The organism is Curtobacterium sp. PhB191 (assembly GCF_004346515.1).
GTDB lineage: Bacteria > Actinomycetota > Actinomycetes > Actinomycetales > Microbacteriaceae > Curtobacterium.
Map to the genome: position 1 here is coordinate 112,401 of NZ_SMBV01000010.1, position 57,313 is coordinate 169,713.

Sequence of the window (57,313 nt, forward strand, 5' to 3'; positions counted from 1 at the left end):
TCGTACGCGCGGCTCGGCGCGTCGACGAGCCCGAAGGTCCTGGCACTGCCGTCCGGATCAGGTTGGTCCGGGGCGGCCATCTCGAACGAGAACACCCGCTCGACGCCGTACTGCGCGGCGAGCACGTGGGTCCGGACCAGGAACGCCGCCTGGTCGTCCTCGGAGACCCAGCCTGGCCTGCCGTTCGGGGTCGGCCATCCGACCTCGGTGATCCAGATCGGCAACGGTTCGCCGTTCGCACGGGGGTACTTCGCCGCTTTGTCCCGGAGCCAACGAAGCGCGTTCTCGATGCACGGGTTCGTCGCGACACAGTGCTCCGGCGCGTACGGCTGGTTGTACGGGTGCACGCTGATCGCATCGATGTGGTCGGCACCACCGAGCCGGAACCACTCGTCGAGCCAGCGGAGTTCGCCCGACGACACGGCGTTCTCGGCCGGCCCGACGATCCGTGCATCCGGGTCGACGCTCCTGATCGTCGCGGCCGTGACCCGTGACAGCGCGATGTACGCGGCAGGGTCGGCGGAACGGGTGCCGTGGGTGTTCGTCCACTCGTTCCAGATCTCGAACGAGCGGTCGGCGTCCGGGTACCGGTCGCGCATGTGCGTCACCGCCTCGGACACGAACCGGCGCCAGGCTGCTGTCTGCGCCGGGTCCGAGACGTCCGGCGGGGTCATCGCGCCGCCGGTGTACGCCATGTGACCGTAGTCGAGGACGAACAGCGGAGCGACGCCACGGTCGCGCACGATGGGGTCCACTCGCGCATCAGTGCTGCGGAAGTCGAACACGCCCGGCACCTTCTCGACGGTGGACCACTGCAGGTCCTGGCGGAAGCCCGCGGCGCCCAGCCCGTCGAGTGTCGGGAGCGCCGCGGCGACCGGCCCGGGCGAGCCGTTCATCGTGACGTTGAAGAAGGCGTCACGGTGCTCGACGCCCGGCGTCCGGACGAACCGGAAGGACGTCTCGGGCAGAGCGGGGCCGTGCGCCGTCACGCGGTACGTGCCCGCGTTGAGACGTCGAGTCGGACGGATCTCCGCTCGTCCGGAGGAACCGACGACGGCGTCGCCGGCTTCGACGAGCACGCCTCTGGCGTCGGTGATCCGCCAGCCCACGTCCGCGAGCGCCGGTGTCCCCGCGGCACCGACTGCGAACGTGACCGGTTGATCCGGTGCGAAGAGACCGTTGGCCGACATCGGCTGGATCGTCGGTCGAGCGGTCGCCGTCGATGCTCCGGCGGCGTGGGCCGGCTGCCGCACAGTCGCTTCGGCGAACAGCAGCAGGGTCGTCGCCGCGGCGAGGACGACGACGCCGGAGGCTCTCCTGCGGGGACGGGTCGCGGGAGGTCGAGAGTCGGACGGGACGTGGGTCGATGGCATCCCACCACGCTCGCCCGGTGCCGGTGCCGGTGCTGACGCCAAACATGTTGAATGACGCCGAGTTCGGAAGTGGCGTCAACTAGTGTCGGGCCGTGCGATGGAGTCGAGTGAACTGGCCGTCCGTGGGCTACGTCTCCCTCGAGGACTTCGACGGGCAGCGGGAACACGTCGCCCGCGTGCTCGAGGACGCTCCCCCGGCCGTCGCCGCACTCCTGACCGTCAAGTGGACGGACTCCCGCATCGCACGATGGGACGTCGAGCACCCGGATCTCGCGCACCCGGACCTCGCGCACCCGGACGACGAGGACGACGACGACACCGCGACGACGGTCGACCTGCCCGGGCACGGTGTCCCCGACCCGGTCGTCGTGCACACCGAGGTCATCGTCCGCAACGACGAGGTGCTCGACACCCCCGACGGCCTGTGGCGCCGGTGGAACCACGCCAGGGTCACGCTCCGACTCCGCGACGCCGTGGTGGACCCACCCCACACCGACCCCGCAGCACTGCTCGCCGGGGACGCCCACGTCGTGCGCGGTGAGCTCGAGTACCTGCACGAGCTCGACCAGTGGGAGCTCCGCCTGCTCGTCTCCCCCGTCGGCGAGGTGGCGATCCGCTTCCGGGGCGTCCGGGTCGCGATCCGCAGCGTGCCCGAGTCCGTCTACACGGAGCTCGACGCACGGCCAGCGCGCGGCTGGCACGGTCCGGTGCCGGACGGCTGGGTCGAGTACGCCACCGAGGTGGTGCGTGCCGCCGCGTACGGCGACCTGGGCGGACTGCACCTGGCCGACGACGCGAGTGACGTCGACGACGTCGACCCGCGCTGGGGCTTCGCCCCGCTGCACGCCGCCGCGTGGTTCGACCGGCCCGAGATGCTCGAGGAGCTCCTGCGTCGCGGCGCGTCGCTGCAGCTCACCGACACCGAGGGGCGGACGCCGCTGACGCTGGCGATCGACCGCGATGCACGTCGGGCGATCGACGTGCTCGTGGCTGCGGGCGCCGACCTGGAGGCCCGGGACACCGACGGCAACACCCCGATCGTCCGCGCCGCGTGGGGTGGCCACGGTGCGATCGTGCGGTCGCTCGCCGCCGCGGGTGCGGACACCAGGGCGCTCGGCTCACGGGGCGCGTCCCTGCTGATCGCCGCGGTCGACTCCGGTGACCTGGACACGGTGCGGTCCGTGCTCGCCCTGGACGTCGACGTGAACGCCGAGGACGACGAGGGCTCGACCGCCACCGCTCGCGCAGAACTGCTCCGCGACCGAGCGGTCGCGGAGCAGTTGGCGCACTACTACTCGGGGAGCTGATCGAGCCGGCGGGCTACTCCGCCGTCTCGATGGCGTTCGCCTGGGCGACCTTCCCGTACCAGTGCGCGGACGGCTTCGGCGTGCGCTCGAACGTCTCCGGGTCCCACGACACCAGGCCGAAGGTCGGACGGAAGCCGGACGCCCACTCGTAGTTGTCCAGGAGCGACCAGTGCTGGTAGCCGAGGACCTCGATGCCGTCGTCGATGCAGCGGTGGATGCCCTCGAGCGCGCCCTGCGTGTAGGCCTGGCGACGGGTGTCGTCGGCGGTGGCGATGCCGTTCTCGGTGATCATCAGCGGGACACCGCCGGACAGCTCCCACGCGCTGCGCAGCCCGTCGGCCGAGGCCTCCGGGTAGAACTCCCAGCCGGTCAGGGTCGTCTCGACGTCGTCCGCCACGGGCAACGGACCGGAAGCGCCGATGAACGTCCGGGTGTACGCCTGCACGCCGAGGAAGTCGTCGCCGGCGGCGTTCTCGAGGTACCAGTCGTCGCGCGGGTACCCGTACTCGCGGAGCATCGCGTCCGCGCCGAGCTCACCGTTGGACTTGAACGCCTGCGTCGCGACGGTCCAGCCGCTCTGGATGCCATCCACCTGGGAGAGCACCTCCCGCGAACGCTTGTGGGACTCGAGCAGGGCGTCGGCGACGCCCAGGTCCGGGTTCGGCAGGCCGTACGCCACCAGGTTCGACGCGTCCTCGCCGCCGGCGAGCATCGCGGCGATGTTCGGCTCGTTGATCGTGCAGACGTACCGGACACCATCGGACACCACGGGCAGCGCGGCTTCGGTGTAGCGGGCGAACAGGTCGGCCGCGTCGGGTGCGCGCCAGAAGCCGTCGCGTTCGAACCAGCGGGGCACCGTGAAGTGCATGAGCGTGACGATCGGCTCGATGCCGAACTCGTGGCAGGCGTCGACCATGCGGCGGTAGTGGTCGATCTCGGCGCGGCTGACGAACCCGCGTTCCGGCTCGATGCGCGCCCACTCGATGCTGAACCGGTACGAGTTCAGGCCGAGCTCGGCGGCGATCCGGATGTCCTCGCGGTAGCGGTGGTAGCTGTCCGCGGCGTCGCCGGACGGCTCGACGATGGTGGTGTCCGGCTCGTGCTCGTGCACCCACCAGTTCGAGTTGACGTTGTTGCCCTCGATCTGGTGCGCGGCGGTGGCGGCACCCCAGAGGAAGCCCTTCGGGAAGTCGAGCGTGCTGATGACGGGGTCCTTTCAGTGGGCGTTCATGAACGCATCGAAGACGGCGACCGTGCCGAGCGGGTTCTCGATCTGGGGGCCGTGGTAGCTCTCGGCGATCACCTCGTACGACGAACCGAGACGCGAGGCCATGTCCGCCTGCCACGGGATCGGCCAGGCGCCGTCCCAGACGCCGTGCGCGACGAGCACCGGCAGTCCGGTCGCGCGGAGTTCCTCGGTGGTGTCGGTGCGGTCCTCGAGGATCGCTGCACCACCGAGCACGCTGAGGACGCTCGTGTGGTCGAAGCGCTCGCGGACCATCCGGGCGTCGTCGGGGAGCTCGGCGTCGGGGCGGCCGGCCCAGAGCGGGTTCTGCGCGTCGAACAGCGCACGGTTGGAGCACGTGTCGGCGACGATCGTCTTCTCGGCGGCCTTGCGGTACGACCAGCCGTGCGGGCCGGAGCAGAACATCGTCACGTCGCGGAACGACGTCGGCGAGGCGATCGCTGCGGCGCGGACGATCACGCCGCCGAGCGAGTGGCCGATGAGGTGCACCGGAGCGCCGTCGTCGAGCAGTCCGGCGACGCGGACGACGTCGGCGGCCTCCTGCTCGAGCGTGTACGCGGTGCGGTCGTCGGGCGAGACCGAGTCGGCCTGTCCACGGCGGCTGATCGCCACCGCCGACCACCCGGCGTCGCGGAGGAGCGGCAGGAACGTGCGCCAGTCCTCCTTCGAGCCGGTGTAGCCCGGGACGATGAGCACGACACCCTTCGACACCCCGGACGGCACGATCCGGTACGCCGTGAGGCGACCGATCGGCAGGTCGATGCCGACGACGTCGACACCGTCCGGCGTCGGCAGGTGGCCGAACGCCGGCACCGCCGGGAAGTCGTGCAGCGTGGTCACAGCCGGCCCTCCGCGAGGGCGCGGCGGGGGTTCGGCACGGCGTCGAGCAGGGCGATCGTGTACGGGTCCTGCGGGTTCTGCAGCACCTCGGCCGTCCGTCCCCGCTCGACCACGGCACCCTCGTGGAGCACCATGATGTCGTCGGTGATGAGCCGCGCGCTGAGCAGGTCGTGCGTGATGTAGAGGAGCGAGACGCCCCACTGCTCGCGCAGGTCCTCGAGCAGGGCGAGCACGCCGGCGCGCAACGTCACGTCGAGCATCGAGACCGGCTCGTCGGCGATGATCACCTGCGGGTCGGACGCGAGTGCCCGGGCGATGACGACGCGCTGCCGCTGCCCACCGGAGAGCTGGTGCGGGAGCTTCTGCGCGAACTGCTCGACCGGGGTCAGGCCCACGGTCTCGAGGAGCTCGAGCACGCGGCGTCGGGCGTCCTGCCCCTTCAGGTCCGTGTAGTTCGCGATCGGGCGGGAGAGCGTGTACTCCACGGTGTGCAGCGGGTTGAGCGCCGCGTACGGGTCCTGGAACACCATCTGCACCTCGGACCGGAGGTCCCGCAGGCCGCGCTTGCCCAGGCGTGCGACGTCGAGGTCGCCGAACCGGACGGTGCCGGTCGTCGGCTTCTCGACCCCGGTCAGGAGCTTCGCGATGGTCGACTTGCCCGAACCGGACTGGCCGACCAGGGCGAGCGACTGCCCCGGCTCGAGGGTGAACGACACGTCGCGCACCGCCTGCACCGGCTGCTCGCCGCGGCGCGGAGCCGGGTAGGTCTTCACGATGTTCGAGACGACGATCGGGTTCTTCGCCGCCGATCGCTCACGCGACCCGACGGTGCTGAACGACGACGTGGCCTCCTGCCGCTTCTCGCCGGACGTCGCACGCTGCGACCGGTCCGGGAACCCGGGCAGGGACACGATCTCGGCCCGCGGGTCGGCGTAGTGCGACAGCAGCATCTGCGTGTACTCGTCCTGCGGGTTGCGCAGGAGCTCCTTCGAGCCGCCGTCCTCGACGATGCGGCCCTCGTGCATGACGAGCACGCGCTCGGTGGCCTCGAGCACGATGCCGAGGTCGTGGCTGATCAGGATCGCCGTGAAGCCCTCGGCCTGCTGCAGCTCGATGATCGTGTCCATGACGGCGTGCTGCACGAGCACGTCGAGTGCCGTGGTCGGCTCGTCGAACACCATGAGCTGCGGTTCGAGCGACAGGGCCAGGGCGATCGAGACACGCTGCCGCATGCCGCCGGAGAGCTCCCCGGGGAACCGGGCGAGCATCGACGTCGGCAGCTTCACCTTCTCGATGAGCTCCTTCATCCGGGCGTCCCAGCGGTCGCGTGACACGTGGCCGTGCGCCTTGAAGATGTCGATGAAGTGGTTCCGGACGGTGCGCACCGGGTTGAGCGCGTTCATGCCGGACTGCAGCACCATCGCGAAGCCGCCCTGGCGCTGCTGCCGGAGCGCTTCCTCGTCGAGGTCACGGATGTCGTGACCGTTGAAGACGATGCTGCCGCCGTTCGTCCGCGCCGGCGGCTTCTGCAGACGCGTCAGCGCGTAGCCGAGCGTCGACTTGCCCGAACCGGACTCGCCCACCAGGCCGACGAACTCGCCCTTCCGCAAGCTGAACGACACGTGGTCGACCGCCTGCACGGCCGTCTGGCCGGCCGATTCGTACACGACCGACAGGTCGCGGACGTCCAGTAGGACGCCCTGGGCGTCACCACCGTCGGACGGGAGGCCCGTGGCGGCGCCGTCCCGCGCCTCCAGGCCGTCATCTGCGTACGTTCGCGAGCCGCTCATGCGGTCGCCTCCTTGCGCTTCGGGCGCGCGCCTTCGCGCAGCCGCGGGTTGGACACGGCGTCGACGCCGAAGTTGATCAGGGTCAGGCTCATCGCGAGCAGCGCGATGCAGAGACCGGGGGCGAAGAGCAGGATCCACTGGCCGGTGAGCAGCGCGTTGGAGTTCTGCGCCCAGTAGAGGATCGTGCCCCAGCTGACGATCGACGAGTCGCCGAGCCCGAGGAACTCGAGGCCCGCCTCGGCCAGGATCGCGCTCGTGGCCGCTCCGAAGAAGGAGCCGACGATGAGCGAGGTCATGTTCGGCAGGATCTCGCGGAACACGATGCGGGTCGCACCGTCGCCGGAGAACTGCGCGGCCGTCACGAAGTCGCGACCGCGAAGGGACTGCGTCTGGCTGCGCAGCACGCGAGCGCCCCAGGCCCAGCCGGTGACGACGATCACCGCGATGATGACCGCGATGCCGCCGTTCTGCAGGTACGCCGCGATGACGATCATCAGGGGCAGGCCCGGGATGACCAGGAACAGGTTCACGATGAAGCCGATGACCTCGCCGATCCACCCGCGGACGTAGCCCCAGCTGAGGCCGATCGCGACGGCGACGAGCGTCGACAGGATGCCGGCGACGGCACCCACCATCACGGAGATCCGTGCGCCGTAGATGATCTGGGACAGGACGTCCTCGCCGGCGGCGGTGGTGCCCATCCAGTGGTCGGCGGTCGCGTCGGCGGACCGGGCGAAGCCGTTCTGGCTGGCACCGTACGGGGCCAGGAGCGGCGCGAAGATCGCGACCAGCACGAACACCGCGAGGATGATGATGCCGATCCGGGCCTTCGAGTTCGACCAGACGACGCCGAACTGGCGGGCGATGCTCTTCCACTTGGAAGGAGCCTGTTGTTCGTCGGTGTCCTGGGTCCGGACAGCGACAGTGGCGTTGTTGGTCATCGGCGCGTCCTCGGGTCCAGGACGCCGTACATGACGTCCACGATGAAGTTGGCGATGAGCACCGACACGGTGATCATCAGGAAGAGGGCCTGCATCAGCGGGTAGTCCTGCCCGATGACGGCGTTGAACAGCAGGTAGCCGATGCCGGGGTAGCCGAAGACCTGCTCGACCAGCACCGAACCGCCGACCACGCCACCGAGTGCCAGACCGAAGCCGGTCAGGTTCGGCAGGATCGCGTTCCGCGCCGCGTACCGGACGGCCACGGTGCGGCCGCGCAGACCGTTCGCCTCGGCGAAGGTCACGTAGTCGTCACCGAGCGTGTTGATCATCGCGTTGCGCATGCCGATGATCCAGCCGCCGAGGCTCGTCACCAGGATCGTCACCGCGGGCAGCACCGCGTGCTGCAGGGCATCGGCCGCGAACGCTCCGTTGAGCCCCGGGGTGGTGGTCGCCGAGTAGGCGCCCGTGGTCGGGAACCAGTGCAGCACGTAGCCGAGGAAGAACAGCAGGAGCAGGGCGGTCCAGAAGTACGGGAACGTCGACATGAACGAGCCCGACAGCGTCGGGAGCGAGTCCAGCCAGGTGCCGCGCTTCCACGCCGCCGCGACGCCGATCAGGGTGCCGAGGACGAACGCGAGGATCGTCACGACGCCGACCAGGATGAGCGTGTACGGCAGGGCCTTCGACACGAGGTCGCCGACCGGCTGCGGGTAGAACGTGTAGCTCACCCCGAAGTCGAGCGTGACGACCTGGTGCAGGTAGTTGACGTACTGGTCCCACAGGTTGCCCGTGGGGACACCGAGCTGGGCCTCGATGGCCTTCTTGGTGGCTTCGGTGACGGGGCCGTTCTGGCTGAGCTTCGCCAGCGCGGCGTCCGACGGGCTGCCCGGCATGAGGCGCGGGAGCACGAAGTTCAGCGTGACCGCGGCCCAGAGGGTCAGGACGAAGAGGACGAGTTTCTGGAGGATGTACTTCACTTCTGGTCCTCTTGCTGCTTCAGGATCTCCTGGCCGGCTGCGCTGTCCCGGAGCCGGAGCTTCGAGAAGATGAGCAGCGGTGCGGAGTCGTAGTTCTGCGGGGCCATGTACGGGTCCTCGGCGCTGGGCCAACCGACGAACTTGCCGGTGTTGAACAGCCCCCAGAGCCCGCCGTAGTACATGCCGATCACGGGCAGCTCGTCGTACACGATCTCCTGCAGCTGGTTGAGGATCTCCTGCTGCTTCGCGGTGTCCGTCGTCGCCTTGTACTCGTCGAGGAGCTTCTGGGTGTCGGCGTTCTTGTAGCGCTCGTAGTTGTTGACCGTCGACTTGCCGACCGGCTGGTAGAAGTCGCTGCTGAGCAGGGAGTTGAACGCCTGGTAGACGTCACCGTTGCCCATGCCGCCCATCGCCATGTCGAACGTGCCGTTGTTGATGTTCTGCTGGTAGCCAGCGGGCTGCGGTGCCTGGATCGTCACCTTCACGCCGATGGCCGTCAGGTCGCGACGGACCTCCTGCGCGGCACGGAGCCAGTCCGAGTAGCCGTTCGCGGTCATGATGGTGATGGACAGCTGCTTGCCGTCCTTCATGATCTTCCCGCCCTGCTCGGTCCAGCCGGACTTCGCGAACGCGGCCTTCGCAGCGTCGACGTCCTGCGTGATCATGCCCTTGTCCGGGATGTCCGGGTTGAGGTACTTCTCCTGGTTCGGCAGGATCAGGCCGGTCTGGCCCGCTGCCGCCAGGTTGCCCTCGGACGCGGTCTCGGCGATGTCGTCACGGTTCAGCGCGAGCGAGATGCCCTTGCGGACGTTGACGTCGTTGTACGGGGCCTTCGTCAGGTTCGGGATGAGGCCGATCACGCCACCGGCCGGGAACCACCACTGGTTCGTCTTCGACGCGGCACCCCAGGTGCCCTTGACGTCCGAGATGAACGAGTACGCCCAGTCGTAGCCGCGGGTGACGGTGTCGAGCTGCGTGTTCGTCGCCGGCAGGATGAGGTGCTTGATGGCGATCTTGTCGGCCTGCCAGTACGTCGGGTTCTTGTCCATCGAGTACTGCTGGTCGGTGTAGTTGCCGAGCACGAACGGGCCGGTGCCGACCGGGTTCGGGTCGCGGAACGTCGTGGGGTCCTTCACGCCGCCCCAGTGCTGCTCACCGAGGATGTACGTCGCGCCGATGATGTTCAGGCTCGGCACGTCGTCGCTCTTCAGGTGGAAGACGACGTGGTCGCCGTCCACCTCGATGCTCTTGATGTGCTGCCAGGCGCCCTTGACGTCCATCGCCGGGAACTTCTTCAGCAGGTCGAACGTGAAGGCGACGTCCTTCGCCGAGAACGGTGAGCCGTCGGACCACTCGACGCCCTGGCGGATCGTCATGTCGATCGTGCTGGCGTCCGGCTGGCTCCACTTGCTGGCGAGCCACGGGGTGCCCTTGCCGTCGAGGGGGTTGATCTCGATGAGCGGCTCGTACATCCACTTGGAGGCCGTGCGGGCGTTCGCGATGTACGGGTTGAAGTTGCGGTCGAACAGCGGGTTGCCGTGGTCCGCGTTGATGAGCATCGTGTCCTTGCCGATCGTGGGATCGGGTTCGGACCGGACCTGGATGCTGCAGCCGGTGGCCATGAGGGCCACGGCTGCGAGCCCGGCGATCGCCGCGACGAGGCGTCCGCGTCGTCGCGTGCTGCCGGGGCGCGTTCCGGGAGCGCGGGTCCCGGGGTCGCGCTTGCCGCGCGTGCGCTGTGGGGGAAGCGTCATTGCTCGGTCGACCTCCGTGTCGAATCGGTACTGGGTCAATGTATGCGCTTACATCGCGTCGCGCAACACCGGGGTTCCGTGCCGGGGTGGTACGCAGGCGCGGGCGGCGGCAGCGAGGGTCGCTGCGCACGGTGCGCGTTCCGTCGCCGGGTGCGAGGCTGCCCGCTCCGTGCGCGGTTACAGGCCCGCACCGGGCGGTCAACGTCGCACGGGATGACCAAAGCCGCACGGTGCGGACGCACCGCCGCGCCGCTCGCAGCGCCGTTCGCCGCGCCATGCGCCGCGCCGCTCGCAGCACCGCTCGTCACAGCGCCGGCGGGCAGCTCTCGCGCAACAGCACCTCGACCGGCAGGCGGACGGCGCGCGGCGGTCCCTCGCGGTGGTCCAGCCGGTCGACGATCGCCCGCACCGCCGCACGCCCGAGCTCCCCCATCGGCTGGTGCACGGTGGTGAGCCGCGGCGACGAGAAGCGCCCGGCGTCGATGCCGTCGAACCCGGTGACGACGACGTCCTCGGGCACGCGCAGGCCCCGGGCGGTGGCGGCGTCGAGCACGCCGAGCGCCGACTGGTCGTTCGAGCACACGATGGCCCGGGGCACCTCGTCCGCCAGCAGCGTCGCCGCCAGCTCCCGCGCTCGCGCCCGGCCGAAGTCGCCGTGCACCACCCGGACCGACGACGCCGGCACCCCGTGGTCCGCCAACGCCGACCGGAAGCCGGTCGAGCGCTCCATGTCGTCCGGCGAGTCGATCGGGCCCGCGACGTACGCGAGCGACCGGATGCCGAGCCGCCCGATCACGTGCGATGCGAGCGTCCGCATGCCGGCGCTGTTGTCCACGCTCACGGAGTCGAACCCGTGCGACCGCCGGTCGTCGGCGAGCACCACGACCGGGATCCGACGGGCGACGTGCTCGAGCAGGTCGTCCGGCACGGTCTGCGCGAGCACGGCGAGGCCGTCCACCCGGCCGGCGACGTCGTTGACGATCACGTCGCGCGAGGACCCCCGACCGGCGGCGACCATCAGCGCGAGTCCGCGCTGCCAGGCCTCGGTCTCGGCGCCGCGCAGGACCTCGTCGAAGTACAGGTTCGAGGAGAACGGCTGGGTCACGTGGCGGCGGTCGTCGACCACGCGGACGCCCCCGTCGGTGACCAGGTCCGGCCGTTCGTCGGGCACCACGTCGAACCCGGGCAGCAGCAGTCCGACGACGCCGGTGCGCTTGCCGGCGAGGGCTCGGGCGTTGCCGGAGGGGACGTAGCCGAGGCTGCGGATCGCCGCTTGGACGCGGTCCCGGGTGCCCTCGCGGACGGCGTCCGGCGTGCGGAGCACGCGCGAGACGGTCGCGATCGAGACGTTCGCGGCACTGGCGACGTCGTAGACCGTGGGAGGTGCGGTACGTGGTGCAGCCAAGCCGTGCCTCCCGTCCGACGTCCGCTGGTGCGCACCGGGGCGGCGCGGCCGCACCATCCTAGGCACGGTCCGTGACGGCACTTCTCCACATGTGACGAAAGCCCTTGCGGCGGCCGGAGCGACCGCGCGACACTGTCACGACCTCAGTACGTCCCGTGAGGAAGCGCACCGGCGGGCAGGATGCCCGCGCACACCACGATGCCCACACGCAGGGGAAGGACACCGACATGTCACAGGCGACACGATCCGGAAGCAAGCTGGCGAACCGCGCGAGCCACGACGAGGCCGAGGTGCGCGACGCGCTGCTCGAGCGCACCGACGGCGGCGGTTCGACGTTCGACCAGCTCGACGCGACGGAGGAGCGCGCGGACCGCCCGTAGCGGGTCACGTCCGGCGTCGACCGGGCGACGGCCAGGAGGCGCGGACCGGCAGCTGCTGTCGGGTCGCGTCTCCGGCACGGTCGCGTCCAGTGCCCTGCTCGCGCCACGGCGGACCGGGTCACGCGTCACGCGCCGCGCATCACGCCGGGCCCCGGGGTTCGTGCTCCGTCAGGTCACGCGGATCGCGTCAGCGCTCGGTGGCCCCGACGATCGTCATGCCCGCGCCGCGCAGTCGGCGGCGCTCCTGCGCGATCCAACCGAGCAACCGGTCGTTCGTCCCGGCGACGTGCGCTGCGACGAGCCCGGCCGCACGGTCGGCGTCGCCGTCGCGCACGGCGTCGATGATGGCGCTGTGCTCGTCCCACGCGGCGTCGCGGGCCTCGGGCGTGCGCACCTCGATCCACCGGGTGCGCTCGAGACGGGTCAGGGCATCGGCGATCGCGTCGGTGATGAACCGGTTGCCGCCGAGCGCCGCCAGGTCGAGGTGGAACGTCGAGCCCATCCGGATGCCGGCCTGCTGGTCGGGTGTCGGGCGCAGTGCGTCGAGGTGCCCGCGGACCTCGGCGAGTTGTTCGGCGCTCGCCCGCTCGACCGCGAGTCGGGTGGCGGCGGGTTCGAGCACGCCGCGGAGTTCGGCGAGCGAGGCGATCTCGTCGAGGTCGATCGGGGTGACCGTCCACGAGCGCCCCTCGTGCAGGATGAGGCCCTCGCGCTCGAGCCGCGACAGTGCGGCACGGACGGGGGTCCGCGAGGCGTGGAACCGCGCTTCGAGTCCGCGCTCCGAGATGCGCTCACCCGGCGCGATGTCGAGCGTCAGGATCGCGGCACGCAGGTTGTCGTAGAGCTGGGCCGTCTGCGACACCGGGGTTGCATCGGTCGTGTCGGTCACGGCCAACAACTCTAGCGGGGACACCGTCGGAATGGTATACCGTTGTGGTATACCAATTGCTTCCGACATGAAACGATGCGAGCCACCACGATGACCGCGACCGCCCCACCCCCGACGCCCACCACGATCGGCCGCCGAGCGTGGACGATGCTCGCGCTCGGGGTCGCCGCGCAGGCCGCCGGGACCCTGGTGGTGACGGCTCCCGCTCTGCTCATCCCGTACCTGCACGCGAACGGCACGTCCCTGACCGTGGCGGGCGTGCTCGCCGCTGCACCGACGTTCGGCATGGTCCTGACGCTCATCGCCTGGGGCGCCATCACCGACCGGATCGGCGAGCGGATCGTGATCGCCGGCGGACTCGTGCTGACGACCCTCGCGGTGGTCGGGGCATGGCTCGCCGCGGGCGACCCGGTCCTGCTCGGGCTGGCCTTCCTGCTGGGCGGCATGACGAGCGCGTCGACGAACGCCGCGAGCGGCCGGGTCGTCGTGGGGTGGTTCCCGAAGGAGCGGCGCGGGCTCGCGATGGGCATCCGGCAGATGTCGCAGCCGCTCGGGGTGACGCTCGCGGCCGTCACCGTGCCGCAGCTCGCCGAGGGGTCCGGGATCCGCGCGGCCCTCGTCCTGCCGATCGTCCTCTGCGCCGTGCTCGCGGTGCTCTGCGCCATCGGCATCCAGAACCCGCCACGACCGGCCCGGCACACGGCACCGGCCGACGCGACCGCGAACCCGTACCGGGCGAGCGGGTTCCTCTGGCGGATCCACGCGGTGTCGATCCTGCTCGTGGTGCCGCAGTTCACCCTGTCGACCTACGGGCTGGTGTGGCTCGTCGGACTGGGCTGGTCGACGGCCGCGGCAGGGCTGCTCGTCGGGGCGTCGCAGTTCGTCGGGGCGATCGGACGGATCCTGGTCGGGGTGTGGAGCGACCGGGCCGGCTCACGCGTCGGACCGCTGCGGATCGTCGTCGTGAGCGCCGCCGTCGTGATGGGGCTGCTCGCGCTGGTCGACGTCACGCACCTGGCCGCCGGAGCCGTGTTCCTGGTGATCGCGACGAGCGTCACCGTGGCGGACAACGGGCTGGCCTACACGTCGGTCGCCGAGGCGGCCGGGCCGTTCTGGTCCGGTCGCGCCCTCGGCACGCAGAACACCGGGCAGTTCATCGCGGCGAGCGCCGTCGGCCCGGGAATCGGGGCCCTGGTGACGGCGCTCGGGTTCGCGGCGTCGTTCGGCATCGTGGCCGTGCTGCCGCTGCTGGCCCTGCCGCTGGTCCCGCGCGCGGACCGGTCGCACGACTGACCCGCGCGGTGTGGGGGCGCCGAGGTTCCACGACTCGCCGCACGCGGTTCGCCGAGGTTCCAGAGAACCGCGGCGCGAGCCCCGAGATGCCGAGATTTCGGAACCTCGGGGCGCGCACTCCCGGGGGGCGAGAGAGAACAAGCGCTAGGCGGGGACCACCGGACCGACGGGCCAGCGGAGCAGCGCGGCGGCGGGAGCGCCACCGGGCAGCGACGCGGCGTTGACGAGCACGAGCTCGGCGTCGGTCAGCACCGCGGCCCGCACCAGCGCGCACACCGCCGGCACCGCCCCGATGACGGGCGTCCCCGCGGCCTGCTCCGGTGCGGTGGCGACCCACGGCGCCCCGGCGAGCGCGAGCAGCGCCCGGTCGCCGATGGCCACGGCGTCGAGGGCGACGGTCGCGCCCTGGGCCTGCTGCAGCGCCTCGACGACGGGTCCGAGGCCGGTGACGACCTGGTTGTCGCCACGGCCGACGTGCGTGCGGAGCGAGTCCTCGAGGTCGTGACGGCGGGTGGCGACGACGCGGGCGAGTGCGGTCTCGACGTGCTCGACGAAGGCCTGCTTCGAACCGGCGTCGGCGCGCGGGTCGCCCGGGAACACCGAGACGAGTGCACGGGTCTCGGACGAGAGTGCCTTCACCAGGAGCTCACGGGCGGTGACGTCACCGGCGACGACGACGAGTCCGGGGCGGATCGTCCGAACGGCCTCGTCGACGGCGGCAGCGGTCTCCGACGAGTTCTGCTTCCAGATCTCCTCGGTGTGTTGCTGCCAGTGCGGCTGCTTCCACCCGGTGCCGGCCTTGGCGTAGTGCAGGGTGTCGTTCCGGCCCGCCACCTGCTGCTCGGACGCGTCGGCCGCGACCGGGGCGTGCCCGAGGCGGTAGGCGCGGAAGGCCCCGCCCTCCTTGCCGGCGTGGACCACCAGGAACGGGAGGTCGACGGGACGGTGGGCGACGAGCGGCACGAGGTCCGGCACGGCTCCGACGCCGACGGACTCCGATCCGTGCAGCGGCCCGGGCAGGACCTCGCTCAGCACGACCTCGCCGTCGTGCACGAGCACGTACCGGGTGACGGGCGAGGGGACGCCGGGCTCCTGCTCGAACTCGGTGGCGACGGCGTCGACGACCTCGTCGGACGCACCCTGTGCCCGGAGCCCCTCCTCGACACCGCGGAGCTTGAGCGCCGCCTGTCGTCGGGGATCCTCGACGTTGCCGGAGACGTCGGCGTAGGCCCAGGCCCAGGTGCCGCCGCCCTCCAGTCGCTCTCCCAGGATCCGGTGCAGTTCGCTCGTCGCGTTGGTCGACGTCATGGCAGCTCCTCTCGGACGGTTGCCGGAGCCGATGAGCTCCGGCGCTCTCACGTGCGACCACACTCCACCTCGCCGCCACCGGGCGTCCACAGTCGGGAGCGAACACCCAGGCGCGAATCTGCAACGACGCTCGGTTTTGTGGTTGGCTGACCTGGACCCCGAATCGACGACGAACCGGAGTGCGGCAATGACGCCACGACCACGACCCATCTCCAGACGACAACTCCTGGGCTTCGGCATCGGCACGGCGGCGGCAGGGCTGCTCGCCGGCTGCGCCGTCCCCGGTTCCACCAACGTGAACAAGGCCGCCCTCGTGCCGGCCGCCGCGTCGGGCGAGACCGTCCAGCTCACCTACTGGGCCTGGTTGAAGGACCTGCAGAAGGTCTGCGACGTCTGGAACAAGACGCACCCGAACATCCAGGTGTCGGCGAACTGGATCCCCGGTGGCAACAGCGGCGGGTACCAGAAGATGTACTCCGCGCTGGCGGCCGGCGGCGGTCCGGACATCGGTCAGGTCGAGCTCCGGCAGATCCCCGAGTTCATGCTCGCCAACGGTCTCGTCGACCTCGCCCGCTACGGCGCGAAGGACTTCGAGTCGAAGTACGACGAGGCGGCGTGGGCGCAGGTGTCCTTCGTCGACGGCATCTACGGCATCCCGCAGGACACCGGCCCCATGGGCTTCTACTACCAGACCGCCCTGCTCGAGCAGGCCGGCGGTGAACCCCCGACGACGTGGGACGAGTGGCGCGACCTGGCCGAGAAGGTCCGGAAGACGGGCAAGCAGAACTACCTCGAGGTGTTCCCGGTCTCGGACGCGTCGCCGTTCGCCGCGTACGCGCAGCAGGCCGGCGCCCGCTGGTTCAAGGTCGACGGTGACGAGTGGGTCGTCGACATGACCGACGACAAGACCCTGATGGTCGCGGACTTCTTCGACGGGGTCATCGACGACAAGCTCGTCGACACCAGCGCCGGTGCGTACTCCCCCGGCTGGTACGCCTCGGCCGCGAGCGGCAAGATCGCCGCGGTCACGAGCGCGAGCTGGGGTGACGCCCTGATCGAGTCCGTGCAGGGCGGCGAGGGCAAGTGGAAGGTCGCCCCGATGCAGAAGTGGGGCGCCGACGGCTTCGGCTCGAGCGCCATCGGTGGTTCGACGGCGGCGGTCCTGGCGAACGCGAAGCACCCGAGGGAGGCGCTCGAGTTCATCACGTGGATGACCACCTCGAAGGAGGGCATCGACGCGATGATCAAGCACTGCGGCATCGGCTGGTCGCCCGCGGTCGACTACATCGGCAAGCAGCGTGAGCAGCCGTCGAAGTGGTTCTCCGGCCAGAACTACAACGAGGACGTCTTCGTGCCGGCCTCGAAGGAGCAGAACATCGACTGGTCCTGGTCCCCCGTGACCCAGTCGGCGTTCACGAGTCTGCAGAACCAGTTCCGCCGCAAGCTCACCTCCGGCCTCAAGCTCTCCGACGCGGTGGAACTCGCGCAGCGGGAGATCGTCCAGTCCTTCAAGGACAAGGGCCTCAGCGTCAGGACGGCACGATGAGCCAGCAGACCAGCACGCGACCCGCCTTCCGCACGAGCACGAAGGCCACGAGTGCGCAGAAGCGTGCCCCGTGGATCTTGCTCGCGCCGTTCCTGGCCCTGTTCCTGCTGACGTTCATCATCCCGATCATCAGCGCCCTGTTCCAGTCGTTCACGACCGTCGACCGTGAGGGCCTGTTCGGCGAGGACGGCGTCGTCGGCAAGTTCGCCGGCTTCGACAACTACGCGATCGCGCTGCAGGACTCCGGCTTCGTCGCCTCGATCGGCCGCATGCTGCTCTTCGGCATCGTGCAGGTCCCGGTGATGATCATCGCCTGCACGATCCTGGCGCTGCTGCTCGAGTCGGCGAGCGCCCGCTGGCCGGGCTTCTTCCGCGCGATCTACTTCATGCCGTACGGCGTCCCCGGCGTCATCGCGACGATCCTGTGGTCGTTCCTGTACGTGCCCGGCCTGTCGCCGATCGTGTCCCTGCTGCAGTCGATGGGGCTGCAGCCGGACTTCCTCGGCGCCAACAGCGTGCTGTGGTCGATCGCGAACATCGTCACGTGGACCTACACGGGCTACAACATGCTCATCATCGTGGCGCAGCTCAAGTCGATCCCCGGCGAGGTCTACGAGGCCGCCAAGATGGACGGCGCCGGCCCGTTCCAGGTCGCGTGGCGGATCCAGATCCCGCTCATCGCGCCGGCCCTGGTGCTCACCACGGTGTTCTCGATCATCGGCACACTGCAGCTCTTCGCCGAGCCGCAGATCCTGTCCACGGTCGCCCCGGCGATCGACACCGAGTACACGCCGAACTACGCCGCGTACACGAACGCGTTCGCGTTCAACGAGTACGGCGTCGCGAGTGCGCAGGCGGTCATCATCGCGCTGGCCGCGTTCATCCTGTCGTTCGCGTTCCTCGCGTTGACGAACCGCGCGCCGAAGGACGAACGCGACCGGCGCAAGCGCGCCAAGCGTGACGGCCTGGAGGCCCGCACCGCGCTCCAGACGCGCGCTGCGGCGGGCAGCACCGGTACTTCCCAAGCCGCACCGGGCCTCCAGGCCAGGTCCGGTCTGCAGAACGGAACGAAGGGGGCGGACGCATGACCAGCGAAGCCATCGAAGCGCCGGCCACGGCGAAGACCGCCGTCCCCGTGGACACCACGTCGATCTCGGCGCACCAGCGCCGCAAGCTCGACCGGTCTCCCCGCTCGCAGATCGTCGTGACGGGCATCCTCGTCATCGTCGCGCTGTACTTCCTCGTCCCGCTGTACTGGGTGGTCATCGCCGCGACGAAGACCACCGGCGCGCTGTTCTCGACGAACGGGTTCTGGTTCGGCGGCGAGTTCGCACTGTGGAGCAACCTGCAGCAGGTGTTCACCTACGACGGCGGCATCTTCGTCCGGTGGATCGCGAACAGCATCCTGTACTCCGGCGTCGGTGCGGTCCTGGCGACCTACTTCGCCGCGGCCGGCGGGTACGCCCTGGCGAAGTACGACTTCAAGGGTCGGCAGTTCGTGTTCGGCACGATCCTCGGCGGCGTGCTCGTGCCCGGGACCGCGACGGCGCTGCCGCTGTTCCTGCTGTTCTCGACGCTGGGCCTGACCGACACGTACTGGAGCGTGCTCATCCCGAGCCTCGTCTCCCCGTTCGGCCTGTTCCTGTGCCGGGTGTACGCAGCGGCGTCGGTGGACACCACGCTGCTCGAACAAGCACGCATCGACGGTGCCAGCGAGCTCCGGATCTTCCACACCGTCGTGCTCCGGCAGATGACCCCGGCCCTGGTGACCGTGTTCCTGTTCCAGGTCGTCGGCATCTGGAACAACTTCTTCCTGCCGCTCATCATGCTGGCAGACCAGAAGCTGTACCCGATCACACTGGGGTTGAACAACTGGCGCTCGCAGGTCGACCGCCTGCCGGAGTTCTACCAGCTCACCACCGGCGGGGTGCTCGTCTCGGTCATCCCGCTCGTCATCGCCATCATCGTCCTGCAGCGCTTCTGGCGCGGGGGCCTCACGGAAGGATCGGTCAAGGGTTGACCAACTCCGCACTCGACGACCTCCACTCGACCTCGCCGGGTTCGGCATCACGGCTCCCTCCGCGGGCCGCGCTCCACACCGACGCACCCTCGCTGTCACTGAACGGCGACTGGCGCTTCCGGTGGTCGCCGGTCGCATCGGTGTCCGACGCGTTCGCCACCGACGCCGCCGTGGAGGACGACCCCGCGTGGGGCGAGCTCCCGGTGCCGTCGCACTGGGTGCTGCACGGGCACGGGTCGCCGAGCTACACGAACCTGCAGTACCCGTTCCCGATCGACCCGCCGCACCCGCCGGACGAGAACCCCACCGGTGACCACCGGCGCACGTTCGAGCTGCCGTCGTCGTTCGCGGCGGCCGGTCGGGTGCTGCTGCGGTTCGACGGTGTCGAGTCGCACTTCCGGGTGTGGTTGAACGGCACGCTCGTGGGCTGGTCGACCGGGTCCCGCCTGGCGACCGAGTTCGACGTCACGCAGCTGCTCCGTCCGGGGTCGAACGACCTGGCCGTGCGGGTGCACCAGTGGTCGGCGGCCTCCTACCTGGAGGACCAGGACCAGTGGTGGCTGCCCGGGATCTTCCGCGACGTCACGCTGCTCGCCCGTCCGACGGCGCCGATCGACGACGTGTTCGTGCGCGCCGGGTGGGCACCGACGCTCGGCAGCGCCGCGACGGCCGGGACCGCTGCGTCCGGACGCCCGGCGACCGGCAGCGGGACGATCACGTTCCCGACGCTGGACGCTGGCTTCCCGGTGCGGTTCGCGGTGCCCGACCTCGGCGTCGACGTGACGTGGGCGACGGCCGACGAGGTCGCGCCGATCGAGGTCGAGGGCGTCGAGCCGTGGAGCGCGGAGCTGCCGAAGCTCTACGACGCGACGGTGTCGACCGGCACGGACGCCGGCGGTGCCGCCGGTGGCGAGACCGTCTCGTTGCGGCTCGGCTTCCGCACCGTGTCGATCGAGGGCGACCGGTTCCTGGTGAACGGCGAGCGCGTGGTGTTCCACGGCGTGAACCGGCACGAGACCCACCCCGTCCGCGGCCGCGTCTTCGACGAGGAGCACGCCCGCGCGGACATGGCGCTCATGAAGCGCAACAACGTCAACGCGATCCGCACCTCGCACTACCCGCCGCACCCCCGCGTGCTGGACCTCGCCGACGAGCTCGGCTTCTGGGTGATCCTCGAGACCGACCTCGAGACCCACGGGTTCATCTTCACCGGCTGGGTCGGCAACCCGTCGGACGACCCGGCATGGGCGGACGCCTACCTCGACCGCGTCGCACGGACCGTCGAGCGGGACAAGAACCACCCGTCCATCGTGATGTGGTCGCTCGGCAACGAGTCCGGCACCGGCCGGAACCTGGCGGCGATGTCGCAGTGGGTGCACGACCGCGACGCCGAGCGCCCCGTGCACTACGAGGGCGACTACACGGGCGAGTACACCGACGTGTACTCGCGGATGTACCCGTCGCTGCAGGAGACCGAGTCCATCGGCGGCGGCACCCCGACGCCCCTGCTCGGCTGCGGCCCGGCCGAGGCCGCACGGCAACGCTCGAAGCCGTTCATCCACTGCGAGTACGTGCACGCCATGGGCAACGGCCCCGGCCAGATCGCCGAGTACGAGGCCCTGGTCGACCGGTACCCGCGCCTGCACGGCGGGTTCGTGTGGGAGTGGCGCGACCACGGGCTCCTGGCGCAGACGGCGTCCGGCCAGGACTACTACGCCTACGGCGGCGACTTCCACGAGGTCGTGCACGACGGCAACTTCGTGATGGACGGCCTGGTGCTGCCCGACGACTCCCCGACCCCGGGGCTCGCCGAGTTCGCGGCCGTCGTCGCCCCGATCCGCCTGGCGGTGTCGGACACCACGATCCTGGTCGAGAACCGGTACCACTCGGCCTCGACCGCCGGGCTGCGGTTCTGCTGGACCCTGTCGCGGAACGGCGTCGTCGAGGCCTCCGGTCGGTTCGCCGCCGGTGTGGTGGCCGCCCGCGAGTCGGCGACCGTCCCGGTGCCGTCCGAGGTGCTCGACGCGGCCACGGCCGAACTCACACCCGGCGACGAACTCTGGCTCGACCTGACCGCCGAACTGGCGGGCCCGACCGCGTGGGCGGACACCGGCCACGTCGTCGCACGCACCCAGCGGCTCGTCGCGAGCCGTGTGGCGGACGCACCACGGGCCTCCCGGCAGGGGTGGGACGGCGACCGTCTCGGCGACGGGACGTTCTCGGACCGCGGCGACCTGGTGTCCTGGAAGGGACACGAGGTCGCAGGACCCCGCCTGGAGCTCTGGCGCGCCCCGACCGACAACGACCGGCTGGCGTCGCAGGGCGGCTACGAGACGGCGGACCCGGTGCTGACGCACGGTGTCGGTGACCCGGACGCTCCCCCGTCGGCCTCGCGCTGGCGGGACCGTGGACTGGACCGGCTGACCCACCGCCTGGTGTCAGTGGCACGGACCGACTCCGGCCTGGAACAGCGGGTGCGGGTGGCGGCGGCGAACAGCGGGTGGGGCCTCGAGGTCACGCACCGCTGGACCCTGACGTCCGACGGGCTCGTGCTGCAGACCGACGCGGTGCCGTTCGGGGCGTGGGACGTCACCTGGCCGCGGATCGGGGTGCGGTTCGACCTGCCGGCCGGGTTGGCCGACGAGACGGCCACGTGGTTCGGCACCGGGCCGCTCGAGTCGTACGCCGACTCGTCACACGCTGCCCGGGTCGGCCGGTTCACCGCTCCGGTGCGGTCGCTCGGGGTCGAGTACTCGCGGCCGCAGGAGACCGGGCACCGGCCTGCTCTGCGCTCGTTGTCCGTCGGGCCGTTCACGGTGTCGACCGTGGGGTCGCACCGTGCGGGCTTCACCCTGTCGCCGTGGACCGCGCAGCAGATCGACCGCGCCGAACACCCGTACGAGCTGCCGACGTCGGACCACCTGTACCTGTACCTCGACGCGGCACAGCACGGGCTCGGCTCCCGCGCGTGCGGCCTCGACGTGCTGCCGGAGCACCAGCTCTGGCCGCAGGCGTTCAGTTGGAGCGTGGCGCTGGCGTAGGGCGGGTCCGGGTCTTCCGGAACCAGGTTCCGGACACAGCACCGCGCATCGGCGGGGTCCCGTGTCCGGAACCTGGTTTCGTCGTTTCGCGCCGCACGCCGCGCGCCGCGACCGCGCCGCGCTACGCGTCGGCGGACAGGGCGCGCAGTGCCTCGGGGTCGCTCGCGTTCAGGAAGTCGGTCAGGCGCTCGGGCTCGCCGGGCTCGTCGATCGCCTCGGCCGCACGGCGCAGCGCGAACAGCGCACGGAGCACGCCCCGGTTCGGCTCGTGCGCCCACGGCACCGGACCGGCACCGCGCCACCCGGCCTTGCGCAGGGCGTCGAGCCCGCGGTGGTACCCGACGCGGGCGTAGGCGTACGACTCGAGCGCCGCGCCACGCTCCCAGGCCTCGTCGGCGAGCAGGGCCCACGCCAGGCTCGACGACGGGTGCGACACCACCACGCTGGCGACGGGAGCGTCGGCGGCGAGCGCCGCGGTCACCTCGGGTTCGGCGGGCAGCAGGGTCTCAGGGTTCGTCGACGGGTTCGGCAACAGGTTCTCCGGCATGCCCCCAGCCTGTCATCCCTTGCGCGTCCCCGTGGCCGGGATTACCGTGGGAGACACCTCGTCGTCATCACGAGGCCCCCGGGGCGGGAGACCGACCGGCGGCACGGATGGCGTACACGGGGGTCCCCGACGGAAGAAGACGGATTGCTGTCGATCACCGGTTCTGCTCAGCCCACGCGCTGACACCGTGATCGCGCGCCCCCGTCGGGCGCTCCACCGCACAGCGGTGGGTTCGGTGTCGTGCGCCCAGCATCGACACCGGGAGGCATCCCCATGCCCAGCAGTCCATCCGTCGTCCTGCACGACGTCACCTTCGCCTGGCCCGACGGCACCGTCGCCCTCGACCACCTCACCGCCGCCTTCGGGCGTGGCCGGACCGGCCTGGTCGGGAGGAACGGGGCCGGCAAGTCCACGCTGGTCCGGCTCGCGACCGGCCGGCTCCACCCCACGTCGGGCACCATCTCGACGTCCGGCCCCGTCGACCACCTGCCGCAGCGCCTCGCAACGGGGACCGACGACGCCGTCGCCGACCTGCTCGGCATCCGGTCGACGCTCACCGCGCTCCGGGCCGTCCTGTCCGGTGACGCGTCGCCCGAGCACTTCGAGGCGGTCGGCGACGACTGGGACCTCGAGGAACGGGCCGCCGCCGCGATCGCGAGCGTCGGACTCGACGGCGCCGACCTGGAACGCCCGGTGTCGACGCTGTCGGGCGGGCAGTCCGTGCTCGTCGCCGTCGCCGGGGTGCGGTTGCGCGGTCGTCCGATCGCGTTCCTCGACGAGCCGACGAACAACCTGGACCGTCGGGCACGAGGGCTCCTGCTCGACCTGGTCGACGACTGGCGTGGCACCCTCGTGGTGGTCAGTCACGACCGGGAGCTCCTCGAGCACGTCGACGAGACGTGCGAGCTCCGCGCCGGTGCGATGACCGTGTTCGGCGGGACGTTCAGTGCGTTCGAGGAGCACGTGGCCGTGCAGCAGGCGGCCGTCGAACGGGAGGTCCGGGTCGCCGAACAGCGACACCGCACCGAGAAGCGGCAGCGCATCGAGGCCGAGACGAAGCTCGCCCGGCGTGCCAAGGCCGGTGAGAAGGCGGGCCGATCGATGCCGAAGATCCTGGCGAACGAGCAGCGGAAGAAGGCGCAGGAGACCGCCGGCCGACTGCGCGTCGGGTACGCGGACGACGAGGCCGCCGCACTCGCCACCAAGCGCGAAGCCGAACTCCGGCTGCGCGACGACGAGTCCATCCACGTGACCCTGCCCGACCCGGACGTCCCGGCGTCACGACAGATCGCGACCGTCACGGTTCGCGGGCGGGACGTCATCGTGCAGGGGCCGGAGCGGATCGCCGTCACCGGGGACAACGGCGTCGGCAAGTCCACCCTGCTCGAACAGCTCGTCGGTTCGCCGGAGGCGCGGGAGCACCCGCTCCCCGACACCGGAGCCGTCGCCCACGTCGAGCGGATCGCGTACCTGCCGCAGCGGAAGGACACCCTCGACGACACCGCCACGGTGCTCGACAACGTGCGACGGGACGCCCCGCACGTCGCCGTCGCCGAGGTCCGGAACCGCCTCGCGAAGTTCCTGGTGCGCGGCGACACCGTCGACCGGCTCGCCGGGGCGCTGTCCGGCGGGGAGCGGTTCCGGGTGGCGTTGGCGAGCCTGGTGCTGGCCGACCCGCCGCCGCAGTTGCTGGTGCTCGACGAGCCGACGAACGACCTCGACCTGACGAGTGTCGACCAGCTCGTCGACGCGTTGCGGGCCTACCGCGGCGCGCTCGTCGTGGTCAGCCACGACGAGACGTTCCTCGACCGGCTCGAGCTCGACGCGCGCATCGAGCTGTCGTAGCCCGCTGTCAGCGCCGTCGGGTCGGTCGGATCGCGAGCGACTCGACGGTGCCGCGCTCCGGCAGGTCGACGACCGTCCGGACAGCGGCGGCCACGTCCTCCGGCGCCAGGTAGTAGGCGGTGTCGTAGTCCTCGCCGAGCTTCTCGGTCAGCGCCCGCTGCATGTCCGAGTCCGTCCGGCCCGGGTGCACGCTCGAGACCCGGACGCCGTTCGCCCGCTCTTCTTCGCGCAGGGCGTCGGCGAAGGCCCGCAGTGCGAACTTCGACGCCGCGTACACACCACCGCCGGGGCCGGAGTGGAAGCCCGAGCCGCTGTTGATCGGCACGACGATGCCCCGAACCGCTCGGAGTGCCGGCAGCGCCACCCGGGTGAGCTCGGCGACCGCGAACAGGTTCGTGGCGAAGACCTGCTCCCACACGGCACGCGGGGTGTCGGCGATGGTCGTGCCCTGCTCGACACCGGCGGAGTGCACGAGCACGTCGAGCCGGTCGGGCAGCGGCGGCAGGTCCCCCGCGCCGAGGTCACCGACGAACGGCACGGCGCTCGGCAGCTCGGCGACGAGGGCGTCCACTGCCTCGGCGTTCCGCCCGCCGACGAACACGTGGTGGGTGCGACCGAGGTCGGTCGCGATCGCGCGGCCGATGCCGCGGGTGGCACCGGTCACCAGGGCGACCGGACGGTTCTGGAGCTGTTCTGTCGTCACGTGGGCCAGCCTACGGAAGCCGGGCCGGGCCTCCCGTCCGGTTCCGTGATCTGTGGAGAACCGTCACCGCGACGACCATCGCGACCACCAGGACGGCCACCAGGACGGCCACCGCCGCGATGCCCCACGGCGAGCCGGCCAGCGCGGCGACGACCGCCCAGAACACCGCGAGCCCGACGGTGGCGTAGAGGAAGGCCCACGCGACGCACCCCGGCACCATCGCGGTCGTGTACCGCCACCACGCCACGCGGGCGAGCCCGGCGGCCGCGTTCATCACCGTCTGCAGCCCGACCACCACGAAGCTCACCGTCACCACCGGCAGGCCCCAGCGCTCGAGGAGCACTGAGCCGCGGCGGACCGCCGGCGAGTGCAACCAGCGACCCCAGCGGGAGCGCGAGGCACCCGTCACTGCGAGACGCGCGACCCAGTACGTGGCCTGCGCACGGCAGAACACGATCACGAAGAGCGCGAGGACGAGCTGCCAGAACGGCAGCCCGTCGAGGAAGGCGGGCACGGTCGCACCGTAGCGCCTCCGTCCGGAGGAACGCCTCGGGTGTCAGTCGCCGTCGGCGCCCTGCCGGATCCTGATCCCCTCGAGGACGTCCTGCGCCCGCTTCTCGTCCTGCTTCTCGATCTGGCGGGTGTCGCGCTCGGGGAGCTGGATGTCCTCCTCCGCCCGGATGCCCGCCTGCAGCTGCCGGCCGCGCTCGAGCTCGGCGTCGAACTCGGCACCGAAGAGCAGCGCGTTGTTCGTGATCCAGATCCACAGCAGGAACACGATGACCCCACCGAGGGAGCCGTAGGTGGCGTTGTAGTTCGAGAAGTTCCCGACGTAGAAGCCGAAGCCGACGCTCGCGATGATCCAGATGAGGAGCGCCAGGATCGACCCGCCGCTGACCCAGGTGAACTTCGGCTGCTTGACGTTCGGCGACCAGTAGTAGAGCACCGCGACCACGACGATCGCGATGATCAGCAGGATCGGCCACTGCACGATGAGGAGCACCGTCGCAGCGACGTCCCCGAGGCCGATGACGTCACCGAAGCTCCGGGCGAGCGGACCGGAGACGAGCGTCAGCAGTCCGAGGACGAGCAGGATGACGGTCGCGAGCGTCACGCCGAGCATCGTCGGGCGGAGCTTCCAGATCGGACGCCCCTCGCGGACGTTGTAGATCCGGTTCATCGCCCGGCCGAAGGCGCCGACGTACCCGGAGGCCGACCAGAGCGCACCGACGACACCGACGATGAACGTGATGGGAGCGGCGGGCGAGCGGACGAGGCCCTCGAGCGGCTCCTTGATCAGGCTCACGACCTGGTCGGACCCGATGTTGCCGATGATCTGCAGCAAGGTCTTGATCGTGTTGTCGGCCTGCCCGACCAAGCCCAGGAGCGACACGACGGCCAGCAGTCCGGGGAAGAGCGCGAGGACCGTGTAGTACGTCAGGCCCGCTGCGAGGTCGGTGCACTGGTCGCTCGAGAACTCGCGCAGCGTCTTCTTCAGCGTGTAGACGAGCGTCGGCTTCCTGAGGTCGGTGGGGTTGTCCGGCTTCCGGGAGTCGTCCGGATCCGGCTTCTGCTGCTCCTGCGCCATCGGACTACCCCCGCGCCTTCAGGGCCTGCTTCGACCGCTTCACGGCGGCCTTGCGGTTCTTGTCCGCCCGTCGCTGCACCGCGGCGATGCCGGTCTGCTGCTTCACGCGGGCCTTGTGCGCCGGGTCACGGTCCAGCGCCTGCTCGGCCGCCTTCGCCCGGGCCTTGCGCCCCTTGCGGCCGGACTGCGCCTGCTCCTTCGCCGAGGGGCCGTCGCCGCGCCCGCCGAAGGGCAGCAGCGCGGTGAACGCCGAACTCGCCGGTGGCGTCGCCAGGTGGCCGGCGGGACGGTTGCGGATCGCGATGCCGGTGATGATCGCCGCGATCCCGGTGAGTCCGGTGATGCCCATCGCCACGAGCGGGGTCGGGTCACGGTGCCAGCGCTGTCGGGTCTTCGCGACTGCGAGCCGTGCCCGCGCCGGGAGGTTCGCACGGCGCTTGAGCTCGGTGACGGTGTCGGTCATGCGCTCACGCGTGCGGACGTTCGCGAGTTCGAGCTCGGGGAGACTGTCCTTGGCCATTCCCCAGTTTCTACACGGCCGGGCCGGGGGCGCGCCCAGATGGCCGCGGCGCGGCCACCCGGGCGGCGTCGCGCCCGCGGCAGTGGGCGTGCCCCCAGGGCGGACGGGAGGCCCGTGGCGGGCCCGCCACGGGCCTCCCGTCCGTCGGTCACGGCGTTCAGGACGGGACGACGACGTCCTCGGGTTGGCCGCTGGCAGCCGAACGACCAGCTGCCTCCATGAGTGCGAGGCTGCGCAGGTTGTCGCGGCCGCTCGTCGCCGGCGCCGGACCGCCCTCGACCGAACGGGCGAAGGCCTGCAGCCCGCCCTGGCGGTCGGTGTGCTCGAGCACGGGCAACTCGACGGGCTCGGCCTCGTCGTCCTGGGTGCGGCGGAGGGTGACCACGTCGCCGTCGACCGCGTTCGGCGCGCCGTCGCGGCTGGTGAACCAGAGTTCGCCGTCCTCGCCCTGGATGCTCCACTCGCCGGCCCACGCCGTGCGGGGGCCGCGGCTCAGCCAGCTGCCGCGGTAGCTGACGACCAGCCCACCATCGAGCTCGATGATCATCGAGGCGATGGCTTCGTCCTGGTACTTGCTGTACGACGGGAAGGTCGCCTTGGCGAAGACCCGGACGGCCTCTTGTCCGGTGACCATCCGGAGCAGGTCGAAGTGGTGGATGGCCATGTCGTTGATCATGGCGTGCGGGAACTTGTAGTGCGGGTGTTCCTCGAACGCCAGGTCGTTGTCCCACTGCCGGAAGTCGACGTTGATCGCGGAGAGCTCGCCCACGGTGTTCGCAGCGAGCAGGTCCTGCACGGCGCGCGGTGCCGGGTACCAGCGGTAGTTCTGGCTGACCTGCAGCACGAGGCCGAGCTCCTCGGCACGGCGCACGGCGGTGACGGCCTCGTCCGTGGTGTTGGCGAACGGCTTCTCGACCAGGACGTGCTTGCCGGCGTCCAGGGCCTCGAGCGCGAGCGGCACGTGGGTGACGGCGGGGGCGGTGATGACGACGGCGTCGGCCTCGACCCCGGCGAGCGCCTCGGTGAGGGACGCGAACGCGGCGGACGCGGGCAGCCCGAGGTCCTGCTGCACGGCGGTCAGCGTCGCCGGCACCGGGTCGACGATCCCGACCACCTCCACTTCGGAGACCTCTGGGATGGCGGTGCGGGCCCAGTTGCCGCCCCACCCTCCGAGACCGACGTGGATGATCCGGACCGTCATGCGTGCACTCCTTCGTGGCTGCGGCGTCACGACTCCCGTGACGCGTCCGTCCAGTCTGTCAGTGCTGCGCGCGCCGGGCGCTGTCAGTGCTGCGGGCGGCGGGCGGCGGGCGCCGAGGTTCGGGCGCCGAGGTTGCACGACATGCCGCGTGCGCGGCGCCGAGGTTCCACGGATCGCGCCGGGCGACGTCGAGATGCCGAGATTTCGGAACCTCGACGGGACGCCGACGGAGCCCGACCGCGACCGACGCCGGGCGCTCAGTGCGTGAAGGCGTAGGCGATGAGCGCCATCGTCACGATGAACCCCGCCAGGTAGTTGATCCAGAGGAACCGCTTCCACCCCGCGTTCGCGGCCTCGGCCCCCTGGTCCGTGATGTTCCACCAGGGCAACACGTTGAGCGCGTACGGGATCACGACGACGGCGGCGATCGGCCCGGGGAACGCCGAGAAGAGCAGCGCGACGCCGGCGACCAGGTACGCGACGAACGCGAGGCGCACGGTCGCCCGCGCACCGATGACGGTCGCGACGGAGCCGATGCCGCCGGCCCGGTCGGCGAGGACGTCCTGCACGGCACCGAACGCGTGCGAGGCCACGCCCCACAGGAAGAACGCGACGCAGACGGCGACGAGCTCACCGGTCCAGTGCGGTCCGGCGAGCGCGAGACCGTAGATCGCGGGCGAGACGAAGTGCGTCGACGAGGTCAGGGAGTCGAGGAACGGCTTCTCCTTGAACCGCAGCCCCGGCGCCGAGTACGCGATGACCGCGAACACGCTGATCGCCAGGACGAGCCACGACCACGGCCCGTTCCCGCTCACCGCCCCGAGCACGACGAGCGCGACCAGGAACGGCACGTTCGTGACGACGACGGCCCAGAGGGTGGTGCGGTGGACGCTCTTGTCGAGCAGGGCACCCTCGACGCCGCCCTTGCGCGGGTTGCGCAGGTCGGACTCGTAGTCGAAGACGTCGTTGATGCCGTACATCGCCAGGTTGTAGGGCACCAGGAAGTACACGACGCCGACCAGGAACGCGACGAGCGAGAACCCACCGCCGCCGCTGCTGTCGTCAACGCTGACGCCGACCCCGCTGCCGAGCAGGTACGCGGCACCGAACGGGTAGGCGGTGTTCACCCAGCTGATCGGGCGCGACGAGACGAACAGTGCTCGCAGCGTCGACGGCCTGGAGGCGGTGTTGGCGTTCACTTCGTGTCCTCCGGTGGTGCGGTGGTCGGGTCGGGCGCGGGGCGCGGGCCCGTCCGGTCGAACAGGACCCACAGGCTCGGCAGCAGCACGATCGCCGCCATCGCGTACGCGAGGTCCTCGACCGGGATCGCCCCGATCTTCGCGCCGCTGATGAGCGAGGGGTCGTAGGCGACGATGCGCAGGGTCACGATGACGTTGTCGAACACGATCGTCATCACGAGCAGCGCGATCCCGGCGACGAGCGACGTGACGAGCGCGACCCGACGCCCGGGCCCCGGTGCGCGTCCCGCCGCTCGTGCACGGCGCGCGGCCACGATGCCGGCGACGACCGCCACCACCGCCACGACGGCGAAGAACGGCAGGGCCAAGAGGCCGTAGGCGCCGGAGCCGGTCACGGGCGCCGCCGTCCGAGCGACCGCTGCACGACGGGCCGGACGAAGCCGACCAGGTCCATCGTCGAGTAGCAGAGCAGCAGCAGGAAGAAGAGCTCCTCGAGCGGGACCTCGGGGGCGAGGAGCACCCCGGTCAGCAGGTGCTGCGGGCCGATGAAGAAGATGCCGTACGCGACCCCGGCGACGTCCCACACCATGAAGAACGCGACGCCGACGACCATCACCGCAGCCGCACGCCACGGCGCTCGCCAGAAGAACAGCCGGAAGCGGGCGTCGAGCACGGTCATGCCGATCAGCGACACGACCAGGCCGGCGAGGTACAGCCCCGGCATCAGACGGTGCCGGCCTGGTTCCGCGGGGTGCCGAGCGGCGTCGGCAGCGGTTCGGTGCTCGTGTCACCGTGGATCCGCTTGAGCAGGACCTCGGCGCTGATCAGGCACATCGGCAGACCGATGCCCGGGATCGTGGACGCCCCGGCGTAGTACAGGCCCTCGACCTTGGCCGACGCGTTCTTCTCGCGGAAGAACGCACTCTGCTTGAGGGTGTGCGCGGGACCGAGCATCGACCCGTTCCACGCGTTGAGGTCGTCGGCGAAGTCGCGCGGGCCGATCGTCCGGCGGACCCGGATGCGGTCCCGCAGGTCGGGGACGCCCGAACGCTCGGCGACGACGTCGATGGCGCGGTCAGCGATCTGCTCGACCTCCCAGTCGCCGGCACCGTCGATCCCGCCTTTGCCGATGGACAGGTCGGCGGGCAGGGGCACCAGGATGAAGAGGTTGCTCGAGCCGCGGGGCGCTACGGACGGGTCGGTCTCCGACGGCGCGCAGACGTAGATCGACGCGGGGTCGGGGACGTGCCGGTCCTTGCCGAAGATCGCGCCGAAGTTCGCCTTCCAGTCCTCGGTGAACACCAGGGTGTGGTGCAGCAGGCCGGGCGTCGGTCCGTCGATGCCGAGGTAGACGAGCACGGCGCTCGGCCCGGGGTCGCGGGTCTTCCAGTGCTCGGCACCGTGGGTGCGGTGCTCGCGGTCGAGCAGCTGCATCTCGGTGTGCTGCAGGTCGGCGGCGCTCACGACCAGGTCGGCCGGAGCCGTGTGCTGCACGCCGTCGCGGTCGCGGTGCACGACCCCGGTGGCGACGCCGTCCTCGACGACGATCCGTTCGACCTTCGCGCCGGCGATGATCTTCGCGCCCTCGGCACGGGCAACCCGCTCGACCGCGGCGATCACCTCGGTGATGCCGCCCTTCGGGTAGAGCACCCCGTCGGCGAGGTCGAGGTGGCTCATCAGGTGGTACATGCTCGGTGCGGCGTACGGGCTCGTGCCCAGGAACACGGCCGGGTAGCCCAGGATCTGCCAGAGCCGCCGGTCCTTGACCGCCGAGGCAGCGCGGGACGACAGTGGCTGCAGCAGGAGCCGGGCGAGCTTCGGCAGGCGACGGAGCACGTCGGGGGCGGCGAGCTTCGTGAGGTCCTGGAACGTCGTGTACAGGAACCGGCGGATCGCCATCGCGTAGGTGTCCTCGGCCGAGGCGAGGTACTTCCGGATCCGCTTGCCGGCTCCGGGCTCGACGGACTCGAACAGCGCGATGTTCGCCTCGGCGTCGGCGCGCAGGTCGATCGGCTCGTCGTTGCCCTCGCTGTAGACGCGGTACCCGGGGTCGAGCTTGACCAGGTCGAGTTCGGCGTCGGCCGAGGTGCCGAGCAGTTGGAAGAAGTGGTCGAACACCTCGGGCATGAGGTACCACGACGGCCCGGTGTCGAACCGGAAGCCGTCGCGCTCCCACGAACCGGCACGGCCGCCGAGCTGCGACCGCTGCTCGAGCACGGTCACGGCGAAGCCGTCCCGCGCGAGCAGCGCCGCGGACGCCAGTCCGCTGATGCCGCCGCCGATCACGACGGCGCGTCGGGCGGGCACCTTGCGCCGGGTGGTGGCGGCGACGGCCGTCGGACGGGAGGCGCGGGGCGGGGTCATGACGTGCCTCCTGGCCGACGGGTGGCCACCTTCGACCGCACGGGGGCGCGTCCGGCGAGCACCTGTGCGGCCAGGCGTGCCTTCACCGGGTTCGGGACGCGCACGCGCGTCGTCACCAGGCGCGTCGCCGGCGTGCGGGCGATGCGGTCGTTGAGTTCCTGGAACAGGGCGTGCGCGAGCCCGACGGCGTTCCGGGCGTCGGCCGGCAGCAGCCGGATCGTCCGGGCCGCGTGGTCGAGGTCGGCCTGCACGTCGGCGACCAGGCGCTGCTTCGTGGCCTCGTCGAACGAGCGGATGTCGACCCCCGGGAAGTACGAGCGGCCGAGCACCTCGAAGTCGGCGTGCAGGTCGCGCAGGAAGTTCACCTTCTGGAACGCGGCGCCGAGCGCACGGGCTCCCGCGACGAGCTCAGCCTGGTCGAAGGTCGGGCGGCCGGCGCGGTACACGAACGCACGCAGGCACATCAGCCCCACGACCTCGGCCGAGCCGTACACGTACGCCGCGAACGAGGCGTCGTCGTGCTCGGTGCGCTCCAGGTCCATCCGCATCGACGCGAAGAACGGCTTGGTGAGCTCCGCGCCGAAGCCCGTGACCCGTGCACTCCGGGCGAATGCGTGCACGACCGGGTTCGCCGAGAAGCCGAGGGCGATCGCGCGCTCGGTGTCGGCCTCGAGCTCGTCGAGGACCGTCCGTGCCAGGTCGGGATCGAGCCCCGCCTCGGTCGCGGGACCGTCGACGACCTCGTCGGCGACGCGCACCAGCGCGTAGACGTTGCGGATGTGCTCGCGGGTGTCCTTGGCGAGCAACCGGCTCGCCAGGCCGAACGACGTCGAGTAGCGGTCGATGACGACGCTCGACGCTGCCTCGGCCGTGGCGTCGTACAGGGGGAGCCGACCGGACGGCGCACTGCCGGTCCGGGTGGTGTCGGTCGTCACCGGGCGCGCTCCACGAGTTCGGTCACGAGGCCCTCCAGGCGGTCGGCGAGGTCGTACGGCAGTCCGGAGAGCTCGGCACGGGCGAGTGCGACGTGGTCGGCGATCCGGGACTCGGCTGCGGCACGGGCGCCGCAGGTGACCAGGGTCGCACGGAGTTCGGCCGCGCGTTCCTCGGTCAGGTCCGGGTCACCCAGGTAGGGCGCGATGTCCGGCCAGCAGTCGGTCGTGGCCGCGTACGCGATGAGCATGGTCCGCTTGCCCTCGCGCAGGTCCCCCAGCACGCTCTTGCCGGTGGTCGTCTCGTCGCCGAACACCCCGAGCAGGTCGTCGACGATCTGGTAGGCGATGCCGATCTCGCGGCCGAAGGCGCCGAGCGCGGTGACGACGGTCTCGGGCGCGCCGGCGAGCACGGCTCCGGACTGCAGCGGCGCCTCGAACGAGTACACGCTCGTCTTCGCCCGTTCCATCGCCAGGACCTCGTCCACCGTCGGCATCACGCCGAGGGCCAGGTCGACGTCGGTCATCTCACCGGCGGCGCTGGCGAACACGGCTTCGTCGAGCAGTTCGAGCAGACGCCCACGACGCTCGCCCGTCACGCCGGAGGACTCGATGAACCGCGGTGCGCCGGAGAGCGCGAGGTCGCCCGCGATCACGGCGGCGCTCATCCCGCGGTGCTCGGCGGTCGGCAGCGGCAGCCCACCGGTGGTGCCGGCGTCGCGGTAGGAGCCCGCGACGTTCGGCTGGCCGCGGCGCGCCCAGTCACGGTCGATGACGTCGTCGTGCACCACCAGCGCGGTGTGCAGGAGTTCGTAGGCCGCGGCGACGTGCGCGGCAGCGTGCACGTCGTCCCCGCCGAGGCCGAGGTACGCGGTCAGGACCATGCGCGGTCGGAAGCGCTTGCCGCCCAGGCTCGCCTTGCGGAGCACCCGCCAGAGTTCCTCGGACGGACGGCCGTAGCGCGCGGCACGAGCCGAGGACACGACGAAGAAGCGCTCGAGACAGTCGTCGACGAGCGCGAGGTCGATGTGCGCCACGGTGGCCGCTTCCTCGCTCATTGGCCTAACCTATCGGTGCAGATGAGCGCTTTCCCGGAAACCGTGGTCCTGCTGGCCGACGACCGTACCCCGATCGGCACAGCGGACAAGTTCACGGTGCACACAGACCACACGCCCCTCCACCTGGCCTTCTCGTGCCACGTCCGCAACACCGACGGGGACGTCCTGGTGACCCGTCGCGCCCTGTCGAAGAAGACGTGGCCCGGTGTCTGGACGAACACGTTCTGCGGGCACCCCGGTCCCGACGAGTCGTTCGAGGACGCCATCGCCCGCCGGGCATCGCGCGAACTCGGCATCACCGTGCGCGACGTCGAGCTCGTGCTGCCGGACTTCCGGTACCGCGCGGTCGACGCCTCGGGGATCGTCGAGAACGAGGTCTGCCCGGTGTTCCGCGCCGTCACCGACGACCTGCCCGCCCCCGCGGACGACGAGGTCGCCGAGTACGCCTGGGTCTCCGAGGACTCGCTGCGGGCCGCCGTCGCCGGTGCGCCGTTCGGCTGGAGCCCCTGGCTGGGCTGGCAGCTGACCGAGCTCGAGGCCGCGGGCCTGCACATCACCCGCTGACCCTGGCGGCCGCCTGGGCCGAGACTCGCGCTCCGCGACACTCCTCGTGCCGGCGAGCACGAGAACCGTCGCCCAGGCCGAGTCTCGGACGAGCGCTTGGCTCCCTCGTGCGTCCGGAGTAGGGTCGGACGTCGGCCACGGTTGTGGCCACGAGGCTGCGCACCGCGGCCGCACGACCAGGAGAAGGGCAGGTGAGGCGCGATGTCGGGTGACCATCCTCGCGCGGGCCGGCAGCCCCTCCCCCTCGCCGCCGCGCCCGTGTCCTAGATCTCCTCCGCCCGCTGCGGCCCGCCCGCGGCATCGCGCCTGCCTGCTCCCGACCACGAGGAGCACGCGCATGGCAATGATCGACAACGCGATCTACGTCGAAGGACGTCGCATCGATTCTCCGTCGACCCTGTCGCTCGGCGCACGCCACGAGGTCGCACGGTGCGACCTGGCGTGGATCGGACTCCTCCGCCCGGACCCGGAGGAACTCGACGCCGTCGCCACCGAGTTCGACCTGCACGAGAACGCGGTGGAGGACGCCCGCAAGGGGCACCAGCGCGCGAAGCTCGAGCGGTACGGCGACACGCTCTTCCTGGTGCTCCGTCCGGCCTGGTTCGACCGAGCCGCGGGCACGGTCGAGTTCGGCGAGGTGCACCTGTTCGTCGGCGACCGGTTCGTGGTGAGCGTCCGGCACGCCGAGCGCCCCGACCTCGCGGCGCTCCGCGCCCAGGTCGAGGCCGACCCCGAGTTCCTGGCGCTGGGTTCGGAGGCCGTGACCGCCGCGGTGCTGGACGAGGTCGTGGACGGCTACGCCCCGGTGGTCGAGGTGCTGCAGGACGGCATCGACGCGATCGAGGACCAACTCTTCGCCGGGCAGGTCGACCCCGGTGTCTCGAAGCGCATTTACCAGCTGCTCAGCGAGGTGCTGTCCTTCCAGCGCGCCACGAAGCCGGTGCCCGCGATGGTGAAGGGTCTGCTGCGCGGGGCCGACAAGTACGGCGTCGACGACGAGGTGCAGCACCGGCTGCGCAACGTGCTCGACCACGCCCTGCGCGTGACGGAGCGGGTGGACTCGTTCCGGTCCCTGCTCGAGAACGCCCTGACACTGCACGCGACCCTGGTGTCGCAGGAGCAGAACGAGGCGATGCGGCGGATGACCAGTGCGAGCCTGGCGCAGGGCGAGGAGAGCCGGCAGCTCGCCCGCGCCGCGCACCGACAGGGCGAGGAGGTCAAGAAGATCTCGTCGTGGGCGGCGATCCTGTTCGCCCCTGGGCTGATCGCCGGTGTCTACGGGATGAACTTCGACCACATGCCCGAGCTGCACTGGCGGTACGGCTACCCGGTCGCGATCCTCGGCATGCTCGCCCTGATGGGTGTGTTGTGGGCGATCTTCCGCAAGCGCAACTGGCTCTGACGCACCGCGAGGGTGCAGCGAGGCTGCGGCCCGGCACGCCGCCGGGCCGCAGCCTCGAGGACGTTCAGGTGGCGTCGATCCGCCGGACGTGCATAATGATCTGGCCCGGAATGTGAACGTGCACATCGACGTGCCACGGCCCCGGGCGGAAACGAGCAGCAATGGCGTCATCGCGGGCACAGCAACCGCGTTCGCCCAGCATCCGTGACGTCGCACGGATCGCGGGCGTCTCCCACCAGACCGTGTCGCGGGTGCTGAACAACTCCGACGCCATCCGCGACGCCACACGCGACAAGGTGCTGGCGGCGATGGAGCAGCTGCAGTACCGGCCGAACCGTGCGGCGCGGGCCCTCGTCACGAGCCGGACCCACACGATCGGCGTCCTGACAGCCCGGCGCGCCCACTACGGCCCGGCGGTCGCACTGCAGGCGATCGAGGACGCGGCGATGCTGCGCGGGTACTCGGTGACGACGGCGAACATCGCCGAGGCGACCGACACAGCCGTGCGCGAGGGGCTCGGGCACCTGCTCGACCTGGACGTCGAGGGCATCGTCGTCATCGCACCCCAGCAGCGGGTGTTCGACCTGATCGAGGAACTCGGCATCCGCACGCCGTACGTGACGATGCGGGCCAGTGTCGGCGAGGACCCGACGGCCCTGTGGGTCGACCAGATGGAGGGCGCGAGACTCGCGACCGAGCACCTGCTCGACCTGGGTCACGAGTACATCCGGCACATCGCCGGCCCGCAGGACTGGATCGAGGCGGACGCCCGCATGCAGGGGTTCCTGCGCGCCATGTCGGACCGCGACATGTCCGTCGTCCCGCCGATCCTGGGCGACTGGACGGCGGACTTCGGTTACCACGCCGGCCGCGAACTCCTGCGGTGGCGGGACTGCACGGCGGTGTTCTGCTCGAACGACCAGATGGCCCTGGGCGTCATGCACGCGGCCCGCTCGTACGGGCTCGACGTGCCGGGCGACCTGTCGGTGGTCGGCTACGACGACATCCCCGAGGCGAAGCACTTCTGGCCACCGCTCACCACGGTGCAGGTCGACTTCGCCGAGCTCGGCCGCCGCTGCGTCGACCTGCTCCTGCCCGGCGACGACGAGCTCCTCCGGCCGATCGACATCGTCCCGCAGCTCGTCGTGCGCGCGTCCACGGGGGCCCCGCGCGGCCGTTGACGCGACCACCGTCGATCCGCAGGACGCGGGTCGGGCCGGCACCGTGCCTCCCGTCCGGGGGACGTTCGTGCGGGATCACGCAGGCCGTTACGAAAACGCGACCAATCCGAATTGACAGCCGCACCGGGGCTGTGCGTAAATTACCTCCGTCCAGCCGATGTGACCGTTCACATGAGCGTCACACCAGCGGGGCACCGGACGCGACAACGAAGTCCACGCAGGCCACCTGCGCCCTTTCGCTGCCGCAGCAGAACCACCCGAACAACTGCCGCATCGCAGCGGCAGAAGGAGATGCACTGTGGCGTCAACCCCGATCGACACCGGCCTCGAGACCCGGTCGATCACCGCACCCGAGACCATCCTCGAGATGCGCTCGATCACCAAGGAGTTCCCTGGTGTCAAGGCGCTGTCCGAGGTCTCCCTCAACGTCCGCGCCGGCGAGATCCACGCGATCTGCGGCGAGAACGGCGCTGGCAAGTCGACCCTGATGAAGGTCCTGTCGGGCGTCTACCCCTACGGCACCTACGACGGCGAGATCGTCTACGAGGGCGAAGAGGTCCGCTTCAAGGACATCAAGCAGTCCGAGCAGGCCGGCATCGTGATCATCCACCAGGAGCTCGCGCTGATCCCGGAACTCTCGATCACCGAGAACCTGTTCCTCGGCAACGAGCCCGGCAAGTTCGGCGTGATCGACTGGACGAGCGCCCAGCTCCGCGCGCAGGACCTGCTCGCCCGCGTCGGCCTGGCCGACGACCCGGACACCCAGATCAAGAACATCGGTGTCGGCAAGCAGCAGCTGGTCGAGATCGCGAAGGCCCTGCACAAGGACGTCAAGCTCCTCATCCTCGACGAGCCGACCGCGGCCCTGAACGAGAACGACTCGCAGCACCTGCTCGACCTGATCGTCGGGCTGAAGGCCAAGGGCATCTCGAGCATCATCATCAGCCACAAGCTCAACGAGATCGAGCAGATCGCCGACGAGATCACGATCATCCGTGACGGCAAGACCATCGAGACGCTGAACGTCAAGGGCGACGGCGTCAACGAGGACCGCATCATCCGCGGCATGGTCGGCCGGTCGCTCGAGAGCCGGTTCCCGGACCGCACCCCGAAGATCGGCGAGACCTTCTTCGAGGTCCGCGACTGGACCGTGCAGCACCCGCTCGACGCCAGCCGCCTGGTCTGCAAGGGCTCGAACTTCCACGTCAAGCGTGGCGAGATCGTCGGCTTCGCGGGCCTGATGGGCGCCGGCCGCACCGAGCTCGCGATGAGCCTGTTCGGTCGCTCCTACGGCACCTGGCTCGGTGGCGAGATCATCAAGGACGGCCACGAGATCAAGGTCACGAACGTCCAGCAGGCGATCCAGAACGGCATGGGCTACGTCTCCGAGGACCGCAAGGCCCTCGGCCTCAACCTGCTCGACACCGTCAAGCGGTCCACCGTCTCCGCCGATCTGCAGAAGATCTCGAAGGGCGGCGTCGTCGACTCCATCGAGGAGTACGACGTCGCCGAGAAGTACCGGAAGATGCTCCGCACCAAGGTGCCGAGCGTCGAGGAGAACGTCGGGAAGCTCTCCGGCGGGAACCAGCAGAAGGTCGTCCTGTCCAAGTGGATGTTCACCGACCCGGACATCCTGATCCTCGACGAACCGACCCGCGGCATCGACGTGGGCGCGAAGTTCGAGATCTACGGCATCATCCAGCAGCTCGCAGCACAGGGGAAGGGCATCATCCTGATCTCCTCCGAGCTCCCCGAACTCCTCGGCCTCTCCGATCGCATCTACACGATCTTCGAGGGCCAGATCACGGCCGACGTCCCCGCGGACCAGGCCGATCCAGAAACGCTCATGCGCAGCATGACCTCCGCGCGGAAGGGCGCTCCCGTCTCATGAACAACCTGAAACTGCTCTTCGGCAAGGGCAACTCGATCGGCCAGTACGGCATGATCATCGCCCTCGTCGCGATCGTCATCTTCTTCTGGTTCATGACGGACGGGCTCATCCTCGAGCCCACCAACGTCATCAACCTGTTCCTGCAGTACTCCTACATCCTCATCCTCGCGCTGGGGATGGTCATGGTGATCATCGCGGGCCACATCGACCTGTCCGTCGGATCGGTGGCGGCGTTCGTCGGCATCATCGTCGCCCAGTCGATGTCGGTCTGGCACTTCCCGGTCTGGCTGGCGATCGTGCTCGGCCTGGTCGTCGGTGCGCTCGTCGGTGCCTGGCAGGGCTTCTGGGTGGCGTTCGTGAAGGTCCCGGCCTTCATCGTGACCCTGGCCGGCCAGCTCATCTTCCGCGGTGCGAACCAGATCATCGGTGCGTCCACCTCGGTCCCGACGCCGGACCCCTACAACACCATCGGCTCCGGCTTCCTCGGTGACTTCGGCCCCGACTTCGGGTTCTCGAACGGCACGCTGCTGATCGGCGCCGTGACCATCGCCGTCCTGATCATCGTCGAGGTCCGCGGTCGTGCCCGTCGCCGCAAGATGCAGGCCGAGGTCCCGCCGCTGTGGGTCTCCGTCGTCCGCACCGGCATCCTGGTCGCCGTCACCCTCGTCGCCACGTACCTGTTCGGCGCCGGCCCGGTCGGCACGTCGATCCCGATCGTCGCGATCATCCTCGGTGTCCTGACCATCGTCTACGGCTTCATCACGAAGAACACCATCTTCGGTCGCCAGGTCTACGCGGTCGGTGGCAACTCCAGCGCCGCCGTCCTGTCCGGCGTCAGCGCCCGCAAGGTGAACTTCTTCGTCATGGCGAACATGTCGGTCCTCGCCGCGATCGCCGGCATGGTGTTCGTCGGGTACTCGAACGCCTCGGGTCCCGCGGACGGCACCGGCTGGGAGCTCGACGCGATCGCCGCCGTGTTCGTCGGTGGTGCAGCGGTCGCCGGTGGCATCGGCACCATCTCCGGCTCCATCATCGGTGGCCTCGTGATGGCGCTGCTGTCGAACGGTCTGCAGCTGATGGGCATCGAGTCCAACAAGGTCCAGATCATCCGTGGTCTCGTGCTCCTCATCGCCGTCGCCTTCGACGTCTACTCGAAGTCGCAGGGCCGCCCATCGCTCATCGGCGGCATGATGCGGCAGTTCCAGCGCAAGGACGCAGCCGAGGTCCCCGCGGCCCAGCAGCAGCCGCGCTCGATCGAGGACCAGCCCGACAAGATCACCCTCCCCTAGTCCAACCCTTCCCCTCACAGCACCACCACCTCAACGAAGAGAAAGCACTCTCATGCGCAAGAAGCTCATCGCCGGCATCGGTCTGGCACTCGTCGCGGGCCTGGCCCTCAGCGGTTGCTCGGCTCGTGGCACCTCCGACTCGGGCGACGGCTCCGGCTCGTCCATCAAGAAGGGCGACCTCATCGGCGTCGCCCTGCCGGCCAAGACCTCGCAGAACTGGGTGCTCGCGGGCGCCGCGTTCAAGAAGTCGATCGAGGACGCCGGCTTCAAGGCCGACATCCAGTACGCCAACGCCGGCAACCCGGTCCCCGACCAGCAGTCGCAGATCTCGGGCATGGTCACCAAGGGCGCGAAGGCGATCATCATCGGTGCTGCCGACGGTTCGCAGCTCGGCTCGCAGGTCAAGGCCGCCAAGGCCCAGGGCACGACCGTCATCGCCTGGGACCGCAACATCCTGAACACGAAGAACGTCGACTACTACGTCGCGTTCAACAACTTCAAGGTCGGCCAGCTGCAGGCCCAGGCGCTGCTCAAGGGCCTCGAGGAGAAGAAGGGCGACGGACCGTACAACGTCGAGCTCTTCGCCGGTTCGCCGGACGACGCCAACGCCACCGTGTTCTTCAACGGTGCGATGGACGTCCTGCAGCCGAAGATCGACGACGGCACGCTCAAGGTCGTCTCGGGTCAGACCACGTTCGCCAAGGTGAACACGCAGGGCTGGCTCGCGCAGAAGGCCCAGTCGCGCATGACCGACCTGCTGGCCCAGTACTACACGGGTGACACCAAGCTCGACGGCGTCCTGTCGCCGAACGACACCCTCGCCCGTGCGATCCTCACCGCGACCAAGGCCGCCGGCAAGGACAACCCCGTCGTGACCGGGCAGGACTCGGAGACCGCTTCGATCCCGCTCATCATGAAGGGCACGCAGTACTCGACGATCTACAAGAACACCACGGAAGAGGCCCAGGCGGCCATCGACCTGGTGTCCGACCTCGCCGACGGCAAGACCCCGAAGACGACCAAGGACAAGAACAACGACAACGGTTCGAAGGTCGTCCCGGCCGTCGAGCTGACGCCGATCCTGGTCACGAAGGACAACGCGGTCGAGGCCTACAAGGGCAACGACACCCTCGAGGAGCTCGCCAAGAAGGGCTGATCTCCCCCGCTCACACGGACGGCCCCGTCTCGCTTCGGCGAGACGGGGCCGTCCTGCGTCGTCGTGGGGCCGGCCACGGTCGGACGGGAGGCCCGGGGCAGGTCGTGATCCGTGCCTCCCGTCCGCCGTGCACGCACGTCCGGTGCCCGCGCGACCCGCCGGGTCAGGGCCGGGTCGCGCGCAACCGCCGCGCCGCGTCGGCCAGGTGCGGTACGTCGGTGCGGGCCGTGCCGAACACCACCGCGCGGGTGGTGTCGAAGTAGCGCCGGGTCAGCCGGTCGCCGAGGTCGGACACCCGCGACCACGGGATGTCCGGCTCGCTCGCGGTGACGGTGCTCGGCAGGACACGGACCGCCTCGCCGATCTCGACCAACCGCATCCGGACGGCGTCGTGCACCAGGTCCTCGGGCAGCCGCTCGTCGCCGACGTACCGGCCGATGGCCTCGCACGCGCCGATGACGTCGTCGAGTCGATCGCCGACCAGCCGGGGCGTCACCGGTTCCTGGCTCACAGCGGCACCGCGCGTCGGACGACCTCTGGGCTCATGCCGGCCGCGTCCACGACGTCGACGCGCACGCCGAGCAGTCGCTCGGCGCCGTCCTGGATGCGCATGAGCGCGAAGATGCCGAGCCCGGCGTCGACGTCGATCATCAGGTCGACGTCGCTGCCCGGGCCGTCGTCCCCACGGGCGACGCTGCCGAACAACCGGGGGTTCCGGCCACCGAACCGCTCGACGACGGCGATCAGGTCCTGCCGCGCGGCGGCGACGCGTTCACGCAGCGGCGGTGGGTCCTCGACCGGGAGCAGGTCGATCGACGTGGTGAAGCCCGCGGCCCGGAGCATGCGCTGGAGTGCGGCGAGCGAGGGTTCGCGTCGGCCGTTCTCGTACGTGCTGATGACGCTCTGCGTGACGCCGGCGCGGCGGGCGAGCTGCACCTGCGTCAGTTCGGCGCGGTCACGGGCGTCACGGATGAGCGCGGCCGCCGACACCGTCGGCATCGGACGTGGAGGGACTGCGGACATGCTGCAACGATACACAGCATGCGACATTTCGTCCGCTGGATGACGCGCGGTGTCGACCCGGAACGACGTCATCGATGTCGCACGACGTCGATGACGTCGCTCCGGGTCGGACGGACCGCGGTCAGGGGCGCGCTGAGACGTCCGCGCGGTGGAAGTTCTGCGCCGAGCGGGACGGGGTCGGCCCGCGCTGGCCCTGGTACCGCGACTGGTACTCGGCCGAGCCGTACGGCTTCTCGGCAGGGCTGGACAGCTGGAAGAAGCACAGCTGCCCGATCTTCATGCCGGGCCAGAGCTTGATCGGCAGCGTCGCGACGTTCGACAGCTCGAGCGTCACGTGGCCGGAGAACCCGGGGTCGATGAAGCCCGCGGTCGAGTGGGTCAGGAGCCCGAGGCGTCCGAGCGAGCTCTTGCCCTCGAGCCGCGCGGCGATGTCGTCGGGCAACGTGACGACCTCGTAGGTCGAGCCGAGCACGAACTCGCCGGGGTGCAGCACGAAGGCCTCGTCCGGGTCGGTCTCGACCAGCCGGGTCAGGTCGGGCTGGTCGACCGCCGGGTCGATGTGCGGGTACTTGTGGTTGTCGAACAGCCGGAAGAACTTGTCGAGTCGGACGTCGATGCTCGACGGCTGGACGAGCGAGGCGTCGTGGGGGTCGAGACCGATCCGGCCCTCGGCGAGCTGGGCGGTGATGTCGCGATCGGAGAGCAGCACGCCGTGCAGCCTAGCGGCAGCGGACCCTCGCCGATATGCTGCGAGGCTGTCCGGAGCCGGGCGGCGTCGCACCGCCGGGAGGAACCGACATGACCGCGTACACCGTCCACGAACTCGTGGTCCCCGCCACGATGGACGACGACCCGGGGACCGTGCGGGCGTTCCGCGAGTGGGTCGACGTGCAGAACCGCGCCGAGGTGTCGATCACCGGACTGCCGGAACTGCTCTGGACGCCCGAGGAACAGCTGCCGTACCTGATCGACCCCGACGCGCCCAGCCGACTGTTCCTGGTCCGTGACGACGAGGGGGCCGCGGTGGGGGCCGGCTCGTACGAATCGAAGGCGGTCGCGGACGCCCCGAACTGCTGGATGGCGGTCAGCGTGGCGCCCGAGCACCGGCGCCGTGGCATCGGCACGCTCCTGGCCGAGCACGTCGAAGCGGTCGCGAGGCAGCAGGGCCGCACGCAGTGGAAGACGTACGCCGTGTCACGGCAGGTCGGCCCCGCAGCGGGCCCCGGGTGCCTCCGTGCACCGACCGGGTTCGGCGTCGTGCCCGAGGACGAACCCGGAGCCCGGTTCCTGACGAGCCGGGGGTGGCGGTTCGGGCAGGTGAACCGGATCAGCCGTCTGGAGCTCCCGGCCGACCCCGATGCGCTCTCCGGCGTCCGCGCGGCGGCGACGCGGGCGGCGGCCGACCGGTACCGCGTGCACACCTGGGCCGGACCGACTCCGTCCCGGTGGCAGACGGACGTCGCACTCCTCCTGAGCCGGATGAGCACCGATGCCCCGGCCGGCGACATGGCCGAGCCCGAGGACGCCTGGACGATCGACCGGCTCCGGACGCACGAGCAGCACCTCGACGACGGCCCGCGCACCATGCGCACCGTCGCCGTGGAGGACGTGTCGTCCGGCGGACTCGTCGGCTTCACCCAGCTCGCCGTCCCTGGGCCCGTGGCCCAGCCCGTGATGCAGGGCGACACCCTCGTGCTGCGCGAGCACCGGGGGCACCGGCTCGGGTGGCTGCTCAAGGTCGTCGGGATCGAGACGATCGAGCGCGACCACCCGGGGCACCCCTCGATCATCACGTTCAACGCCGAGGAGAACCGCCCGATGCTCGACGTGAACGAGGCCGTCGGGTTCGTGGGCGTCGGCAGCGAGGGGATCTGGGAACACCGCCCGGCGTAGGGTTCCCCCATGACGCGCTCACGGGGGATGGACGATCTGGTCAGCGACGGGGTCTTCCTGGCCTGGGAAGCGCAGCTGCAGCTCGCCGACCGGTACGACGACCACGAACGCTGGAACGTCGACCTCGCCGCCGGCACCCTGCAGTTCGTCGGGCCGCACCCGGGCGAGTTCCGGATCCAGCTGCTGGGATCGGCCGCACCGGGGCCGCGCAGCTGGCTCTGGGGCTGGGCGAACCCGTCGCAGTACCCCGCGTCGGTGCTCGCGGCCGCGAACGCCACCCGCGCGCTGGGCGAACGGCTCGGCATCCCGGAACTCGTGCAGGGCGAGGTCCCGTTCGGCGAGCACCGGCAGGCCGACGCCGCCGACGCCGGGTACGAGTTCGCGTGGGACATGTCGATCGCGGCACGGCTGGCGACCGGTTCGTGGTTCGGCTTCGGCGGGCACGTCGGCGGAGGTTCCCGACTCTGGGTGCTGTTCGAGGGCCTGCTGTTCGCGCCACCGACGGTCCCCCGGATGGTCCGGGTCTTCGGTGAGGGCCTGCAGACGACCGAGGTGCACGACCACCGCCGCGCTGTGGGGAGCTGGGCGTCGCTCCGCGGTGTCCCCTGGGACGGGCGCACGCTGACGTTGGCGGACGGGACCATCACGGTCGACTTCGACGAGCTGGGCCGGATCCGCGACCTGCAGGGGTCGTCGGCGCGAGCCTGAGGCGGACCGCAGCGCGCGCTGCGGACTGACACCGCGCCTCCAGACCGACCCGCCTACCATGGAGGGTCCGCGGTCTCGCGGACGCACGCGTCCCTGGAACAAGGTTGATGACCGTCACGTCCCCCGCAACCCAGCCTGGAGGCCCGGCGCCGGAATCCGCGCCCGTCACCGCGCGCACGTCCACCGTCGCGACCGTGCTGGTCGTCGCCATCCCGCTCGCGGTCGCGTGCTCGATCCTCGGCCTGACGATCACCGGAGCGTTCACCGCGAACCAGCAGCTGGTGTCCGCCGGCGACGTGGTCGAGTACGGCCTGCCGATCGCCCGCGTGGTGCACGACACCATGGCGGCGCTGACCGTCGGCCTGCTCATCGTCGCCGCGTTCGCGCTGCCGGCACAGAAGAAGGACCACCGGGCACTCTCGAGCGTGCAGCACCGCGCCACGCGCTGGGCGGCGGCGACCGGATCGATCTGGTTCCTCGCCGCGGCCGTCACCGTCGTGCTGACCGGCGCCAACACCCTCGGCGTCCCGCTCACCAGTCCGGTGTTCGCCCGCAACTTCATGCTGTTCGCGTTCCAGGTCGAGATCGGGCAGGCGCTCGTGGTCTCCGCGGCGGCGATCCTCATCGCGACCGTGCTCGCCGCGTTCGCCACCCGGGTCACGACGCTCGCCGTCGCCACCGTGTTCGGCCTCTTCGCCCTGCTCCCCCTGGCACTGTCCGGCCACGCCGCCGGCTCGCTCGAGCACGCCAACGCCGTGAACTCCCTCGCGATCCACCTGATAGGGGTGTGCGTCTGGGCCGGCGGGCTCGTCGCCGTCGTGCTGCTGCGCACCCGCACGAAGGGCACGACCGGTCGGGTGGTCTCCCGCTACTCCACGCTGGCCGGGTGGTCGTTCGGCGCCGTCGCGTTCTCCGGCATCGTCAACGCCTCGCTGCGGCTGACCGGTCCGCTCGACCTCGTCACCACCCCGTACGGCGCACTCATCACGGTCAAGGCCGTCATCCTGGTGCTGCTCGGGATCGCCGGCGTCGTGCAGCGCCGCAAGCTGGTGCCCGGGCTGCTCCGCGCGCCGCTCGACCGCCGTCGGTTCACCCGGTTCGCGCTCGCCGAGATCGTGTTCATGGCCGTCGCGATCGGCGTCTCGGTGGCCGTGTCCCGCTCGCAGCCGCCGATCCCGCAGACACCCGAGACCGGTGAGGACACCCGCTCCGGCCTGATCGGGTTCCCGTTCCCGCCGGCCCAGACGATGCACACGTACCTGACGCAGTGGCACATCGACTGGGTGTGGCTCGGGCTCGCCGTCGTCGGTGCCGTCTGGTACCTGCTCGCCGTGCGGAAGCTCCGGAAGCGCGGCGACAAGTGGCCCGTCGGGCGCACCATCGCGTGGGTCATCGGCTGCGCCCTGTTCATCTGGACCACGTCGGCCGGACCGGCCGTGTACGGCATGATCCACTTCTCGTCGCACATGGTCCAGCACATGCTGCTCATGATGTTCGTGCCGCTGCCGCTCGTGCTCGGCGGCCCGGTGCTGCTGGCCATGCGCACCCTGCCGGTCCGCAACGACGGTTCCCGCGGGGCCCGCGAGTGGCTCATGCTCTTCGTGCACTCGCGGTACATGCAGTTCATGGGGAAGCCCGCCGTCGCGGGTGTGATCTTCGCCGGGTCGCTCGTGGTGTTCTACTTCACGCCGGCGTACCAGGCGGCGATGCAGTCGCACGAGTGGCACGTCGCGATGGTCGTCCATTTCGTGCTGAGCGGCTACCTGTTCTTCTGGGTGTTCGTCGGCGTCGACCCGGGGCCGAAGCGTCCGCCGTACCCGATCCTGATCATCGCGCTGCTCGCGACGCTGGCCTTCCACGCGTTCTTCGGCGTCGCCGTGATGACCTCGCAGTCGGTGTTCGCGATCGACTGGTTCCACGCACTCGGCCAGACGAACGACGCCGCGCTGCTCGACGACCAGCACACCGGCGGCGGCATCGCCTGGGGCGCCTCCGAGCTGCCGATGGTCTTCGTCGCGCTGCTCGTGGTGCGGAACTGGATTCGCACGGACAAGCGCGACGCGAAGCGGCTCGACCGCAAGGCCGAACGCGACGGTGACGCCGACCTGAAGGCGTACAACGAACGCCTGGCGGCGATCAACGCGACCGACACCGCGCGCCGCGACTGACGCGCGCGTCCGGCGTCCGCGTCGGCTCCGTCAGTCGCCGTGGACGATGCAGACCGCGTCGAGGTCGAGCGCGGCCTCGAGCGCCGCCGAGATCCCGGACTCGCCGTCGGCCCCGGCGGGGGTGACGGTGTCGACCCACCACAGTGGCGTCGCGATCGTGGGAGCGTCCGGCAGGATCCGCTCGACCTCGTCGAACGAGTCCACCCGCCGCACCCCGAGCACGGTGATCACCGGGTGCGTGGCGTCGCGGCAGACCTGCAGCATCGGGCCGTCGTCGAGGGCTCGGACGCCCCAGGACTCGTCGTGCAGGAGCAGCGCTTCGGCGACCTCCCGCGGCTCGACCGGCTGGCGGCAGAGGATGGTGACGTCACGCGGCACCGTGACCGCCTGCCACCCGGGCGTCCCGCACGTGGCCGTCGAGCGTGCCCTCGTCGTGGGCCGGGTCGAGGGGCGCTCCGCCGACGAGCTGCAGGAAGCGGTCCTCGTCGATGCGGTCGAGGAAGGACTCGAGGGCTTCCCAGCCGTCCTCGAAGCGGACGATCATGCCGCCGTCGACGATGTCGCTGTCAGCGGCACCGGTGTCGCCCGCCCCGGACCGGTCGCCTGCCCCGGACCGGGTGCCTGCCCCGGACCGGGTGCCGAACGTCGCCGTCGTGGTGCGCGGTGGCGGCCAGACCCCGTCGCGGTCCAGGAACTCGGAGGCTTCGGGTCCGACGACGACGGCGAGCGGCGACGGCTCGCCGTGCGACACCGCGCGGATCAGGTGGTCGGCGTCCCCCCGGCGCTGCATCACCACACCGAAGACGGGCACGACCTGGTCGGCGACCTGCTGCACGGCGTCGAACAGGCGGTTCGCGAGCTCCGGGTCGGTGTTCTCCTCGGGCACGGTCAAGACGGCGGACATCGTCTCGACGACGACGCCACCGACCAGGTGGGCGGTCATCGTGGCAGAGAAGCCCTCGCCGACGGCGTACGAGGTCGAGACCCCGGGTGCCTCGTGCTTGGCGTACTGCGTGACGACCCATCGGTCCCACGGCACGGTGAGCGGCTCGGCGGTGCCCCAGCGGGTGGGGCAGGTGCCGACGGTGTGGCACAGGGCCTCGATCGCGGACCCCATGTCCACGGCACGCTCGGCGTGGTGGCGGAGCGTCAGGTCGATGCTGATCTGGCGGACGGAGTCGGCTGCGACGGGGTGCTCGGGCGACGGTGTACCGACGAGTTCGGGGCCGCGGTGCACGAAGTCCTCGATGCCCGAGGCTGCCGCACCGGTCCGGCCGTCGCGCAGTGTCCCGTCGAAGTCGGCGACTGCCCACGCGGCACCGTAGGCACCGAGCGCGTGCCGCAGGGCGGGGGTGATCGCGGATTCGCGCCCGGTCCGCAGCACGACCATGCGGCCGGCGTCCGCCGACCGGCGGAGCAGTGAGGCGAGCGCGTCCGTCAGCCACACGACCGGCGAGGCGGACTCGACCACGATGGCGGGACCGACCACGTCGTCGATGAGGGGATGCCTGACCATCCGGTCCTCCTCGGGTTCTTCGGCGCTGGAACTCCCTGGACGGTACACACGAGGACGACACCTGTCCGTCAGGCTGGCGTGCTCACAGCGGAGACTCGGGAGGCCCGACACACGCCCGACAGGAGGCGTACGGTGCGCGGTCGGCTGGCTTCCAGGCGAGAATCCGCTAGGCTTGCCGAGTCCCGTTCTGCGGGGCGCGCGAGTGTAGTTCAATGGTAGAACTCCAGCTTCCCAAGCTGGTAGCGCGGGTTCGATTCCCGTCACTCGCTCCAACTAGCATCGTGCTGTGGAGTCCAAGCCGGCATCTGTCCTCAAGGCGATCAGGGCCGAGATCATCGCCGGCACGCTCGCACGTGGCTCCCGGCTGAAGGAAGACGCCCTCGCCGAACGCTTCGGCGTCTCGCGGGTCCCCGTGCGCGAAGCACTCCGGCAGCTCGAGACCGAGGGGTTCGTCGAGTCCGAGAAGTTCAAGGGCGTCCGGGTCGCCGACTCCTCGACCGAGGTGGTCATCGAGCTCATGCAGATCCGCCGAGGACTCGAGGTCCTCGCCGCCGAGCTCGCCGCCCGTCGCCAGGGTGGCGACTGCGCCGACCTGCTCCGTGCCGTCGGTCGCGAACACCGGTCCGACCAAGAGGTCGAGGCCGCGCATTCACCGCGGTTCGCGTTCCACGGGCTGGTGGCACGAGCCTCGGGGAACAGCCGGCTCGAGACGATGATCGACCACCTGATCCACCAGACGGCGTGGGCGTTCGAGCGCGTGACGCAGGACGAGGTGGCGTCGAGCAGCGATGACCACACCGCCGTCGCCGGCGCGATCCTGCGCGGCGCCTCGGTACAGGCAGGGCTGCTGATGGACGAGCACCTGCGCCGCGACGAAGCGATCTACCGGGCCCTGAACCCGTAAGAACGTATACAAAACGGCCCGCGAGCTTGGCGACGCTCTGCCTGGATGCTTGAATATGCAGGTGATTCAGGCAGCCGTAACGAACCGTCTCGTGTTCGAAACCAGCCCGAAACAGCTTTTCGTATACAAAAGAGTGACCGCACGGTGCACCCACCTCACTCTTCCCCCGCTGGAGTTACGAATGACTGCTGTAACCCGCTCCACCGCACCAACCCGAACCGCCTCCGCCACCCCGTCCTCCGGCGGCGTCGGATCCGCCCTCGACTCGATCGGCTTCACCCGGGCCCAGTTCTGGGTCCTCATGCTCATCCTCGCCGGGGAGTTCTTCGACACGCTCGAACAGAACTCCATCGGCGCGATGGCCACCAACATCAAGGCCTCGCTCGCCATCGGCGACGTCCAGCTCTCCACGATCAACACCGCCACCGTCCTGGGTGGCCTGGTCGGCCGGTTCCTGGCCGGCTGGCTCGCCGACAAGTACGGTCGGCGGTTCTCGCTCGGACTCAACCTGCTCGTCTACACGCTCGGCGGCCTCCTCAGCGCCGTCTCCTTCAACTTCGACATGCTGCTCGTCAGCCGGTTCATCGTCGGGATCGGCGTCGGCGGCGAGTTCATGATCGGCATCGCGATGCTGTCCGAGATGGTGGCCACAAAGTACCGCGGCGGCCTCATCGCGACCATCAACGTCGGCGCCGGCGGCATCGGCAACTTCATCTCCTACGGCCTCTTCCTGCTGCTGCTCGGCCCGCTGGCCGCCCCGCTCGGTGGTGACGACCACGTCTGGCGCTGGACGTTCGTGATCCTCGCGATCCCCGCCCTGTTCGTCGTCCTGTACCGCCGCAAGCTGCCCGAGACGCCTCGCTGGCTGCTGTCGAAGGGGCGGGTTGACGAAGCGAACCGTTCGCTCGCGGTCCTCGCCTCGAACACGCTCACCCCGCCCGCCGACGCCGCTCCCCCGGTGCGCCTGACGCCGGCCGACCTGCCCCCGGTCGCTCTGCACTCATCGCCCGCAGCGGTGTTCCACAAGCTGGTGCTCCGTCGGACGATCGCCATCGGCGTCGCCTCGTGGATGGCCTTCGGTGTGCAGGTCACGCTGAACTTCCTGATGCCGACCCTGCTCGTCGAGCGTGGCTACACGGTGTCGCAGAGCCTGCTCTACACGATGATCATGAACATCGGATCGCTCCTCGGGTGCACGGCAGCGGCGCTCCTCGCCAACCGCGTCGGACGACGGCCCCTCATCGCCGTCGCGGGCATCCTCGGCTGCCTCACCGCCCTGGCGTTCGCGGCCTTCGGCAACGACACCGCCGCGATCCTGGTGCTCGGCGCCCTGTTCCAGTTCTTCACGATGTTGACGAACACCACCCTCGCGGCGTGGACCGCCGAGGTCTACCCGACCGCGATCCGCGCCTCCGGTGCCTCGATCGTCAACGGCATCGGCAACATCGCCGGAGCGGTCATGCCGTTCGCCGCGATCGCGCTGTACGGCTCGTGGGCCTTCGCCGGCGTCTTCGGACTCGCCGCCGTCATGTACGCGGTCCTCGTGGTCGCGTCACGCTTCGCCCCGGAGACCCGCGGCCGGTCGCTCGAGGACGTCAACGAGAACGCCCTCTCGACCACCACCGCCTGACCCACCTGACCACCCGCACCAACCGCACCACCCCGGTGGGCCGGACACCCCGGCCCACCACCCCACGATCGGAGAACACCATGGACACCCTCAACATCTCGGCGACCGCGAACGGCCTCAACTACCTGCCCGAGTACGTCGCCGACGTCGGCGGTCTGTTCGCCGAGCGCGGCCTGTCCGTCACCGCGAAGGCCTGCGACCCGTGGACCGGCGTCCTCGACGACATCGACTCGCACGAGGCCGACCTCGCCCTCGGCGGTCTCTGGGTCCCCGCGATGTACGCCGGGACCCCGCGCAAGCTGTCGGTCGTGGGCCAGCTCAACCACGGGTTCCCGATGACCATCGTCGCCCGCGACGAGACGACCCCGATCACGCTGGACTGGCTCGCCGGCAAGGTCGTCCTGGCGCCCGGCGCCGGCGGGAGCGCCCCGTACGAGTTCACGGCCGGACTCATCCGCGAGGCCGGGTTCGACGTCGCGGCGACCCGCTTCGTCCGCGACCTGTCGACCGCGATGCTCATCGAGCTGTACCAGGGCGGGCTCGGTGACGCGATCATCCTCGACCTCGTCTCCGCCCAGGAACTGGTCGCCGCCGGTGGGGGCACGATCGTCTTCCGGCACCTCGACGCCGGTGGCGTGATGCCGAACAGCGTCTACTACACGCGCACGGACCGCATCGACGAACTCGGCGACCGGGTCGACCGGTTCATGGACGGCATCGCCGCCGCGATGGCCAAGATCACCGCGGGCGACGCCGACACCGAGATCGCGGCCGTGCTCGCCGCCCGGTGGCCGGAGAAGGACGCCGCCCTGCTGCGACGGGCCGCCGACGAGATGGCTGCCGGGGGCGTCTGGGACTCCGCGGTCGTCGACCGCGATGCCTCCGACCGCTGGATGCGCATCCTGTTCGACGGTGGCCTCACGACCCACACCCCGTCGCTCGAGGAGCTGCTCGGCGCCTCGACCGCCGTCACCGCGTCGTGACCGTCGTCCTCGGCGCCGCCGACGTCGCCGGTCTCATCGACGCCGTCGACGTCGTCGGGGCCGTGGAGGCCGTCCACGCCGACCTCGGGACCGGCGCGATGCAGCAGCCGGCCCCGGTCGCCCTGACCGGCGCCGACGACGCTCTCTTCCTGCCGATGGCCGTGCGCTCCGACCGGCTCGGGCTCGTCGCCGTCAAGCTGATGGCCGACATCCCCGACAACGGTGCGCGAGGGCTGCCGTCGCAGCGCTCCACGATCCTGGTGTCCTCCTCGGTCACCGGCGAGTGCGTCGCCGTGCTCGACGGCATGACGATCACCCGGGCGCGGACCGCGGCGACCACCGTGGTCGCGACGAAGCACCTCGCCCGCTCGGGCAGCCGGACCCTCGGGATCCTCGGCGCGGGCAACCTCGCCGTCGAGCACGTCCGTGCCTTCGAAGCGACGCGACCGTTCGAGCGGATCGTCCTGTGGTCACGGTCGTCGGGGACGGTCACCCGGTTCCTCGAGGCCGTCGGACCGGACGTGGCCCGGCGGTGCGTGGTCGCGCCGGAGGTCCGTCGCGTGGTCGAGGAGGCCGATGTGCTCTGCACCCTGACGCCCTCGGTCGACCCGATCGTCCGCGGCGCCTGGTTGCACGCCGGCCAGCACGTGAACGCGGTCGGGGCCCGTCCCCGCCCGACGCACCGGGAGCTCGACGGCGCGGCGATGGCACGCGGCACGCTCTTCGTCGACAGCCGGGCCACCGCCTGGACGAAGTCGGGTGACCTGCTCGAGGCCGTGGTCGAGGGGGCGGTCCCGCAGGACCTCCACCCGGCGGAACTCGGCGAGGTCGTCGCCGGACGCGCACCAGGCCGGAACGGGGACGACGAGATCACCGTGTTCGACTCGGTCGGGCTCGGCGCGCAGGACCTCGCCGTCGCTGCCCGGCTGATCGACCTCGCCCGCGAGCGGGGCGTCGGCACGCAGGTCTCCGTCGCCCGGGTCGGGGTGCCGGTTCCCGGCGTGTGACCAGGGTCGAGCGGCAGGGTGCTCCCATGCACCGTGCTCTCCCCCTGGTCGTCGGCGGCACCGTCGCCGTGCTCGTCCTCGCCGGGTGCTCCGGTGGCGGCTCCGTCGGACCGACCGCGTCGGCCACGTCGTCCGCACGGTCCACGAGCACACCGACGAGCACCTCAGCGACGACGCCGCCGCCGACAACGGACGCCGCGACCACCGCCACGGTCCGCCGAGCAATCGCGGGCCTCGAACGCGAGTACGACGCGACGGTCGGCGTCGTCGCGACCGACACCGTCACGGGTGAGAGGGTCGCGTACAACGGCGACCGACGCTTCGGCTACGCCTCGACCATCAAGGCGTTCGCCGCGGCACAGTTCCTGCGCTCGGTGCCCGCGGACGCCCGGAACGAGGTCGTGCACTGGACGGCCGCGGACGTCGCCGCTGCCGGGTACTCCCCCGTGACGGAACAGCACGTGGCCGACGGGCTGTCGTACGAGCAGCTGGCCGAGGCAGCCGTCCGGATGAGCGACAACACGGCCCTGAACCTCGTACTCACGCGCATCGGCGGTCCGAGCGGCCTGGACGCCGCGTTGACCGAGCTCGGCGACACCACCACCGAGGTGGTCCACGGCGAGCCGGACCTCAACACCATCGAGCCGGGCAGCACCGAGGACACCACGACCCCGGCGGCGTTCACCGCAGCCCTGGCGACCGTGCTCGACGGCAGCACCCTGGACCGCGCCGACACCGCGCTGCTGGTCGACTGGATGGGCGGCAACGCGACCGGCGACGCACTCATCCGGGCCGGGGCACCCGACGGCTGGGTCGTGGTCGACAAGTCCGGGGGCGCCGGACCGATCCGGAACGACGTGGCGCGGGTGACCCCGCCCGGCGGCGACCCGATCGTGCTCTCGGTCCTGACCACGCGGAACGACCCCGACGCCGCCTACGACGACGCCCTGGTGGCCCGGTCGGCATCGGCGGTGCTCGACGCGTTCGACCGCTGACCGACCGCTGATCGACCGGGGCGGCGATCGCCGTTCTGCACCGCGTCACACGGCGTCATGAACGACACCTGTCGGGGACCCCGGGACACTACGCTCGCTCCATGTCCTCCTCCGGATCCCCCGTGGTCGTCGTCGGCGCCGGCATCATCGGACTGAGCGCCGCGTGGCACCTCGCCGGGCTCGGGCAGCGGGTCCTGCTCCTCGACAGCGGCACGGTCGCCGGGGGCACCACCACCGCGGGCGCCGGGTTCGTCGGCCAGTGGGCAGCCGGGTACGCCTGGTACTGGAACGAGTCCGAACGCGACGTCGAGCAGTACGGCATCGACTTCTACCGCGACCTCGCCGGCGCCGGCCACGGCCCGACCGGGTACCGGCAGAACGGCAACGTCTGGCTGACCGTCACCGAGCAGGGCCGGGCCGACCACCTGCCGCCGTTCGAGCAGCACCCGCTCCGGCCGGCCGGTGCGCGCACGCTCACCCCGGCCGAGGCGGCCGACCTCGTGCCCGGACTCGACCCGACCGCGGTCACCGCGGGCTTCCTCCATCCGGACGGCATCCAGATCAGTGCGCCGGACACGGCCGCAGCGCTGGTGCACGCGGTCCGTGCGCGGGGCGTCGAGATCCGCGAGCACACGCCGGTCGCCGGTCTGGAGGCCCGTGGGGGCTCCGTCACGGGCGTCCGGACCGCGAACGGCGAGGTCATCGACGCCGCGAAGGTCGTGCTCGCCGCCGGCAGCTGGACGAACGCCCTCCTCACCCCCTTCGGGCGCGAGCTGCCGACGGTCCGGGTCGTCGCCAGCCGGCTCGTGACGACGCCGTTCGGTCTGCCGGGCACCCTGCCGACCCTGATGCTGCCGGAGCTGCACGGCCTGTGGATCCGTGAGCACCGCGGCGGCCTGACGTACGGTGCCGGGCCCGGGTACGAGCCGCTGCACGTCGGCGGTGCGGACCGGAGCGACGAACCCGACCGCCGACCGGTTCGCACGGACCTGCTCGACGCCATGCGGACGTACCTGCACCCGATCGTCGCCCGGCTGCTCCCCGCCGCCGCGAGCGTGCTCGGGGTCGACGAGACCCCCACGCAGGGCGTCGTCTCGATGACCGCCGACCGGAACTTCATCGTCGGCGCGGTCCCCGAGCTGGACGGACTCGTGGTGGCCGGTGGCGACAACGAGTCCGGCGTCACGCACGGCCCGGGTCTCGGGCGGATCGCGGCGGAACTGAGCGTCACGGGCACGACCACCCTCGGCGACGCGAGCCGCTACGCCCCGGCACGGTTCCCGGCGGCGGCCCCGACCGAGGCCGAGGTGGTGGCGATGATGCCGGCGCGGCGCGAGGCCGACGCCCGACGAGCCGGAGCCGTGGCATGAGCGACGTGCTGAGCGACCGGGCCCCGACGCACGTCGTGATCGGCGGCGGGGTCGTCGGCGCCGCCACCGCGTACGCCCTCACACTCCGCGGCGAGCGCGTCCTGCTCGTCGAGCAGCACGAGCGCGGGCACCACAACGGCTCGTCCCACGGCGCGACCCGGATCTTCCGGCAGGGCTACGCCGACCCCGAGTACGTCGACCTGACCTCCCGCGCGCTGGAGCTGTGGGAAGCGCTCGAGGGCGCTGCGGGCGAGGAGCTCATCGTCCGCACCGGTGCCGTCGACCACGGCCGCGCCGAGGTCGTCGACGCCATCGCCGCCGCACTGACGGACGCCGGCATCCCGCACGAGACCCTCAGCCCGGACGCCGCGGCCGCACGCTGGCCGGGGATCGCGTTCGAGGGCCACGTGCTCGCGCACGCCACGGCCGGTCGCATCCGGTCCGACCGCGCCATCGAGGTGTTCCTCACCCTGGCGGAACGGACGGGGCTCGCCGAGCTGCGCTTCGACACGGGGGTGACAGGGCTCGACGACCACGGCGACGACGTGACCGTGACGCTGTCCGACGGGTCCACCCACCGCAGCTCGTCCGTGGTGGCGGCCGTGGGGTCGTGGGCTCCCGCGCTGGTCGGCGACCTGCTCGCCGGACGCGGGGCGGGCCTCCCGGCCATCCGCGTCACCCAGGAGCAGCCCGCGCACTTCCCCAGCCGTCTGCCGGACCAGGCGTGGCCGAGCTTCGTGCACTGGGCGGCCGACGACGACGTGTACGGCCTGCTCACCCCGGGCGAGGGCGTCAAGGTCGGGTTCCACGGCACCGGCCCCGTCGTCGATCCGGACCACCGCGACTTCACGCCAGTGCCGGCCGAGGCCGAGCGGTTGCAGGCCTACGTCGCGCGGTACGTGCCCGGTGTCGACGCGACGAAGCCGACCTTCATCAGTTGCCTGTACGACAACTCCCCCGACGAGGACTTCGTGATCGACCGACGTGGTCCCGTCACCGTCGCGACCGGGTTCTCCGGCCACGGCTTCAAGTTCGCACCGCTGCTCGGCGACATGATCGCCGACCTCGCGACCGGCGGGGCCGCACATCCCCGTTTCTCCCTCTCGAAACCATCCCCCTCAGGAACCCCGTGACGACCCGACTCCTCTCCGCGCTCGCGCTCTCCGCTGCCGTCGCCGCCGTGCTCACCGGCTGCGCCTCGACCGGGGCGTCGACCGACGTCTCCGACGGCCTGGTGATCGGGACGACCGATCCCGTCACGTCCCTCGACCCGGCCGGCGCCTGGGACCGCGGCAGCTACACGGTGCAGACGCAGCTGTACCAGCACCTGCTCACCTACCCGGCCGGTGAGACCACGACGAGTCCCGAGGTCGCCGAGTCGTGCGACTTCACCGACGGCACCCACTACGTGTGCCGGATCCGTGACGGGCTCACGTTCTCGAACGGTGACGCCCTGACGGCGAAGGACGTCGTGTTCTCGTTCGAGCGCCAGGTCGGCATCGGCTCCGAGAACGGTCCGGGGTCGCTGCTCGCCAACATGGCGTCCGTGGCGGCCGACGGCGACGA

At 70.8% G+C, this 57,313-nt stretch carries 52 protein-coding genes and 1 tRNA gene (2 of these 53 only partly in view); 26 read left to right on the forward strand and 27 right to left on the reverse strand.

From position 1 onward, the window contains the following. Positions 1-1,373: the 5' portion of a glycosyl hydrolase gene (locus EDF48_RS16075; protein ID WP_123937406.1), read on the reverse strand. The gene continues 304 nt to the left of window position 1, outside the view; the window shows 1,373 of its 1,677 coding nt (coding positions 1-1,373); it begins with the start codon at positions 1,371-1,373; the stop codon falls past the left edge of the window. Positions 1,374-1,465: 92 nt separating this feature from the next. On the opposite strand from EDF48_RS16075, the gene EDF48_RS16080 reads away from it, so the two are divergent. Then, positions 1,466-2,680, forward strand: a complete 1,215-nt coding sequence (locus tag EDF48_RS16080; protein WP_131881261.1) for an ankyrin repeat domain-containing protein — start codon at positions 1,466-1,468, stop codon at positions 2,678-2,680. Positions 2,681-2,693: 13 nt separating this feature from the next. Here EDF48_RS16080 and EDF48_RS16085 read toward each other — a convergent pair whose 3' ends face one another. From EDF48_RS16085 to EDF48_RS16115, 7 genes are all read right to left on the reverse strand, one after another. Next, positions 2,694-3,884, reverse strand: a complete 1,191-nt coding sequence (locus EDF48_RS16085) for a family 1 glycosylhydrolase (protein ID WP_131881262.1) — start codon at positions 3,882-3,884, stop codon at positions 2,694-2,696. A 12-nt stretch (positions 3,885-3,896) separates the two neighbouring features. Beyond that, positions 3,897-4,766 (reverse strand): alpha/beta fold hydrolase, encoded by an 870-nt coding sequence (locus EDF48_RS16090; protein ID WP_131881264.1) that lies wholly within the window; start codon positions 4,764-4,766, stop codon positions 3,897-3,899. Beyond that, on the reverse strand, positions 4,763-6,556 hold the full coding sequence (locus tag EDF48_RS16095) for an ABC transporter ATP-binding protein (RefSeq protein WP_131881267.1): 1,794 nt from the start codon (positions 6,554-6,556) through the stop codon (positions 4,763-4,765). Before EDF48_RS16095 ends, EDF48_RS16090 begins: the two co-directional genes overlap by 4 nt. Then, the gene (locus EDF48_RS16100; protein WP_123293511.1) at positions 6,553-7,497 is read right to left on the reverse strand and encodes an ABC transporter permease; all 945 of its coding nucleotides are present in this window, start codon (positions 7,495-7,497) and stop codon (positions 6,553-6,555) included. Before EDF48_RS16100 ends, EDF48_RS16095 begins: the two co-directional genes overlap by 4 nt. After that, positions 7,494-8,474 (reverse strand): ABC transporter permease, encoded by a 981-nt coding sequence (locus EDF48_RS16105; protein WP_111085432.1) that lies wholly within the window; start codon positions 8,472-8,474, stop codon positions 7,494-7,496. Before EDF48_RS16105 ends, EDF48_RS16100 begins: the two co-directional genes overlap by 4 nt. Continuing rightward, entirely contained in the window at positions 8,471-10,228 is a 1,758-nt protein-coding gene (locus EDF48_RS16110; protein ID WP_235035807.1) for an ABC transporter substrate-binding protein, read from the reverse strand. Before EDF48_RS16110 ends, EDF48_RS16105 begins: the two co-directional genes overlap by 4 nt. Before the next feature lie 304 nt (positions 10,229-10,532). Continuing rightward, positions 10,533-11,633 (reverse strand): LacI family DNA-binding transcriptional regulator, encoded by a 1,101-nt coding sequence (locus EDF48_RS16115; RefSeq protein WP_228505604.1) that lies wholly within the window; start codon positions 11,631-11,633, stop codon positions 10,533-10,535. A gap of 227 nt (positions 11,634-11,860) precedes the next feature. On the opposite strand from EDF48_RS16115, the gene EDF48_RS19195 reads away from it, so the two are divergent. Further along, a complete protein-coding gene (locus tag EDF48_RS19195; RefSeq protein WP_159570996.1) occupies positions 11,861-12,013 on the forward strand; it encodes a hypothetical protein in 153 nt (50 codons plus the stop codon). A 187-nt stretch (positions 12,014-12,200) separates the two neighbouring features. Here EDF48_RS19195 and EDF48_RS16120 read toward each other — a convergent pair whose 3' ends face one another. Next, the gene (locus EDF48_RS16120; protein WP_235035805.1) at positions 12,201-12,902 is read right to left on the reverse strand and encodes a GntR family transcriptional regulator; all 702 of its coding nucleotides are present in this window, start codon (positions 12,900-12,902) and stop codon (positions 12,201-12,203) included. Between the two features lie 90 nt (positions 12,903-12,992). Between EDF48_RS16120 and EDF48_RS16125 the strand changes: the two genes are divergently transcribed. Next, positions 12,993-14,195, forward strand: a complete 1,203-nt coding sequence (locus EDF48_RS16125; protein WP_131881269.1) for an MFS transporter — start codon at positions 12,993-12,995, stop codon at positions 14,193-14,195. Positions 14,196-14,339: 144 nt separating this feature from the next. Here the strand turns inward: EDF48_RS16125 and EDF48_RS16130 are convergent, their stop codons facing one another. Continuing rightward, the gene (locus EDF48_RS16130) at positions 14,340-15,503 is read right to left on the reverse strand and encodes a hypothetical protein (RefSeq protein WP_131881271.1); all 1,164 of its coding nucleotides are present in this window, start codon (positions 15,501-15,503) and stop codon (positions 14,340-14,342) included. A gap of 187 nt (positions 15,504-15,690) precedes the next feature. On the opposite strand from EDF48_RS16130, the gene EDF48_RS16135 reads away from it, so the two are divergent. Genes EDF48_RS16135 through EDF48_RS16150 form a run of 4 tightly spaced genes read left to right on the forward strand, consistent with a single transcriptional unit; the run spans position 15,691 to position 22,110 of the window. Continuing rightward, positions 15,691-17,049, forward strand: coding sequence for a sugar ABC transporter substrate-binding protein (locus tag EDF48_RS16135; protein WP_123293506.1), 1,359 nt, complete (start codon positions 15,691-15,693; stop codon positions 17,047-17,049). Continuing rightward, on the forward strand, positions 17,046-18,137 hold the full coding sequence (locus EDF48_RS16140; protein ID WP_123293505.1) for a sugar ABC transporter permease: 1,092 nt from the start codon (positions 17,046-17,048) through the stop codon (positions 18,135-18,137). Before EDF48_RS16135 ends, EDF48_RS16140 begins: the two co-directional genes overlap by 4 nt. Next, a complete protein-coding gene (locus tag EDF48_RS16145) occupies positions 18,134-19,069 on the forward strand; it encodes a carbohydrate ABC transporter permease (RefSeq protein WP_111085425.1) in 936 nt (311 codons plus the stop codon). Before EDF48_RS16140 ends, EDF48_RS16145 begins: the two co-directional genes overlap by 4 nt. After that, positions 19,066-22,110, forward strand: a complete 3,045-nt coding sequence (locus EDF48_RS16150; RefSeq protein ID WP_131881273.1) for a glycoside hydrolase family 2 TIM barrel-domain containing protein — start codon at positions 19,066-19,068, stop codon at positions 22,108-22,110. The genes EDF48_RS16145 and EDF48_RS16150 overlap by 4 nt, the downstream gene beginning before the upstream one ends. Positions 22,111-22,231: 121 nt before the next feature. On the opposite strand, the gene EDF48_RS16155 is transcribed toward EDF48_RS16150, so the two are convergent. Then, positions 22,232-22,657, reverse strand: a complete 426-nt coding sequence (locus EDF48_RS16155; protein WP_131881275.1) for a DUF3151 domain-containing protein — start codon at positions 22,655-22,657, stop codon at positions 22,232-22,234. Positions 22,658-22,930: 273 nt separating this feature from the next. Here EDF48_RS16155 and EDF48_RS16160 point away from each other — a divergent pair, with 273 nt between their 5' ends. Beyond that, positions 22,931-24,502: an ABC-F family ATP-binding cassette domain-containing protein gene (locus EDF48_RS16160; RefSeq protein ID WP_131881277.1), complete on the forward strand. Its 1,572-nt coding sequence runs from the start codon at positions 22,931-22,933 to the stop codon at positions 24,500-24,502. Between the two features lie 7 nt (positions 24,503-24,509). On the opposite strand, the gene EDF48_RS16165 is transcribed toward EDF48_RS16160, so the two are convergent. The 11 genes from EDF48_RS16165 to EDF48_RS16210 form a co-directional block, all read right to left on the reverse strand. Continuing rightward, a complete protein-coding gene (locus tag EDF48_RS16165) occupies positions 24,510-25,205 on the reverse strand; it encodes an SDR family oxidoreductase (RefSeq protein ID WP_131881279.1) in 696 nt (231 codons plus the stop codon). 10 nt (positions 25,206-25,215) lie between these two features. Continuing rightward, complete coding sequence (locus EDF48_RS16170) at positions 25,216-25,719, reverse strand: VTT domain-containing protein (protein WP_131881282.1); 504 nt, start codon at positions 25,717-25,719, stop codon at positions 25,216-25,218. 42 nt (positions 25,720-25,761) lie between these two features. Then, positions 25,762-26,793, reverse strand: a complete 1,032-nt coding sequence (locus tag EDF48_RS16175) for a YihY/virulence factor BrkB family protein (protein ID WP_131881284.1) — start codon at positions 26,791-26,793, stop codon at positions 25,762-25,764. A 4-nt stretch (positions 26,794-26,797) separates the two neighbouring features. Next, positions 26,798-27,313, reverse strand: a complete 516-nt coding sequence (locus tag EDF48_RS16180; RefSeq protein WP_131881286.1) for a hypothetical protein — start codon at positions 27,311-27,313, stop codon at positions 26,798-26,800. Between the two features lie 157 nt (positions 27,314-27,470). Further along, on the reverse strand, positions 27,471-28,514 hold the full coding sequence (locus EDF48_RS16185) for a Gfo/Idh/MocA family oxidoreductase (RefSeq protein WP_131881288.1): 1,044 nt from the start codon (positions 28,512-28,514) through the stop codon (positions 27,471-27,473). 257 nt (positions 28,515-28,771) lie between these two features. Beyond that, positions 28,772-29,713: a prenyltransferase gene (locus EDF48_RS16190; RefSeq protein ID WP_131881290.1), complete on the reverse strand. Its 942-nt coding sequence runs from the start codon at positions 29,711-29,713 to the stop codon at positions 28,772-28,774. After that, positions 29,710-30,108 (reverse strand): lycopene cyclase domain-containing protein, encoded by a 399-nt coding sequence (locus tag EDF48_RS16195; protein ID WP_165932430.1) that lies wholly within the window; start codon positions 30,106-30,108, stop codon positions 29,710-29,712. Before EDF48_RS16195 ends, EDF48_RS16190 begins: the two co-directional genes overlap by 4 nt. Further along, positions 30,105-30,437 carry a lycopene cyclase domain-containing protein gene (locus EDF48_RS16200; protein WP_111085416.1) on the reverse strand — a complete coding sequence of 111 codons (333 nt, stop codon included), beginning with the start codon at positions 30,435-30,437 and terminating at the stop codon, positions 30,105-30,107. Before EDF48_RS16200 ends, EDF48_RS16195 begins: the two co-directional genes overlap by 4 nt. Beyond that, positions 30,437-32,077: a phytoene desaturase family protein gene (gene crtI / locus EDF48_RS19200; RefSeq protein WP_243698127.1), complete on the reverse strand. Its 1,641-nt coding sequence runs from the start codon at positions 32,075-32,077 to the stop codon at positions 30,437-30,439. Before crtI ends, EDF48_RS16200 begins: the two co-directional genes overlap by 1 nt. Then, positions 32,074-33,012 carry a phytoene/squalene synthase family protein gene (locus tag EDF48_RS19205; protein ID WP_243698128.1) on the reverse strand — a complete coding sequence of 313 codons (939 nt, stop codon included), beginning with the start codon at positions 33,010-33,012 and terminating at the stop codon, positions 32,074-32,076. The genes crtI and EDF48_RS19205 overlap by 4 nt, the downstream gene beginning before the upstream one ends. Beyond that, positions 33,009-34,067, reverse strand: a complete 1,059-nt coding sequence (locus EDF48_RS16210; RefSeq protein ID WP_111085415.1) for a polyprenyl synthetase family protein — start codon at positions 34,065-34,067, stop codon at positions 33,009-33,011. Before EDF48_RS16210 ends, EDF48_RS19205 begins: the two co-directional genes overlap by 4 nt. A gap of 21 nt (positions 34,068-34,088) precedes the next feature. Between EDF48_RS16210 and idi the strand changes: the two genes are divergently transcribed. The 6 genes from idi to EDF48_RS16240 all read left to right on the forward strand — a co-directional run bounded on the left by idi (position 34,089) and on the right by EDF48_RS16240 (position 41,550). Further along, on the forward strand, positions 34,089-34,631 hold the full coding sequence (gene idi, locus EDF48_RS16215; RefSeq protein WP_111085474.1) for an isopentenyl-diphosphate Delta-isomerase: 543 nt from the start codon (positions 34,089-34,091) through the stop codon (positions 34,629-34,631). Between the two features lie 337 nt (positions 34,632-34,968). Continuing rightward, a complete protein-coding gene (locus tag EDF48_RS16220; protein ID WP_131881294.1) occupies positions 34,969-36,033 on the forward strand; it encodes a magnesium and cobalt transport protein CorA in 1,065 nt (354 codons plus the stop codon). Between the two features lie 161 nt (positions 36,034-36,194). Next, the gene (locus EDF48_RS16225) at positions 36,195-37,214 is read left to right on the forward strand and encodes a LacI family DNA-binding transcriptional regulator (RefSeq protein ID WP_123293492.1); all 1,020 of its coding nucleotides are present in this window, start codon (positions 36,195-36,197) and stop codon (positions 37,212-37,214) included. Positions 37,215-37,581: 367 nt separating this feature from the next. Beyond that, positions 37,582-39,105, forward strand: coding sequence for a multiple monosaccharide ABC transporter ATP-binding protein (gene mmsA, locus EDF48_RS16230; protein ID WP_123293834.1), 1,524 nt, complete (start codon positions 37,582-37,584; stop codon positions 39,103-39,105). Then, positions 39,102-40,394: a multiple monosaccharide ABC transporter permease gene (gene mmsB, locus EDF48_RS16235; protein WP_131881296.1), complete on the forward strand. Its 1,293-nt coding sequence runs from the start codon at positions 39,102-39,104 to the stop codon at positions 40,392-40,394. Before mmsA ends, mmsB begins: the two co-directional genes overlap by 4 nt. 52 nt (positions 40,395-40,446) lie before the next feature. Then, on the forward strand, positions 40,447-41,550 hold the full coding sequence (locus tag EDF48_RS16240; protein ID WP_123937388.1) for a sugar-binding protein: 1,104 nt from the start codon (positions 40,447-40,449) through the stop codon (positions 41,548-41,550). Between the two features lie 163 nt (positions 41,551-41,713). On the opposite strand, the gene EDF48_RS16245 is transcribed toward EDF48_RS16240, so the two are convergent. The 3 genes from EDF48_RS16245 to dcd form a co-directional block, all read right to left on the reverse strand. Next, positions 41,714-42,061, reverse strand: coding sequence for a HepT-like ribonuclease domain-containing protein (locus EDF48_RS16245; protein ID WP_131844748.1), 348 nt, complete (start codon positions 42,059-42,061; stop codon positions 41,714-41,716). Further along, on the reverse strand, positions 42,058-42,573 hold the full coding sequence (locus tag EDF48_RS16250) for a helix-turn-helix domain-containing protein (RefSeq protein WP_165932432.1): 516 nt from the start codon (positions 42,571-42,573) through the stop codon (positions 42,058-42,060). The genes EDF48_RS16245 and EDF48_RS16250 overlap by 4 nt, the downstream gene beginning before the upstream one ends. Positions 42,574-42,694: 121 nt before the next feature. Next, positions 42,695-43,282: a dCTP deaminase gene (dcd, locus tag EDF48_RS16255; RefSeq protein ID WP_123339996.1), complete on the reverse strand. Its 588-nt coding sequence runs from the start codon at positions 43,280-43,282 to the stop codon at positions 42,695-42,697. Positions 43,283-43,371: 89 nt separating this feature from the next. On the opposite strand from dcd, the gene EDF48_RS16260 reads away from it, so the two are divergent. The 3 genes from EDF48_RS16260 to EDF48_RS16270 all read left to right on the forward strand — a co-directional run bounded on the left by EDF48_RS16260 (position 43,372) and on the right by EDF48_RS16270 (position 47,342). Then, a complete protein-coding gene (locus tag EDF48_RS16260; RefSeq protein WP_165932433.1) occupies positions 43,372-44,466 on the forward strand; it encodes a GNAT family N-acetyltransferase in 1,095 nt (364 codons plus the stop codon). 9 nt (positions 44,467-44,475) lie between these two features. Further along, positions 44,476-45,174, forward strand: coding sequence for a DUF6882 domain-containing protein (locus tag EDF48_RS16265; protein ID WP_131881303.1), 699 nt, complete (start codon positions 44,476-44,478; stop codon positions 45,172-45,174). 107 nt (positions 45,175-45,281) lie between these two features. Then, positions 45,282-47,342 (forward strand): cytochrome c oxidase assembly protein, encoded by a 2,061-nt coding sequence (locus tag EDF48_RS16270; RefSeq protein ID WP_131881305.1) that lies wholly within the window; start codon positions 45,282-45,284, stop codon positions 47,340-47,342. A 30-nt stretch (positions 47,343-47,372) separates the two neighbouring features. Here the strand turns inward: EDF48_RS16270 and EDF48_RS16275 are convergent, their stop codons facing one another. After that, positions 47,373-47,720, reverse strand: a complete 348-nt coding sequence (locus tag EDF48_RS16275; protein ID WP_123293483.1) for a hypothetical protein — start codon at positions 47,718-47,720, stop codon at positions 47,373-47,375. Continuing rightward, a complete protein-coding gene (locus tag EDF48_RS16280) occupies positions 47,710-48,858 on the reverse strand; it encodes a DUF6177 family protein (protein ID WP_131881307.1) in 1,149 nt (382 codons plus the stop codon). Before EDF48_RS16280 ends, EDF48_RS16275 begins: the two co-directional genes overlap by 11 nt. A 198-nt stretch (positions 48,859-49,056) precedes the next feature. Here EDF48_RS16280 and EDF48_RS16285 point away from each other — a divergent pair. The 9 genes from EDF48_RS16285 to EDF48_RS16325 all read left to right on the forward strand — a co-directional run. Further along, positions 49,057-49,130 (forward strand) — tRNA-Gly (locus EDF48_RS16285). 14 nt (positions 49,131-49,144) lie between these two features. Then, positions 49,145-49,762 carry a GntR family transcriptional regulator gene (locus EDF48_RS16290; RefSeq protein ID WP_131881309.1) on the forward strand — a complete coding sequence of 206 codons (618 nt, stop codon included), beginning with the start codon at positions 49,145-49,147 and terminating at the stop codon, positions 49,760-49,762. A 181-nt stretch (positions 49,763-49,943) separates the two neighbouring features. Continuing rightward, entirely contained in the window at positions 49,944-51,392 is a 1,449-nt protein-coding gene (locus tag EDF48_RS16295; RefSeq protein WP_243698129.1) for an MFS transporter, read from the forward strand. An 80-nt stretch (positions 51,393-51,472) separates the two neighbouring features. After that, positions 51,473-52,375 (forward strand): ABC transporter substrate-binding protein, encoded by a 903-nt coding sequence (locus EDF48_RS16300; protein ID WP_131881311.1) that lies wholly within the window; start codon positions 51,473-51,475, stop codon positions 52,373-52,375. Further along, positions 52,372-53,382: an ornithine cyclodeaminase family protein gene (locus tag EDF48_RS16305; RefSeq protein WP_131881313.1), complete on the forward strand. Its 1,011-nt coding sequence runs from the start codon at positions 52,372-52,374 to the stop codon at positions 53,380-53,382. Before EDF48_RS16300 ends, EDF48_RS16305 begins: the two co-directional genes overlap by 4 nt. Positions 53,383-53,408: 26 nt before the next feature. After that, a complete protein-coding gene (gene bla / locus EDF48_RS16310; protein WP_131881315.1) occupies positions 53,409-54,377 on the forward strand; it encodes a class A beta-lactamase in 969 nt (322 codons plus the stop codon). A 101-nt stretch (positions 54,378-54,478) separates the two neighbouring features. Next, positions 54,479-55,747 (forward strand): FAD-dependent oxidoreductase, encoded by a 1,269-nt coding sequence (locus tag EDF48_RS16315; protein ID WP_131881317.1) that lies wholly within the window; start codon positions 54,479-54,481, stop codon positions 55,745-55,747. Next, positions 55,744-56,880 carry an FAD-dependent oxidoreductase gene (locus EDF48_RS16320; protein WP_243698130.1) on the forward strand — a complete coding sequence of 379 codons (1,137 nt, stop codon included), beginning with the start codon at positions 55,744-55,746 and terminating at the stop codon, positions 56,878-56,880. The genes EDF48_RS16315 and EDF48_RS16320 overlap by 4 nt, the downstream gene beginning before the upstream one ends. After that, a protein-coding gene (locus EDF48_RS16325; protein WP_165932434.1) for an ABC transporter substrate-binding protein crosses the window boundary here: on the forward strand, positions 56,877-57,313 show its 5' end (the start). The gene runs 1,123 nt beyond the window's last position; only the first 437 of its 1,560 coding nucleotides appear in the window; the start codon lies at positions 56,877-56,879; its stop codon lies off the right edge, out of view. Before EDF48_RS16320 ends, EDF48_RS16325 begins: the two co-directional genes overlap by 4 nt.

Excerpts from the sequence above, each read along its gene's own strand:
- EDF48_RS16225 (WP_123293492.1), top strand. The coding sequence starts at position 36,195 with ATGGCGTCATCGCGGGCACAGCAACCGCGTTCGCCCAGCATCCGTGAC.
- EDF48_RS16200 (WP_111085416.1), bottom strand. The coding sequence starts at position 30,437 with ATGCCGGGGCTGTACCTCGCCGGCCTGGTCGTGTCGCTGATCGGCATG.
- EDF48_RS16300 (WP_131881311.1), top strand. The coding sequence starts at position 51,473 with ATGGACACCCTCAACATCTCGGCGACCGCGAACGGCCTCAACTACCTG.
- EDF48_RS16295 (WP_243698129.1), top strand. The coding sequence starts at position 49,944 with ATGACTGCTGTAACCCGCTCCACCGCACCAACCCGAACCGCCTCCGCC.
- EDF48_RS16270 (WP_131881305.1), top strand. The coding sequence starts at position 45,282 with ATGACCGTCACGTCCCCCGCAACCCAGCCTGGAGGCCCGGCGCCGGAA.
- mmsB (WP_131881296.1), top strand. The coding sequence starts at position 39,102 with ATGAACAACCTGAAACTGCTCTTCGGCAAGGGCAACTCGATCGGCCAG.
- EDF48_RS16280 (WP_131881307.1), bottom strand. The coding sequence starts at position 48,858 with ATGGTCAGGCATCCCCTCATCGACGACGTGGTCGGTCCCGCCATCGTG.
- EDF48_RS16260 (WP_165932433.1), top strand. The coding sequence starts at position 43,372 with ATGACCGCGTACACCGTCCACGAACTCGTGGTCCCCGCCACGATGGAC.
- EDF48_RS16100 (WP_123293511.1), bottom strand. The coding sequence starts at position 7,497 with ATGACCAACAACGCCACTGTCGCTGTCCGGACCCAGGACACCGACGAA.
- EDF48_RS16145 (WP_111085425.1), top strand. The coding sequence starts at position 18,134 with ATGACCAGCGAAGCCATCGAAGCGCCGGCCACGGCGAAGACCGCCGTC.
- EDF48_RS16315 (WP_131881317.1), top strand. The coding sequence starts at position 54,479 with ATGTCCTCCTCCGGATCCCCCGTGGTCGTCGTCGGCGCCGGCATCATC.
- EDF48_RS16240 (WP_123937388.1), top strand. The coding sequence starts at position 40,447 with ATGCGCAAGAAGCTCATCGCCGGCATCGGTCTGGCACTCGTCGCGGGC.
- EDF48_RS16095 (WP_131881267.1), bottom strand. The coding sequence starts at position 6,556 with ATGAGCGGCTCGCGAACGTACGCAGATGACGGCCTGGAGGCGCGGGAC.
- EDF48_RS16160 (WP_131881277.1), top strand. The coding sequence starts at position 22,931 with ATGCCCAGCAGTCCATCCGTCGTCCTGCACGACGTCACCTTCGCCTGG.
- EDF48_RS16180 (WP_131881286.1), bottom strand. The coding sequence starts at position 27,313 with ATGGCCAAGGACAGTCTCCCCGAGCTCGAACTCGCGAACGTCCGCACG.
- EDF48_RS16250 (WP_165932432.1), bottom strand. The coding sequence starts at position 42,573 with ATGTCCGCAGTCCCTCCACGTCCGATGCCGACGGTGTCGGCGGCCGCG.
- EDF48_RS16175 (WP_131881284.1), bottom strand. The coding sequence starts at position 26,793 with ATGGCGCAGGAGCAGCAGAAGCCGGATCCGGACGACTCCCGGAAGCCG.
- EDF48_RS16155 (WP_131881275.1), bottom strand. The coding sequence starts at position 22,657 with ATGCCGGAGAACCTGTTGCCGAACCCGTCGACGAACCCTGAGACCCTG.
- EDF48_RS16265 (WP_131881303.1), top strand. The coding sequence starts at position 44,476 with ATGACGCGCTCACGGGGGATGGACGATCTGGTCAGCGACGGGGTCTTC.
- EDF48_RS16135 (WP_123293506.1), top strand. The coding sequence starts at position 15,691 with ATGACGCCACGACCACGACCCATCTCCAGACGACAACTCCTGGGCTTC.
- EDF48_RS16220 (WP_131881294.1), top strand. The coding sequence starts at position 34,969 with ATGGCAATGATCGACAACGCGATCTACGTCGAAGGACGTCGCATCGAT.
- EDF48_RS16320 (WP_243698130.1), top strand. The coding sequence starts at position 55,744 with ATGAGCGACGTGCTGAGCGACCGGGCCCCGACGCACGTCGTGATCGGC.
- EDF48_RS16125 (WP_131881269.1), top strand. The coding sequence starts at position 12,993 with ATGACCGCGACCGCCCCACCCCCGACGCCCACCACGATCGGCCGCCGA.
- EDF48_RS16140 (WP_123293505.1), top strand. The coding sequence starts at position 17,046 with ATGAGCCAGCAGACCAGCACGCGACCCGCCTTCCGCACGAGCACGAAG.
- EDF48_RS16185 (WP_131881288.1), bottom strand. The coding sequence starts at position 28,514 with ATGACGGTCCGGATCATCCACGTCGGTCTCGGAGGGTGGGGCGGCAAC.
- EDF48_RS16130 (WP_131881271.1), bottom strand. The coding sequence starts at position 15,503 with ATGACGTCGACCAACGCGACGAGCGAACTGCACCGGATCCTGGGAGAG.
- crtI (WP_243698127.1), bottom strand. The coding sequence starts at position 32,077 with ATGACCCCGCCCCGCGCCTCCCGTCCGACGGCCGTCGCCGCCACCACC.
- EDF48_RS16210 (WP_111085415.1), bottom strand. The coding sequence starts at position 34,067 with ATGAGCGAGGAAGCGGCCACCGTGGCGCACATCGACCTCGCGCTCGTC.
- idi (WP_111085474.1), top strand. The coding sequence starts at position 34,089 with ATGAGCGCTTTCCCGGAAACCGTGGTCCTGCTGGCCGACGACCGTACC.
- EDF48_RS19195 (WP_159570996.1), top strand. The coding sequence starts at position 11,861 with ATGTCACAGGCGACACGATCCGGAAGCAAGCTGGCGAACCGCGCGAGC.
- bla (WP_131881315.1), top strand. The coding sequence starts at position 53,409 with ATGCACCGTGCTCTCCCCCTGGTCGTCGGCGGCACCGTCGCCGTGCTC.
- EDF48_RS16110 (WP_235035807.1), bottom strand. The coding sequence starts at position 10,228 with ATGACGCTTCCCCCACAGCGCACGCGCGGCAAGCGCGACCCCGGGACC.
- mmsA (WP_123293834.1), top strand. The coding sequence starts at position 37,582 with ATGCGCTCGATCACCAAGGAGTTCCCTGGTGTCAAGGCGCTGTCCGAG.